A 57671-nucleotide genomic window follows, 5' to 3' on the forward strand; every position below is an offset into this window, starting at 1 on the left:
CTGTTTCTTCCGGCAGCTACTTTTTCTTGGTGCCGAAGAGCTTGTTCCACCGGGCGGTCAGGCCCCATTTGGCCACATTGAGTGCGGCCTCCTTGAAGATGCTGCCGCTCATCTTGGACTCACCGAATTCACGGTCCACAAAGGTGATCGGAACCTCAACGATTTTCATCCCCAGCTGGGCCACTCGCCAGAGCATATCGACCTGGAAGCCGTAACCTGCAGAGTGCACCTGCTCAAAATCGATCGCCTCCAGAGTGCTGCGGCGGAACGCACGGTAGCCTCCCGTGATGTCCTTCACCCGCAGACCGAGCATCAGGCGAGCATAGAGGCTACCGCCCAGCGAGATGAACTTACGGCTCGCGGGCCAGTTCACCACCTTGCCACCGGGTACCCAGCGCGAGCCCAGGACAAGGTCGGCGCCCTGCTCGATGGCGTCCAGCAGCAGCGGAAGCTGTTCGGGAGCATGCGAGCCGTCCGCATCCATTTCCACAATGACGTCATAGCCCTCATCCAGGCCCCAGCGGAATCCGGCCAGATACGCCGCACCCAGGCCCTCCTTGCCCTTGCGGTGCAGAACGTGGACATTGGTATCGTCGGCCGCAAAGGAGTCCGCCAGCTCACCGGTGCCGTCCGGGCTGTTGTCATCGGCAATCAGCATATGCGCTTGCGGGACCGCCTGACGCAACCGCTTCAGCGTCGAGGGCAGGGACTCGACCTCGTTATAGGTCGGGATGATGGTCAATACGCGCACTCACATGGCCTTTCGTTGCGGCGTGCCTCAGAGGTGGCAGCAAAAAACCATTATACGGAACAGACAAGCGCGGAAGATCCGCCAAAGGAAGGCGAAAGGAAAAGAATGGGTAGATCCGCGCGCCTTCGGGCCAGCTTCGGCACAACCGTCGCGGTGCACCCAAGCTGTTTTCTACTGACGCGCGAATCTACCCGTGTGTGGAGCCGAGCTCCCGCACGCCCCGTTGACCAGCAACGGACAAATACCTGCACCCGGGGGAACTGCAGCCATGGCTTTGTGCTTCCAAAGCCCGTCGGGACGAATCCCGTTGAGCTAATAGCCTCTCGTGACCCCGGCGACCTGTCAAATAGCCGCTGACCTGCACTAACGGGTATTACCGCAGGTCAGCGGGCGACTGTCCGCATAGCAAAATCATCGGAAATATTCTGGAATTTACATTTCTTCGGCATGTCGCAGGGCGCGCCTGCCTGACAGCCACCGGAACTGGTCAGCCGCGTGTTGCCGCAGACAGCTCACCACTGTCAAAGAGTTCCACTCCTCGGTGGACGGTGGCCAGCGCCCGGGGCCTGTTCTCGGTGTCGAGCGCTGGAAGCAACGGAGTCCGGGAGCGAGGGTCCGTACTCCAGGACTGCACCCTTTCATCGGCAACCTGCACCATCAACTCGTCCACTTCCCAGACCGCAAAGCTGGCCGGTGCACCTGGAACAAGCTGTCCCAGCATCAGATCCTGTCTGGCCGCGCGCCACCCTGCCCTGGTGTGCGCCAGGAAAGCCCCTCGGGCAGAAATCCGCTGCCCGGGCTCCTGATGTTCAAGACAGGCAGCCACTGCCGCCCAGGGATCCAGGGGCGTGACCGGCGCATCCGAACCGAGGGCCACCGGAATCCCCGCAGAGAAGAAGGAGGCAAATCGATTCATCCCCTGTGCGCGCTGTGCGCCCAGTCTCCGGGCATACAAGGAATCGGCTCCGCCCCAGAGCGCGTCAAAGGCCGGCTGAACGCTTGCCGTGACCGAAAATTCCGCCAGGGTTGCGATCGACGCGTCGTCCGCCATCTCCACGTGTTCGAGGCGATGCCCTGCTGCACGGAGCGCGCTGAGGCCCAGCCGCTCCCCGGCACGCCGCAGCCCTTCGATCACGCGGTCCAGGCCGGCATCGCCAATCACGTGAAAACCTCCCTGCACACCCAGCTCCGTGCAGGCCTGCAGGTGAGCGGCGATCTGCCCGGCGTCCAGATAGCCGGTGCCGCGATGGCCTGGCTGGTCGCTGTAGTCCTCACGCAGCAGGGCGGTCCGCGAACCCAGAGAACCGTCCACATTGAGGTCCCCGGCAAAACCCAGGGGCCTGATGCCAGCCTGGCCAAGTTCGGCCAGCACGGCACGCCCCTCGTCAGCGGAGCCGATGAGCTGACCCCAGTACGGCAGGACCTCCACCCCGGGCTCGGTGACCGCCATCAGCGCGGCGAGATCCTCCCGCGCTGCCTCGAAGGTACCGACCGCCATTTCGGCCACCGCAACGTACCCAGCCCGAGCAGCTGCCTGCAGTGCGCGGCTCTGAACCCGACGGCGGGCCACCGGGCTGAGCGCCTGCGCCCCCGCGCGAGCCAGCCGGTTGATCTCACCGAAGACCTGGGACGCACCTAACCAACCCCGCTCCGCCAGAGACAGACGATGTGCCAGGGCAGAGGAAACCAGAGCGGAATGCACATCCACCCGGGACAGATACACCTCCCGGCCACCGGCAGCCCGGTCCAGTTCAGCAGCGCTCGGCAGCGTCTGCTCGGCCCATGAAGTCTCATCCCAGCCGAAGCCCAGGATCGCAGGATCGCCGGATTCAGCACGCCGCGCCGCCTCCGCGACACGGTCCAGCAGTTCCCGGGCCGACCTGAGGCCCCGCAGATCCAGGGAGTCCAGCATCACACCCGTCTCAGTGACGTGAACATGCGAGTCCACGAAACCAGGAGCCACCAGGGCGCCCTGGAGATCGATGACGCGCATCGAGTCATCCGCCAGCGAGGTGGCGGCATACTCACCCCCCACCCACGCCACAGTTCCGCCATCCACCAGCATGGCGGTGGCCAGCGGATCGGCCGGACTGTAGACGGATCCGTTGCGGTACAGGGTTACGGTCACTGGCACATCACTTTCTTGACGAGACTCTTGAGACGGGCCGCCAAGGCGGCAGCTGAAGAACGGCAGACAGCTCCACCGCAAATCTGAGCGAGGTGAAGGGCTACTGTTCACCCAGACCTGAGTAGGCCACCACTCCACGGCGGACCCGACGGATCGCTTCGAGACAACCGCCGTGCAGACGATCCGAGATACCGGGGGCCTTAGCAATCTGATCCAGGATGTCGATCACCTGCTTGGCCCATCGCACAAAGTCGCCGGCAGCAAGTTCGGTACCGTCCAGCACCTGTTCCAGTCTGCGCCCGCGCGCCCACTTGTGCATCGGCCAGACCAGCCCCAGATCAGGTTCAACCGTGACCGGCAATCGCGCCTGTTCCTCGGCATCGGAAAGCAGCGACCACTGGCGAATCAGCTCGGTGACGGCACTCTCCAGACCGGGAGTGGGCATCCGTGGGCGTTGGCCGCTCTCCTCACGTTTGGCCTGGTACACCAGGGCCGCGGCGAAGGCCGCAAGTTCCTGGGCATCCAGCGCGTCCAGAGCACCTTCGCTGAGGCACAGCGCGATCAACAGATCCTTTTCACCGTAGAGCCGCCGCAGCCGCTGGCCCTTGGCGGTAGGCTCCAGCTGGCCGGTCTCCGGACCAGGAGCCAGGAAGCCCTGCGCCTGAAGCAGGTCGCAGACCCGGTCGAAGGTGGCGGCGATAGTGCCCGTCCGGCCCTGAATCTGGCGGACGAGCGCATCCGTCTCGCGCCGCAGCTTCCACCAGCGCTCGGCCCAGCGGGCATGCGCCTCCCGGTCGGAGCAGCCATGACAGGGGTGCGCGCGCAGTACCCGGCGCAGCCGCGTGATCTCAGCCTCCGCGTCTCCGTCACGCCGGATGCCGAATCCGGCCGAAGGTGTGGCCGTTGTGGTGTCGGAGTGCTGCCGCAGCAACTGACGCATCTGGGCCAGGACCTGTTTGCGGTCCGTGGGGTTCCTGGAACGGAAGCCTTTGGGCAGCGCCAGGTGGGCCACCGGGGCGATGGGTGCGTCCAGGTCGTGGCGGGTCAGCCGGAAGACCTCGTGCTCCTCGTTGAGGACCAGCGGGTGCATCTCTCCCCGGGACTCGCTGAGTGAGACGACCAGCGCGTGGCTGGCTCCCCGACCGCCGCCCATCCGCACGATGTCGCCAGGACGCAGCGCGGCCAGGGACAGATCGATACTGTCCCGCCGGGCGCGTCCCTGATGCTTGGCCGCGCGGTTCTCTGCATCGGAGAGTTCCCTCCGGAGGCGCGCGTATTCGGCAAAGTCCCCTAGGTGGCAGGTCATCGATTCGACGTAGCCGGCCAGAGACTCCTCCCGGCTGCGCACCTGCCGGGCCAGACCGACCACCGAGCGGTCCGCCTGGAACTGGGCGAATGACGATTCCAGGATCTGCCGCGACCGGTCCCGGCCAAACTGGGCGATCAGGTTGACACTCATGTTGTACGTGGGACGGAAACTTGAGTTGAGTGGGTACGTCCGCCGGGACGCCAGACCCGCGATGGCCGTCGGATCAATACCCGGCTGCCAGAGCACGACGGCATGGCCTTCGACGTCGATGCCGCGCCGCCCAGCCCGGCCGGTCAGCTGGGTGTACTCCCCTGCCGTGATGTTGACATGGCTCTCGCCATTGAATTTCTCCAGCTTTTCCAGCACCACGGACCGGGCCGGCATATTCACACCGAGAGCCAGGGTCTCGGTGGCGAAGACCGCGCGGAGCAGTCCCTCCGCAAAGAGTTCCTCCACCAGTTCCTTGAAGGTGGGCAGCATCCCCGCGTGGTGAGCGGCAATGCCACGCAGCAAGCCCTCGCGGAAGGACCAGAATCCCAGAACGGTCAGATCATCTTCCGGAATCTCACGGCAGGCCTCATCCACCCGCACCCGGATGACCTCACGCTGCTCAGGGGTGGTCAGACTCAGCCCTGCGTCCACGCACTGGCGGACGGCGGCATCGCAGCCTGCTCGGGAGAAGATGAAGGTAATGGCAGGCAGCAGGCCGGCTTCATCCAGTGTGGCCACGACCTGGGCCCGGCTGGGTGGCCGGAAGCCCGGGGTCGCTGATCCCCCGTTCGGCCGGGAGCTTCCGGGTCCGTGATCGGTGCGCAGGCGGTGGGAACGCCCGCGGGTCGACCCGCCCCGCGGGCCTCCGCTGCCCCGGGAGCGGAAACGCTGTTGCGCCTCGGCCCGCGCGGTGCGGACCAGCCAGGAATTGACGCTCAGGCCATCGGTGGCCTTCTGGGAGGCCGGCTGCGGCTCGCGGCCGTCATCGGCAAACAGGTCGATCAGATCGCGCCCGTGCAGCACATGTTGCCAGAGCGGGACCGGCCGCACCTCGGAGACAATCACCTCAGTGGATCCCCGTACCGCATCGAGCCAGGCGCCGAACTCCTCGGCATTGGAGACTGTGGCGCTCAGTGAAACCAGCTGAACCGACTCCGGCAGGTGAATGATGACTTCTTCCCAGACGGCCCCGCGGAATCTGTCCGCCAGATAGTGCACCTCATCCATCACCACGAAGGCAAGGTCACGCAGGCTGCCGGAGCCGGCATAGAGCATATTGCGCAGCACCTCGGTGGTCATGACCACCACCGGGGCCTCCGGGTTGATCGACGTATCGCCGGTCAGCAGACCCACCTGATCGGCGCCGTGCACCGCCGCCAGCTCAGCGTATTTCTGATTACTGAGTGCTTTGATCGGGGTGGTGTAGAAGGCTTTTTTTCCCCGGCTGAGGGCCAGCACGATGGCGAACTCCCCCACGATCGTCTTGCCTGCCCCGGTCGGTGCGGCGACCAGCACCCCGTGGCCGGCCTCCAGCGCCTGGCAGGCCTGCACCTGGAAATCATCCAGCTCGAAATCGAAGCCACGGGCAAAGGCACCGAACTCGGTGCGGGCCAGGCTCTGGCGGTCCCGGGCCAGCTCAAACCGTTCTGAGGGGGAAAGCTCCACTGGATTCCTCGCGTCCGTCAGAGAGGACGAATCGTCGGGAACAGCAGGGACTGCAGAAGGCATGAACCTAGCCTATGCCCCCGGAACCCAGAGTCCGGACCCGACGGCGTCCGGACACTATCGCGAGAGTGCGGGGGCACCACAGATGGCAGATCTTCAGATGCAGATCTTCAGATATTGCCCAGATCGGTCAGTGACGTCGCGCTGTCCGCGGTTGCTTCAGTCTCTGCAGCCACTGCCACCGCCCGCTTATCGCGTCGTCGGTCCAGCAGAACGCACAGGCCCATAGCGCCGAAGTACAGCGCCAACAGCGGTGCGGCCAACAGGAACATCGTGAACGCATCGTTGCCCGGTGCCGCCATCGCGGAGACGATCGTCACGGCGAGCACCGTGATCCGCCAGCTCTTGAGCATGGTTTGGCCCCGGAGGACTCCTGCCATATTCACACCCACCAGCACCACGGGCACCAGGAAAGCGATCCCCATGAACAACACCAGCTGCATGATGAAACTGATGTATTCGTTGGCCTGGATAAAATTGGTACCCCCCTGAGGGGTGAAAGAGGTGAGCGCGTAGACGATATTCGGCATCACCAGCCAGCCGCAGTAGGCGCCAGCCAGGAACAACGGGATGGCCGCAAACATGAAACCGAAGGTGTAGTTGCGTTCCTTCCGATTCAGACCGGGGGTGATGAACGCCCAGAGCTGATAGATCCAGACAGGCGAGGAGATGATCACACCGAGGAAGAAAGCCGCCTGGACCCGCAGGTCGAAGGCAGAACCCACCCCGGCGAAGTTCACCCCGGCAGTGAAATGCCGCTCCTCAGCCAGTTTGGTCAGAGGCTCCGAAATAGACGCAAACAGCGGGTCCCAGACAAACCATCCGGCCACGGCACCCACCAGGAGACCAATGGCCGCCTTGACCAGCCGGTTACGCAGCTCAACCAAGTGTTCTTTGAGGGACATCCTCCCCTCAGGGTTGGATTTCTTGCGTCCCTTGAAAAGGGCCATATCGCCGCAGAACCTTTAGAGGCTGGAGTTACTCGGGGGGGTCTTGGGACCCTCCGGGGGGCTCACAATCTTCCCCTCGACAGGGGTCTCAGCGGAGCTCTCGCTGCTCGGAGCCGCTGGCTCCTTGCCATCATTCTTCGACTCGCGCACCTCGGCCTTGATGATGCGGAAAGACTGACCCAGGCTCCGCGCCATGGCGGGCAATTTGGGCGCGAAAAAGAGCAAAACAATTACCAAGACAATGATGCCGATGACCCACGGCTCACGCAAAAATCCCACGATATTCCTCTCGTTTGGTAGCTATCCTACAGCCTGAGATCGCGTCCCTCGGCCTGCAGGTCACGCAGGGATTGCAACTGTCCCTGGGCATATCGACGCTCAACACGACGACGCCTACGGTCCGCTACGCGGCTGAGCTTTCCGCTCTGATACGCCAGACGCACCTCAGTGGGGTTGGCCTCCACGGCCCAGCCGGGCGCTGGCGCCTCCAGCTCCGCCACTGCGGTGCGCTCCCGGGCTGCCTGACGGTAGCGCTTCTCGGCGGCATCGGCCGTGGCGCTGAGCTTCTCGGAAGCCTGCGCAAAATCCTTGCCGAGTGCGGCAAGCTGGCGCCACAGGCGAATTCCGAGCAGCACGACATAGAGCAGCGAGATCGCGATGAGCGCCACCCAGATCAGAATCCATGACCACCAAGGCATGGGTCCAGTCTACGGACCCGGCAAGGGCTGTGGAGTCAGGTACCAGTCAGCGATACCCGGCCAGCGCAGCCTCGCACCAGGCGCGCGCCACCTCCACGTCCGATGCCGGTTCCAGAAGCCGGATGGCACCGCCGGACTGAGCGAGGAGCTGCGGCAGCCAGGTGGTGGAGCCCACCCGGAACCAGGCCAGGGTGCTCCACCGTCCACCTTCCGGCAATTCCTGGACCCGGTCCGCCTCGTAATAGTCCACGACCCATTTCGCGGATGGTTCCAGCAGTACGCTGACCTCGACATCGCTGGCCTGCGAAGCAAAAATGCGTTCCGGAAAGCTGGTCCGGACGGCCACGGGCTCCGGACTGCTGTGTACAGGAGCCGCGGAAAGAATCCTGTCCACCCGGAACATGCGTTCTGCCTCGGCGCTATGGCACCACGCCTGGATGTACCAGGCATCGTTCTGCGAAAACACCCGCTGCGGGTCAACCACGCGTTCGGTCACCTCATCCCGGTGAGGGACCAGATAACGCAGCTGCAGCGCGGTGCCCGTCCGGATCGCCTCATGGAGCACCGGCAGCAATTCAGCGTTGCGTGGTGGTTCCCACTGGACGCTCACCGCCCCGCTGAGCAGACCCGCGGCCTCCCCCGCCGCTGCGCTGATCTTGGACATCGCGGTCCGGACCGCCGAATCGTCGGCCACATCCGGGAGGGTTCCGAGGGCTTCCAGGCCCACCAACAGGGCCGCGGCCTCGTCCAGGGAGAATCTGACGGCCTCGGAGAGTTCCTCGGCATCGGCGATGAACACCCTGCCGTCATCCCAGGTGACATCCATCAGATCCCCATGCAACCCACCCGGCAGACCGCTGACCATGAGCAGGCTCAGATCGGCTTCCACCTGGGAGCGGCTGATGCGGAATTCCTTCGCCAGTTCTTCAACGTGCACTCCGGGATGGTGGACCAGATAGGGCACCAGATCCACCAGACGGCGGACGTGATCCTGCGCCGTGGTTTTCGGTCGGCGGGCAGCCTTGACGTCCGTAGCCACCTGCAGGTCCGGCAGCGGCTCGTCCAGCGAGTCGAGCGTGGCCTGAAGCCGGGCCCGGACGGCGGTGGTGACGGACTCCGGCTCGATCACGCGCACCTGCGGGCCCCAGCCCGCCAGTTCACTGGCAACGCTGAGAGCCGAGCTGTAAGCCAACTCCAGCAGATCCCAGGAAGCACCAGAGAGCTCCACGGTGCCGAGTTCCTGAGCCCTGGTACGGAGTGCCTGGGCGCGGCCGGGACGCACCGCTACCCGGGCCAGATGCTGTGGCGGCCGGTCCATCCGCTGCAGAACGTCTGCCACCGAGAATCCTGGAGGTCGCTCGAAGGTTCGCCCGGGCAGCACGCTCACGCCACCGGCGATCCGGGAGAGCCGGAACATCCGCTGCGCATCGCGGTCGACGTCGTGGCCCACCACATACCAATGACCGAACTTCTGCCCCAGGCCCCAGGGTTCAAGATGCCGGGGCCGGGGCTGCGGATCGGCCGCGCCCTGATACTGGAAGACGACGGGCTGGCGCTGGGCCACAGCCGCCAGAAGGTCCTCAAAGGCCGGTTCGCGAGTCGTGATGCGCGGTTCCAGCAGGGGTTCGGCCAGCCCCTCCCCCTCATCCAGCGGAAGCGCACCCTGGGTTTCGATTTTGCGCACCGCCCGTGCCGCGGCACTGCCGAGCGCCGCCCGCTCCCACAGCCGAGCAGCCAGAGCCAACACTGCGGCTTCCTCCACGCTGAACTGCAGCTGTGGGAGGCGATACTCCTCCTGCGGAATCCGGTAGGTCGTGGTGGCCGGGTCATCCTCAAACACGCCGTACTCGGTATGGGATTCCAGCGGAATACCCAGGGCACGCAGATCCGTCTTGTCCCGCTCGAACATCCGCTCAAAGGCCTCGGTGGAGGTCGATTCGCGGTAGGCCTGAATGTTCTGCCGCAGGAATTCCTTACTCCGACCGTATTTGGTCTCCAACAGGGCGATCAGGACATTGAGCAAGCGTTCGGTGCGTGATGCGGACACCCGGCAACCTCTCGAAGGATTTAGCGGATGGAAACGAGATCAACGACGAAGATGAGCGCCTCATTCGGGCCGATGGCCGCGCCGGCGCCACGCTCTCCGTACGCCATCGAGGAGGGGATCTCCAGGCGACGACGCCCGCCGACCTTCATGCCGAGCAGGCCCTGATCCCAGCCCTGGATGACCTGGCCGATGCCGGCCGTGAACTCGAGCGGCTCGCCCCGGCCCCAGGAGGAATCGAATTCTTCGCCGGTGGAGAAGGCCACGCCGACGTAGTGGGCAGCGATCTTGGAGCCGGGAACCACCTCCGGGCCGCCGCCGACGATCAGATCCTCGATGACCAGGTCCTCGGGAACCGCGTGGTCCGGGAAGTCGATCTCCGGCTTGGTGCGGTCGTAGTCACGTTGTCCAAAAGACATGTTGTCTGCTTTCTCTGGAACGGATTTCTTTGACAGGTTGGGCGTGTGGGGGCCTGCTCAGGCCTTTGAGGTGATCTTCACGACAAAGACGAGCGGTCCGGCAGGCTGGCCATTGCTCGGCGTGGAACCGTAGGCCAGGTCGGCCGGGATCACCAGCAGGACGGTGGAACCGACCCGCTGCCCGACCAGTCCATAGGTCCAGCCCTTGATCACCTGGCTGAGCGAGAAATTGAATGGCGTCGGCTTACCGTAGGAGGTGTCGAACTGCTTGCCGTCCGCCCAGGTCCAGCCGGTGTAGTAGGCATTGACCTTATTCGAGGCCTGCACCGGATCGCCCGTACTGTCTTTGAGCACCTTGACCACCAGCGAGGTGGGAGCATCCACGGCCGGGATCTTGACGCTCGGCGTGCCCTTGTCATCAAAGGTCACCTGAGGCAGTTTTCCGGCGGCATCGAGCTGGTTGACCTGGTCGGTGGGCATCAGGATGTCCTTGGCCGACTCCAGGTAGAAGGCGCCGACGGCGGCCGGCTGGGTCTGTCCGTTGGCGGATTGAGCGGGAGCGCCGAACAGCACGTAGGTTCCTACCTTGGCACCGACGAAAAGGCTGTAAAACAGCGGGGCGTTCTGCTGCACATCGCTGTTGAGCACCACGACATCGCCACTGGCTGCTGAGAAGGTTTCGCCCAGCGCGGTGCCGTCTGAAGCCTGAACCGCCACCTGGCGCAGCGTGACCTGCTGCCCGCCCTTGATCACCGCGCCGGTGCCCTCCACCGCGATTTTGGCGGCAGCTTTGTCGATGGCCAGCGGCTTGGGAAAGTCCAGCGTCGGCGCTTGTCCAGCGGCTGCGGGGGTCAGTTTCACATCCTTGAGCAGATCCGCATTCGCGGCCGGAACGCTGGCCGAGGCCGCAGCAGTGCTGCTGGAGGAGCTTGCGCTGGAGCCATTCCCGCAGGCCGCCAGCAGGAGGGCCAGGGGAATCAGGATGGCCGCAAGGGCACGGGATCGTCGCACAGGAACTCTCTTCGGTGGGATGTGTTGTGCGGTCAGCGGGCCAGGTGCCATGACCGAAACAGAACGCTTGCCATTCTAACGGCTGGGCCTGAGAGAGGCAGAACCCGCCGCAGTCCGCCAGTTCCTCAGATCCGTCCCTCAGATCAGGGCGCCCCGGCCGCTGTTCGCGGCGGCCCCCTCACCGAGGCTGGCGATCAGGGCGTCGACGCGCTCGTCCTCGGCCAGGAAGGGATCCTTACACAGCACGGTCTGGTGGGCGTCATCGTTAACCTTCAGGTGGACCCAGTCCACGGTGTAGTCCCGTCCGGCAGCCTGAGCCGCCTGAACGAAGCGGCCGCGCAGGGCCGCCCGGGTGGTACCCGGCGCATGATGCACGGCCTGGTTCACGGCGGCATCGTCGATCACCCGGGCCACACGCCCCTTGGCCACCAGAAGGGAGTAGAGACCCCGTCCGGGCGCGATGTCGTGATAGGTCAGGTCGAGCTGAGCCAGCCGTGGCGAGTCCAGCGGCAGATCATGGGCACGCTGGTAGTCGTCCAGGAGTCGCTTTTTGATCGCCCAGTCGATCTCCGTGTCGATGCTGCGGTGATCCTGACTCTCGATGGCGGTCAGCGTTCGCTGCCAGAGGTCGAGCATTCTTGGCACCAGAGAATGATGTGCGCCTTCACGGTCCACAAAAGCACTCGCCTTGGCCAGATACTCTCCCTGGATCTCCAGCGCCGTCATCACCTTCCCGTTCGCCAGAGTCAGCGGCACCCGGCCGGTCAGATCCGCGGAGATCTCCCGGATGCTCCGGATCGGGTTCTCCAGCCGGAGGTCATGCAGAATCTGCCCTGCCTCCAGCATCCGCAACACCAGATCGACGCTGCCGACCTTGAGCATCGTGGTGGTCTCCGACATGGTCGAATCCCCCACAATGACGTGCAGCCGGCGGAAGAACTCGGCATCGGCATGCGGCTCATCCCGGGTGTTGATGATGGGCCGGGAGCGGGTGGTGGCGGAAGAGAGGCCTTCCCAGATGTGCTCTGCTCGCTGCGAGAGGGAATAGTGGGGCTTTCCCGGGGTTCCGACTGGCGAACCCGATGTTGCAGCGCCGGTGTGCAGCTTCCCCGCCCCGGCGATGAGCTGACGGGTCACCAGGAACGGGATCAGGGCATCGGCGAGCCTGGCGAATTCACCACGGCGCGGAATGAGGTAGTTCTCGTGGCTGCCGTAGGAGTTACCGGCGGAATCGGTGTTGTTCTTGAACAGATAGATGCTGCCCGCAAAGCCTTCAGCGCGCAGTCGCTTTTCCGCATCCAGAGCCAGCTCATGGAGAATCACCTCACCGGCCCGGTCCTGGGCGATCAGCTGGGCCAGCCCATCACATTCGGCGGTCGCATACTCGGGGTGTGAACCGACGTCCAGATAGAGGCGGGACCCGTTGGCCAGGAACACATTGGAGCTACGCCCCCAGCTGACCACCCTTCGAAAGAGATAGCGGGCCACCTCCTCCGGTGCGAGTCGGCGCGTAGTGCCTCCCGGGTTGGACAGGGCGAGGCCGAATTCGGTTTCCAGCCCAAAGATCCTGCGGTCCATGTAGTGTGTCCGTTTCCTTAGTCCTGTCGCGGTGCGTCATGGTCGGTGGGGGTGGCCAGGAGCGCTTCCACTTCACCATCATTGAGGCGTCGGAATGCCCGGATAGCCCCGCGCCGGGCCTCCGAGTCCCGATCCAGCAGGGCAACCTCCAGCTTGGCAGCGGGCAGATCCACCGTCGCCTCTCCGCCCGCCGGGAGCGCATGGACCGCCAACCGGACGGCATCGTCCAGGGACAGGCCCGCAGCCCAGCCCTGGGACACCGCCTGACGCACCGATTCCACCTGCCCGCCCATGGCAATGAAACCTTGCTCATCCGCGATCGAGCCATCAAAGGTCAGCCGGTACAAGTGGTCCTGAGACTGCTCCCGCCCCACCTCTGCGACCACCAGCTCCACTTCGAAGGGCTTCTGCTCCGCGGTGAAAACGGCCCCCAGGCTCTGGGCGTAGACGCTGGCCAGTCCGCGCGCCGTGACATCCTGCCGGTCATAGGAATAGCCGCGCACATCCGCGTAACGCACCCCGGCCTGGCGCAGAGACTCGAACTCGTTGTATTTGCCCACCGCGGCAAAGGCGATCTTGTCGTAGATCTCGCCGATCTTGCGCAATGAGGGTGAGGGATTCTCTGCGATAAGCGCGATGCCGTCGCGGAAGGAAAGCACCACCACGGAACGTCCCCGGGCAATGCCCTTGCGGGCAAAGTCGGCGCGGTCCTTCATCACCTGTTCCGGGGAAACGTAGAACTGCTGCGTCATGGTTGTCGTCCTCCGGTTGTCGGTCTGCCCTGTGAAATTCTGTCTGGCGGGTGTTCAGGCCTCGCGGCGCAAGGCGCTGCGTTCAGCCAGAAGCTCGTCGACCTTGAGCGCCAGCTCGTCATCGCCGATCCGCCGTGCACCCTGAGCATCCACGACGTACACCACCGGCCAGAGCCGACGCACCGAGTCCGGGCCGCCAGTGGCCGAGTCGTCATCCGCCGCGTCGTAGAGCGAGGCGAGGGCAACGGAAACTGCCTCGGCATCGCTGAGCTCAGGTCGCCATAGCTTCTTCAGTGAGCCGCGGGCAAAAACCGAACCGGAACCCACGCTGTGATGTTCCAGTTCTTCATAGCGCCCACCGGTCACGTCATAGCTGAACAAGCGGCCCACTCCGGTGGCCACGTCGAAGCCCGCGAACAGCGGCACCACTGCCAGCCCCTGCAGCGCCATCGGCAGATTGCCGCGCACCATGGCCCCGAGCCGATTGGCTTTGCCTTCCAGCGACAGGGCCGCACCCTCAATTTTTTCGTAATGTTCCAGTTCCACCTGGAAAAGCTTGGTCATGTCGATGGCCAGCCCCGCGGTGCCAGCAATCCCCAGCACCGAGTATCGATCCGCCGGGAACACCTTCTCCATCCGGCGGCTGGCGATCATTGTGCCCATGGTGGCCCGCCGATCCCCCGCCATCAGCACGCCTCCGGCATAGGTGAGCGCCACAATCGTCGTGGCATGCGGCAACGGCAGTGTCCCGGCTGCTATCGAGGGAAGGCTCTGCTGGTACGGCAGCAGCTCCGGCCGCGTCTGGGCCAGATGCTCGGTGAAGGAAGATGTCGCTTCGGCGGCCATCCCGCGCACCACGAATCCGCCATCGCCCCCGCTGCGCAACGACTCAACCATGGCGCTTACTGGCCACCCTTCTGGACGAAGCCGCGGACGAACTCCTCCGCATTGGATTCCAGGACGCCATCGATCTCCGCCAGCAGATCATCCACTCCAGCGGTCTGGGCCTGAGCCTGCGTGGCATCAGGAGTCGGCGCAGGAAGATCGTCGATCACCTCGTCCTCGTGCTGACCTTGCTGAGAGGACGCCCCGCTGGACTGCGCCTGGCTGAATTGGTCCTGACCGGCCATCTGTTGCTCCTTCGTCGTCCGCCCGTGCTTTCAGGGCTTCTTCCACCATCCTGCCACTTTTCGGCATTTCAGTTTCTGCCGGGATTCTTGCCGGCCAGCTCAGTCAGTGGCCAGCTCGGTCTTTGCCCAGCTCAGTCACCGAGCAGGCGGGAGACGAATTCTTCGACCTCCAGCTGTGCGTCGAACAGCTCGCCGGTCAGCGCCCTGGTCCCGCGTAGCGGTTCACGCGTCGGAATCTTCTGCACCCGGCGTCGCCCGGCCAGTTCCACCACCACCGAATCCCAGGATGCGCCCACCACATGGGCGCCGAACTGCCGGATGAACTGGCCGCGGAAATACGCACGGGTGTCCTCCGGTGGGTTCAGCACCGCGGCCTCAATCCACGATGGCGGAACAAGGGTGGCCAGCGCGCCTCGCGTCTGCAGCCGGTTGGCCAGCCCCTTGTCCAGCCGGACATCGGCCCACTGGAGGTCAATCAGGGCCAGGCGCGGATCTGACCACTCCAGATGATCACGCTCGCGGTACTGCTGCAGCAGACCGAGCTTGGCTGCCCATTCGACCGATCCGGCCACCGCAGCCGGCCCGGTCGCCAGACCCTCAAGAGTCTGGGCCCAGTGTCGCAGCACAGCTTCGGTCTGTTGGTCGGAGTCCGGCGCACTGGCCTGCCGGGCTACTTCCCAGTACATCCATTGCACGTCCAGGGCGCTGACGCGCCGCCCATCGTTCAGCCGGTATCGATGGCTCAAGCCGACGTCGTGACTGACGGTATGCAGGGCATCCACCGGGTCCGGGAACTCCAGCCGGGGCGCGAGCCCCCGTTCGATCAGGCCGAGCACCAGCGCCGTGCTGCCGAATTTGAGGAAGTGCGAGACCTGGGAGAGATTGGCGTCACCGACAATGACGTGCAGACGGCGATACTTCTCAGCCACCGCATGCGGCTCATCGCGGGTATTGATGATGGGTCGTCGGATCGTGGTTTCCAGGCCAACTTCTGCCTCGAAGAAGTCGGCGCGCTGGCTGATCTGAAAGCCTGGCGTGCTGCCGTCCTGGCCCAGGCCCACCCTGCCGGAACCACAGATGAGCGGGCGGGTGACAAAGAACGGTGTCAGCCCGGTCACCAGGTCCCGGAACGGCACCGCCCGGGGCACCAGATAGTTCTCATGACTGCCGTAGGAAGCGCCCTTGCCGTCGGTGTTGTTCTTGTACAACTGAACGGCAGGGAGCAGGGCGTCCTCGCTGGATTCGGTAGAGCCCCCGACGTTCAGCACCTGCTGCCTGCGACGGTCAATATCATCGACGATCTGCCGAGCCACCACATCGCCAGCGAAATCCCAGATCAGCGCTGCCTGCGGGCCGATCACTTCGGGTGAGGAGTATTCGGGGTGCGCATGATCAACATAGAGCCGTGCGCCATTGCCCAACACCATGTTGCTCACCCGGGGCGGTGGTTCCACCGGATCTGCGGTATCCAGTGCCTGCCAGTCACTGAGCGCCACGCCGGCCGCTGTCAGAATCGACTCTGCTCCGCCCAGCGCACCCCAGGGACGGTCTGCGAACCGGTCCGCATCGGTCAGCTGTGAGGGATGTGCGGCCGATCGGTCAAGCGTCCAGCCGCGCGCGTCGGCCAGCGGCTGCTCGTCGGTGTAATCCCAGCGCGTCTCCGCCCCACCGGCTGCGTGTTCGGCCGCGAGCAGGGCGTAGGCGTGCACCACCTGGGTGGAGAGCCAAGTGGCATTGCAGCCTGGCTCTGCCGGAGCATGAATCCCGTACTCCGTTTCGGAGCCCATCACCCGCCGGACGTTCAGCGGACCGGAGTCCGTAGAACATCCGGCTGTGTCGCGGGCAGGTGTCGGATCGGCTGGAACTGGGCTCATAGATACTGGCCAGTATTGAGCGTCGCCTCCAGGGTCCGCCCTGGTTCCTGACCGGCTTTGCCCTGGACGATGGTCCGGATGTAGGTGATCCGCTCGCCCTTCTTACCGGAGATCCGCGCCCAGTCATCCGGGTTCGTGGTGTTGGGCATATCCTCGTGTTCCCGGAATTCATCTGCGACTGCCCGCAGGAAATGCTCGATCCGGATGCCTTTCTGTCCCGAGGTCAGCAGATCCTTGATGGCGTATTTCTTGGCCCGGTCCACGACGTTCTGGATCACTGCGCCGGAGGCGAAGTCCTTGAAGTAGAGGATCTCCGTGTCGCCGTTGGCGTAGGTGACTTCCAGGAACTCATTGGAGGTGTCGGTCGCGTACATCTGTTCCACGGTGCGCTGGATCATCGCCTGCACCGTCGCGGCCGTATCGCCATCGTGAGCAGCCAGATCGTCGGCGTGCAAGGGGAGTTCCTCGGTGACGTACTTGGCGAAAATATCGGCAGCTGCCTCGGCATCGGGCCGGTGGATCTTGACCTTCACATCGAGCCGTCCTGGGCGCAGGATCGCCGGGTCGATCATGTCCTCCCGGTTGGACGCGCCGATCACGATGACGTTGTCCAGCCGCTCGACGCCGTCGATCTCGCTGAGCAGCTGGGGAACGATGGTGGTCTCCACATCGGAGGACACACCGGTGCCGCGGGTCCGGAAGAGCGAGTCCATCTCATCGAAGAACACCACCACGGCGCTGCCATCAGAGGCCTTCTCCCGTGCCCGGGCGAAGATCAGCCGGATCTGGCGTTCGGTCTCCCCCACGTATTTGTCCAGCAGCTCCGGACCTTTGATGTTGAGGAAGTAGGACTTCTGCGCGCCAGGCTTCTGTCCCGACTGTTGCAGTCGCTCGGCGGCCCGGGCGGCCAGCGAGTTGGCCACCGCCTTGGCGATCAGGGTCTTGCCGCAGCCGGGTGGGCCGTAGAGCAGGATCCCCTTGGGCGGTTTGAGCCCGTGCTCCCGGTAGAGATCAGGGTGCAGGAACGGCAGTTCGACGGCGTCACGGATCTGTTCGATCTGCGGGCCCAGTCCGCCAATGTCCTGATAGGAGATATCGGGGACTTCTTCCAGAATGAGGTTCTCCACCTCGGAACGGGGCACTTTCTCCAGGGCGTAGCCGGTGCGTCCGTCCAGGGCGAGCGCATCACCGACCCGGATTTTCTGGTGCAGCAGCGCCCCGGACAGCCGGACTACACGCTGTTCATCGGAGCGCCCGACGACGAGTGCCCGGTCCTCGCCCAGCAACTCCTTGACCGTCACGATCTCGCCGATGCGCTCGAATCCCAGACCCGCCACGATGGTCAGCGATTCATTCAGCAGCACTTCCTGGCCCGGCGCGAGCGTCTCCAGAGCAACCAGCGGGCTCAGGCCAACACGCATCTTCCGGCCCTGATAGGCGATGTCCACAGACTCCTCGATCAACGCCACGCCACGGCCGGCCACGCCGTCGGTCTGCTCCGAACCCACTGTGCGCCGGGGGTTCAGCTTCACCACCGTGGCAAAGTTGTACGGCGGCTGGCCTTCTTTCTCCAGAGCAGTCTTGAGCCGCAGGATCTCAGACTTGGCAGCCTCAAGCACCGCGGTGAGTTTGGTGTTGTTCCGCGAGGCACTGGCCAGTTGGGAATCAAGGCGCCGCAATTTGTCCCGCAACACGGCGAGCTGGCGTTCCTGTGCCGCGTAGTCGCGGTCACTCGGTCCCTGACCGAAGCCTGCAGGAACAGGCGGCAGGCCCGGCAACGGATTGGAGGGGACGTCGGTCATCGGAACAACTCCTTCGCAAGGACGCCAGCGGAGCGAATGGCGAGCTCCGTCAGGACGCTTCTTCAAATCTAGCCCACAAACCGGATCCTCCGGTGGGGGTGCGCCGGCTTGTCACTCAGGCCGGCGGCTCCTCGTCCTCCGGCACAGCGGGGGCCACATGTCCACGGGTCTGGGTGGTGGCGACTGCATCGCGGGCAGCCCGGCGGAGCTTGCGGTCAGAGACCTGCCGCTCCCCCACGCCATCGGGCGTCCAGGCACGAAGGTCTTCTTCGCTGAACTCGCCCTTAACCCGCTTCTTGCGGCTCAGTGGCTCTGTCCCCTCGGCGAGGCGCCGGGTGACCAGCAGGAAACCGGTGTGACCGACCATCCGATGTTCGGGACGAACCGCGAGCCCTTCCAGATGCCAGCCGCGCACCATGGACTCCCAGGCGTCGGGCTCGGTGAACCGGCCATCGGCACGGATCGCCTCGGCGGTGCGCGAAAGCTGCGTCACGGTGGCGACATAGTTAATCCAGACCCCACCTGGGGTCAGGACGGTGGCCACTGCGTCCAGGCACTCCCAGGGTGCCAGCATGTCCAGAACCACCCGATCCACGCTTCCGGGTTCCTCCGCCCTGACCACCTCGTCCTGGAAGTCGCCCAGGGAAATGCGCCAGGCTGGGTGGGGTCCGCCGAAGATGGTTTCCACATTCCCCTTGGCGATCGCGGCGAATTCCTCGCGACGTTCAAAGGAATGCAGGTAGCCTGCATCGCCCACAGCGCGCAGTAGCGAAATCGACAACGCACCGGATCCGACGCCGGCCTCCACCACCCGCGCACCCGGGAAGATATCCGCCATGGTCACAATCTGCCCGGCATCCTTGGGGTACACCACGGCGGCACCGCGCGGCATCGAGAGCACAAAGTCGCTCAGCAATGGCCGTAGCACCTGGTACTGCTGGCCGGTGGTATTGGTCACCGTGGACCCTTCAGCACGCCCCACGATTTCCGAGTGGTTCAGGAATCCCTTGTGGGTGTGAAAGGCCGCCCCTTCGGTCAGGGTGATCGTGTTCATCCGGCCGCGCTCATCGGTCAGCTGGACCCGCTCTCCGAGGCGGAAAGGCCCTCGTCGGGCATCAGCGCCATGGGGGGTCTGAACTTCAGTCACGGACACACTCTTTCGTTGTTTGCACGGTCTTGCGGTGATTTGAGGGGGCTGAGGAGGACGGACGGCGCTCAGCCGGTGCGTAGCGGTTTACCGGTGATGGCGGCCACCACAACCTGCTGCCGCAGCAGGCCGGTCACCGTCCCAGCCTCGTTCACCACGGCGTAGTCGCTGCCTGCCAGTTGCGCCAGATACTGAACGAGCTCCTGCCCGGAGGCGGTCTCCGGGACGCAACCGCCCTCCGGCAGTGGGTGAGCCACCGCGGTCGCCGGGGTGGAGCCGGCCACGTTCAGCGGCACAGCCGCAAGGGCCAGCGGATCGACCAGATAAGCGGGCCTGCCATCGGCCAGACACAACACCACACTCAGCTCAGGATGCGCGGACAGCATCGACATGACCTGGCTGACACTGGCTGATTCGCTCAGCCCCACGGCCGGACCGCTCAGTCGCCCGGCGCTGATCTGAGGCAGGCGGAGACGCATCCGGGCCGTAGTGATGGCCTGGCTGGCACCGAGCCAGAGGAACCCTGCGATGAAGAGGGCGAAAAGGGCGGACTGGAGATTGACGTTGCCGTTGAGCAACAACGGAACCACCAGCGTCATGATCACCAGCACGACCACCACGACGCGACCGGCCCAGCCCGCCGCCACCGTGCCCTTCTCCTGACTGCCGGTGATTCGCCAGACAATCGATTCCACGAGCCGTCCACCGTCGAGGGGCAGCCCGGGCAGAACGTTAAAAACACCGATCAGGAAATTGGCCCAGGTGAAAATATTGGCCAGGGCGGAGGCCAGTTCACCGTTCATCGACCCGCCGCTGGGCAGCGTCAGCACCAGAAGCCACCCTGCTGCGGCCAGCACAAAATTCGCCGCCGGCCCGGCTAGTGCCACCACCAGAGACCGCCAGGGCGTCGCCGTGAAATTCTCGAACTGGGTGTGCCCGCCCCAGAGGTTGAGCACAATCTTCTGGGTGGGCCAATGGAAGATCCGGGCCATCAGGGCGTGAGCCAGCTCATGGATCAGGACTGAGAACAGCAGCAGGAGCGCGTAGACGAAGGCGATGAAATACGCCCAGGCACCCAGACGCTGGAAATTGAACTGGATGACCGGTCCGAAGACGATCACGGTAAAAGCAGCAATCAGGAACCACGAATAGGCCAGAACAATCGGGATTCCTGCAATCCTCCCCAGGGGGATCCCTTCACGGCGTACTGAGGAAGCCACAGGTGGCTTCGACCCCGGCCGCCCGGACACCGGGCGTTCAGTGCTCATCCGGCGTACCAGTTCCGGTGAGCATCCAGCAGGTCCGGTGCGCCACGGCCAGCCAGGGTATCCCAGGTCAGACGCCCGGGATCATCGGGCAACGGCACAGCATGCGGAATTCCCACGGTGAGCAGCCCGGCGGCAAGGGCCGAGGTCACCCCGGGCACCGAGTCCTCCAGGGCGATGCAGTCTTCGACCGTCAGCGCGGGGCCAGCAGCATTGAGCAGCTCGACGGCGCGCAGATAGGGCTCCGGATGAGGTTTCCCGTTCTCCACCTGGTCCCCGGTCACCACCACTTCAAAGGTTCCACTCGGCAGCATCTCAATAATTTCCCGGGCCAGCGGACCTTCACTCATCGTCACCAGAGCGCAGCGCACCCCCTGCTGACGCAGCTCGTCCAGCAGTTCCTTGGCTCCAGGGCGCCAAGGCAGCTTCTGACGGATCCGTTCGACCACCTGGTTCGTCAACGCGTCAATGATCTCGCGGCGTTCCAGATCGACGCCGGCCTCCTGCAGCACGCCGGCGGAAAACCACAACGACTGACCGACCAGGCCGAGCGCCTGCTCGTGACTCCACTGACCGCCATACTGGGCGATCAGTTCCGTCTCAGCGGCGATCCAGTAGGGCTCGGTGTCCACCAGAGTGCCGTCCATATCCCAGAGGGCTGCCTTGAGCTGGATGTCGAGTTCGGCCGGCTCTGCAAAGCTCCTCGCCTCAGATGCCTCCACCGTGGTCACCGGGGACCCGGATAACACCCATCCGGCTGATTCACCCGCAGAAATACCCATAGCACCATGCTACCGGCAGGCCCTGAGGCCCGGCTCCGGGCCCTGACCTCTATGCTCTCGGCGAATCCCGCACCGTAATCGCGGAACTTCACCCATATCCCGCCGCCATGGGCGGAACATCGTCGTAGGGTGGATCAATGATCAGGTTTGACCACGACGCCGAGCCGGGGCAGCTGCTTCCGGCCACCACCCGGCGGATCACCGTGATGCTGGCAGCCTTCGAGGGATGGAACGATGCCGGGGATGCCGCCAGCGACGCCCTCAAGGTTCTGGACGGGCTCTGGGGTGCGGAGCCCCTGGCCACCCTCGAGTCCGACGAATACTACGATTTCCAGTTCACCCGGCCAGCCGTCCGGCGTGAGGAATCAGGGCGGCGCAGGATCCAGTGGCCGACCACCCGGCTCACCAAAGCCTCGGTGGGGGAACTAGATGTGATCTTCGTCCACGGCATCGAGCCCTCCTACCGCTGGCGGGCGTTCACGGAGGAGCTTCTGGAGCACGCTGTCGATCTCTCGGTGGACTGCCTGGTGCTGGTGGGTGCACTGCTGGCCGATGTACCGCACAGCCGCCCTATCCCAGTCACGCTCTCCAGCGAGGATGCAGCGATCCGGGCACGGTTGGATCTTGAGGCGCCGCTCTATGAAGGACCCACTGGCATTCTGGGAGTCCTCTCCGAGGCTGCGGAGGATGCACAACTGGCCTCACTGTCGCTCTGGGCAGCCGTGCCTCACTATGTGGCACAGTCCCCCTCGCCCAAGGCGCAGCTGGCCATCGTGCACAAGCTGGAGGAGTTGCTCAGGTCCCCGGTCAATCCTGGCGAGCTCGTAGAAGATGCCCAGGCCTGGGAGCGCGGGGTGGATGAGCTGGCCACCGAGGACCCTGAGGTCGCCCAGTACGTCCGGCAGCTGGAGGAGGCCAAGGACACGGCAGATCTGCCCGAGGCTACCGGTGAGTCGATTGCCCGCGAGTTTGAACGCTATCTGCGCCGTCGTGGCAAGGATCTGCCCTGAGCCTGGGCAGAGGAGCTGAGCCCCCGAAAAGGACCGGCCTCAGTGCTGAATGAGTCTGATCCCCAGCAGTGATTCGAGAGCGTCACTGACCAGGGCGGCATCACGTGGGCTTCCCTGCCCCGGCTGGGCCGTGGCTGCCCAAAGATCCACGGCGGCCAGCGCCTCAGGGGCGTCCAGATCCATGCTCAGCGCCGCTCGCAGCTTCCCCAGCAAGGCAGCACCAGAGCCTTCAGCCGCACCGGCAAGGCCATCCCGCCAGCGCTCCAGACGATGCTCCGCCGAGGCGAGCACCTGATCCGACCAGCTCCAGTCACTGCGATAGTGATGGGCCAGGATGGCCAGCCGGATCGCCATCGGGTCCACGCCCTCGGCCCGGAGCCGGGAGACGAACACCAGATTTCCCCGGGACTTGGACATCTTTTCACCCTGATAGGCCACCATGCCGCCATGCGCATAGTGGGTGGCGAGCGGCCGGTGGTCCAGCGCCCAGGCATGACCGGCGCCCATTTCATGATGCGGGAACACCAGATCGGAGCCGCCGCCCTGCACCGTGAAGGGGGCGGGCAGGAACTTGCGGGCGATGACGGTACATTCAATGTGCCAGCCGGGACGGCCTGCCCCCAGGCTGGCACCGGGCCAGGAGGGCTCCCCGGGACGCTCAACCTGCCAAAGCAGTGGGTCCAGGGGGTGGCGCTTGCCCGGACGGTCGGGATCTCCCCCACGCTCAGCGAAGAGCGGCATCATCTCCGCCTCGGTGAGCCTGCTGACCTGGCCCAGATACCAGGCTTCGGGGTCCGTACTGTCTGCTCCGGCAGCTACCGTATCGAAGTACACATCTCCGCCATCGACGGTATAGGCCTGGCCTGTTGCGACCAGCCGTTCCACGGCCGGAACAATCCAGTCAATGGCCTCCACCGCACCCACATAGTGGCTCGGCGGCAGGACGTTCAGCGCCTCCATGTCCGTGCGGAACAAGGCGATCTGCTCGCTGGCCAGCTCCCGCCAGTCCACGCCATCGCGCTCGGCCCGCTCCAGCAGTGGGTCGTCGACGTCGGTGACGTTCTGAACGTAATCGACCTCCAGACCGGCGTCCCGCCAGAGGCGGCCCAGCAGGTCGAAGGCCAGGTACGTGGAGGCGTGGCCGATATGGGTGGCGTCATAGGGGGTGATGCCGCAGACGTACAGACTGCGCCGACCGCTGAGCTCCACGGGCTGGATCTGCCCGCTAGAACTGTCAAAGAGGTGCAGCGAGGAGAGCGTGCCGGGCAGTTGTGGGCGCGGCGGAGTGGACCAGGATTTCACGTCAGATCTTTCGGCTGGGTGCTCGGGCGATGGGGGCTCAGGCGCTCGCGGTGATCACACCGAAGCCAAGAAGGACAAAGACCACCAGACCCAGGCTGATCCGGTACCAGACAAAGGGGCGGTAGCTGTTGTGGGATATGAACTTCAGGAACCAGCCGATGATCAGATAGCCGACCACAAAGGCGACCACGGTAGCCAGAAGGGTCTCGCCAGCGCCGAAAGGGCCTTGCTCACCAACATGTTTGACGAAGACCTTGAACAACTCATAGAAACCACTGCCGATGACGGCGGGAATGGCCAGAAGGAAGGAATAGCGGGCGGCCGCCTCGCGGGTGTATCCCATCGCCAGCCCGGCCGTGATGGTGCCGCCCGAGCGGGACACCCCGGGGATCAGGGCCAGGCATTGCGCCAGGCCGTAGATCACGCCCTGCTTGACGGTCAACTGGTCCAGGGTCCGTCGGTGTTTGCCCAGCGCATCGGCCACGGCCAGGATCACGCCAAAGACGATGAGCGTGGTGGCTACGATCCACAGATTGCGCAACGCCCCTTCAATCTGTTTCTGGAAGAGCAGCCCGATCAGGATGATCGGCAGTGACCCGATGATCACCAGCCAGCCCATTCGGGCGTCGGGGTCGGTGCGCGGAATCTTTCCGGTCAGCGACAGTGCCCAGTGCTTGATGATCCGGACGATGTCCCGCCAGAAGAAGACCACCACGGCTGCTTCGGTGCCCAGCTGGCTCACGGCGGTGAAGGCTGCGCCAGGATCCGGCAGGCCGATCAGTTTGCCCACGATGAAGAGGTGGGCGCTGGAGGAGATGGGGAGGAATTCGGTGAGGCCTTGGATGAGTCCTAAGAAGGCAGCTTCTAACCAGTTCACGTAATAGACCTTATGTCATCCCGGCACCGGCGCACCGCAGCGAATCCCCGTGACCGTCCGGGTCTGTCTCCGGAAGGGAGGTCGGCCGGTGACTTGCACAGTAAACTGCACCCATGCAGCAGCGACACCTAGGCCTCAGTGGCCTGCGTCTTTCCGTCCTGAGTCTGGGCACCATGACCTGGGGCACCACCACCGAGGATGATCAGTGCCGGGATATCGCCCTCGAGTATCTAGCTGCCGGAGGAACCGTCATCGACACGGCCGCCAGCTATGGCGAGGGGCGTAGCGAGGAAATCATTGGGGAGCTGCTCACCGACGTCATCCCGCGCGATGAGGTGGTCCTGGTCTCCAAGGCCGGCATCTCGCGGCGCGATGGCGTGCGCCGGGTGGACTGCTCCCGCACCGCACTGCTGAATGCCCTGGATAGCTCGCTGAGGCGCCTGGGCGTTGATCATCTGGATCTGTGGTTTGCCCATACCTGGGATGCGCAGGTGCCTCTGGAGGAGACGCTCTCGGCGCTCGACGACGCCGTCACCTCCGGCCGGGTGCGCTATGCCGGGGTGTCCAATTACGCTGGCTGGCAGTCCGCCAAGGCGGCTCAGCTCACTCATCGCCCACTGGTTGCCGCGCAGGTGGAGTACTCGCTGCTGCAGCGGTCGGTGGAGGCAGAGATCATCCCCGCTGCGCTCGATGCCGGACTGGGGCTGATGTGCTGGGGCCCTCTGGGTCGCGGAGTGCTCACCGGAAAATATCGCGGGCAGGTACCTGCTGATTCCCGTGCCGCCTCGGAGCGGTGGAGCGATTATGTGAACCCCTATCTGGCCCGCAAGGCCAGCAGGACCACGGAAGCGGTGGCGACGGCAGCCAAGGGACTGGACCGGTCACCACTTGACCTGGCGCTGAGCTGGCTGCTCCAGCGCCCCGCGGTCACCAGTGCCGTCATCGGCCCGCGAACTGTTGATCAGCTCCGCGCGGCCCTGGCCGCAGGCCTTGATCCACTACCAGAGCAGATCGTCGCGGTACTGGACGAGGTTTCAGCAGGCTGACCGCGGCGCCCTCGACGGAGCGGCCCGGTCAGGCATTTCGGACAGAGTCTGACGCGTCCTCGTCCGCCTCGTCATCCTCATCGTCGTCCGCATTCTCGTCATCTTCGTCATCGAGGTCGTCGTCATCATCCTCGGCGGACTCTTCGTCATAGATGACCAAAGGTGTCACCTCGCCGTGGCCTTCGTAGAGGGCCTCTTCATAGACGTCAAAAGCGTCTGCGATCGCCAGATACGCCGCCTCCACGGCAGGATCGTCCTCCCCTCTCCGGGACATGGCGGCGGCCAGGTGTTCCTCGAGGGCGGTGGTCAACGCAACAAGTGCGACGCGCGCATCTATGCTCATAGTTACGACGTTAGCCCAGTAGTACGGAAATGGGGACAGATGCGAGAAGATTTTCGTTCGCGGATACCCGAAGGCGCCGTCCGTCGGGATCGTGACCTGACGGGCCAGTATGAGTACCTTGTGCTCCATGTCAGCGCACGGGAGAGCACTCAGGAAGCCCGACAGCGCCTCACCGAGCATGCAGAATACGGAAAATGGGAGCTCCAACGCAGCCGACTCTATGTGGGCGGCTCGCGTCAGTTCTGGCTCCGGCGGCGGGTACTGCGCGTCGAACGCACGGCATAGCTCTATCGCCTCAGCCTTACTCCACCGGACCCAGCCAGGCCGAAGCGATCGTGGCGAGTGCCGAGTCCTCGCTCGAGGGGTGGAACTGGCCCGCGAGCACATCACGGTAGAGCCTGCTCAGCTCGTTCCCCCGGGCATACCCGGCACCGCCCACCAGCCCGACCGCGCGTTGGACGACGTCCTGCGCTGCTTCGGTGGCGCGCACCTTGAGCCCTACCAGCCGCGGGAACCACTGGGCGCCCCAGTCCGCCTGGTCGTCCACGGCCTGGGCCACCGCGTCCAGCTGGGGGTAGATGCCGTCCATGGTCAGGGCTGCTCGGGCGAATTTGGCGCGAATCACGGGATCTGCGGAGTAGGGGGCATCGTTTTTGAGCGAATGACGCCGTTGCACCGCCTGCGCGGCAAGCTCCACCGCACGCTCGCCGATGCCGGCGTAGACCGAGGCGAGCAGCGTCTCAAAGCAGGCGAAGATCGCAAAGATCAGCGGGTCCGGATTCGGCCCCACGGGAAGTTTGCGGATGATGCGCTCCGGTGGCACTTCGGCGCCGTCCAGCCGGGTGCTCTGCGACTGGGAGGCCCGCATGCCCAGAGTGTCCCAGTCGTCGTCGATCCGGTAGCCGGGCTGGTCACGGTGAATGAACCCGTGGACGAGTTGCGGCGCTCCGCCTGCCGCCACCGCGCTGGCGTCCTTGCCGAAGATGCCCAGCCTGGTCCAGGCGGGCGAAAGCGACGTGAAGATTTTCTGACCGGTGAACCGGTATCCCCCGTCGTCCTGGGGCTCCGCGACCGTGGTTGAATCGAAAAGCATCGAGTCATTGCCCGGTTCGGAGATGCCGAATCCGAAAATCTCGCCGGCCGCCGCCTCGTCCAGGACGAAGCGCAGCGAGTCATCGCCGCGGGCTGACAGCAGGGAGGCGACGCCCGTCCAGACCAGGTGCATGTTCACTGCCAGGGCGGTGGCTGGCGCCGCCGTAGCCAGCTGGCGCTGTGCCCGGGCCACGGAGCGCAACGTGGCACTGGGCTGCGCGAACTGACGCAGGTACCCAATCTCGCGCAGATCCTCGAGATCTTCGGTGAAGAAGGCGTTCCGTTCGTCGTAGTCCGCTGCCCGTGATCGGAGACGCGCAAGCAGATCCTGGCTCAGTTCCACTATCGGTGCCGGTCAGTACGTGGTCAGCAGGCGCTCAAGGACCCGGGTACCGAAGCGCAGCGATTCAGCCGGGACTCGCTCATCGACGCCATGGAACATCCCGGTGAAGTCCAGCTCTGCCGGAAGCTGCAGGGGCGCAAAACCATAGCCGGTGATGCCTAGGCGACTCAGTGATTTGTTGTCGGTGCCGCCGGAGAGCGTGTAGGGAAGTACGGTCGCCTCGGGATCCTCGTGGTGCAGGGCGTCGATCATGGAATCGACCAGATTTCCGGAGAAGGGAACTTCCAGATCCACATCGTGATGCGCGTAGCTGACATCCACTCCGGCGCCCGCCAGCTCACGAACCTTCTCCAGTACCTGCTCCGACTGGCCGGGCAGCGTCCGCGCATCGATCAGTGCCTCTGCTGTGCCCGGGATGACATTGTGCTTATAGCCAGCGTTGAGCACCGTCGGGTTCGTGGTGTTCTGCAGCGTGGCACCGACAAACCGGGCCACCGTGCCCAGTTCCCGCAACAGCACGTCCGGGTTCTCGGGATCGAACTCGACGCCGGTCAGCTCGGTGACCCCGTCCAGGAACTGCCGGGTGGTCTTGGTCAGCTCAATGGGCCATTCGTACTCGCCAATCCGGGTGACCGCACCGGCCAGTCGGGTGACAGCGTTATCCGTGTTGATCTGGGATCCGTGCCCGGCGCGACCATGAGCCTGCAGGCGCAGCCAGGACAGGCCCTTCTCGGCAGTCTGCAGCAGATAGGCGCGCTTTCCGCCGATCTGTGCGGAGAATCCACCGACCTCGCTGATCGCCTCGGTGGCACCTTCGAAGAGTTCCGGTCGGTGCTCGACAGCCCAGCGCGCGCCCAGCGAGCCACCAGCCTCCTCATCGGCAAAGAAAGCGAACACGATGTCGCGGCGCGGCTTGCGTCCTTGACGGGCCAGCGACCGCATCACGGAGAGGATCATGGCGTCCATGTCCTTCATATCCACCGCGCCACGGCCCCAGATCAGGCCATCGCGAAGCTCGGCGCCGAACGGATCAACACTCCAGTCGGCAGCCGCGGCGGGGACCACATCGAGGTGACCGTGCACCACGAGTGCTCCCAGGCTGCTGTCGCTGCCCGGCATCCGGGTCACCACGGAGGTGCGCCCCGGGGCGGCTTCAAAGATCGTCGTGGACAGGCCGACGTCTTCGATCAGCCCGGCAGTGTATTCAGCGGCCGCGCGCTCCCCGGGGCCGGAATCGTCGCCGAAGTTGGAGGTATCGAAGCGAATCAGCTCCTGGCAGATCCGCACCACCTCGTCTTCAGCCAGGATGCTGTCTGAACCGGAGAGTCCGTCGGTTGCCACGTGGAGTGTCCTTTCACTGAGGCCCACCATCGCCCGGGAACTGCCTCGAAGCGGGCGCGGCCTGCCGTTGTTTTCCTCCAGCCTACTTCGCGGGCGCGCAGTCGTCCCACTGCTTCGGAGAACCGGCCATTTACGCTTTTCAGGCTGGTTCATGCTATGGTTTTTCTCGCTGCTTTTGTGGCTGATCGACGTGTTGGAAGGCGCATTTTAGCCCTCCCCGGAGGTATCGATCAGCTCCAAGATCACCTGCGCGGGTGGCGGAATGGCAGACGCGCTAGCTTGAGGTGCTAGTCCTGGAAACGGGGTGGGGGTTCAAGTCCCCCTCCGCGCACGTTGGGAGGCCCGGTTTTCCGGGCCTCTTTTGCGTTTGAGGCCCGTTGTGGGGCTCCGTGATACTCCGGTGGTTCAACGAGCTGTCACCAGGTCCCGGTTCACCGGGCGCCCAGGCGGGATCTGCTGTCAGGTCCCGGTTCAGGCGACAGCCACGCGGGATCTGGTGACCGCAGTTAGTCCCTCAAAACCGTATTTCCCCTGGCGTCAACCTGCAGCGTGAAAATGTCCGGGCGGGTGTAATGAACGGCTGGGTCGAATGCGAACGTGGCGGCCGCAAGGTCATCGGTCTCGATGTCCACCAGAAGCACGCCTTCGGTTTCCCTCAGTGGCCCGGCCAGCACCTCCCCCAAGGGGCTGACGATGATGCTCCCTCCGTTGATCAGGACCCTTTCCGGATCGTTTTCCCCGGATGGGCTGGAGGTCCGCGGGGAGATCGGAGCGAAGCAAGTACTGATTGGCTCTGATCACGAAGCAGCGCCCCTCGAGAGCAACGTGCTTCATGGTGGCCCGCCACTGTTCACGGTCGTCAACGGTCGGCGCGCACCAGATCTCACCCCCCCTGGTCATACATCGCCTGCCGGTAAAGGGGCATGTAGTTCTCCCAGCAGGTGGCTGATCCGAGAACACCTACCTCCGTGTGTATCGCCTGCATCGTCGAACCATCACCTTCGATGGCGGCCGAGACGATGATCGCACCCAGCTCGGCCGAGAGCTCAGCAAGCCGGTCGGTTTCGGGTCCGGGAACGCTAATGGCCGATTCGGCGTAGCGGCGGAAGGTTTCCCGCCCCTCGGGCGAGCGGGAACCGAAGGTACTGCCGAGTCGAGGCCTTTGGGGTGGCCGCCCAGGAACGCTTCTGGCAGGACCACCAGGAAGGCACCCGCAGAGGTAGCTTCGCGGAGGAACTTCTCCGCCGTCGCAAGTGAGCGCGGGGTATTGAAGAGTGTGGAGCCTGCCTGGGTCGCGGCGACGGTGATTCGCGTCATGTCCTCAACGCTAGCCCGGGTGAGAGCGGGCAGGACGCTGGTCAGCAGCAGTCATCAGCCCGGAAGCGAACCCCCGGAAATTTCCTCCTCCGATGCCAAGGGCTCAATCCTGCCGCTGAAGTTCAGCTTCCCGCTCCGAGGGCTCCAGCCCTGAAACTCGGTCCCCGCCCAGGAACCGGAATCCAGCTGCTCCGTGAAACGCACTGCCACCGATCCTGGCAGGGTCACGGCAGTGGCAAACCCGATGTCCCAGCGGTAGGCCGCCTGCCCGGCAGGCAACGCCGCAGTGAGCGCCCGCGAGGCCAGATACATCCCGTGAGCAATCGTCGTCTTCAGACCCAGGGCTCTGGCACCCCACCGGGTGGTGTGGATCGGATTCACATCCCCGGAAACCGCTGCATAGTCCCGCCCTGTCGTGGCCTTCAGCCTCCAGTGGGCGTTGGCGTCGGGCGCGGTGAAAGGCACCCGGTCATCGGCCGCCTCCGGATAGTCCAGACGAACCCCTCGCGACAAATAGGTGGAGACCCCGCGCCAGGCGAGCTCCCCTGCTGCATCCCGTGCCTCGGCCAGCACATCGAACTGAGTCCCAGCCCGGTGTCTGCGCGGGTTGATCACACGGACCCGCACCTCAAAACTCTCATCGGGGTCGATCCTGCGCCGTTGCTCCACACGGTTGCGCAGATGAATCAGCCCGAGCAGCGGCACCGGGAAGTCGTCCAATGTCATCAGGACCATGGACACCGGGAAGCACAGAATGTGCATCAACCCGGCAGAGACCTCGTCCCGCCCAGCACCGTGCATCAGCCGGTTGAACTCCTCCAGCCGGGCACGGTCTACCCGCACCTCGCTGGCTACCACCACGGTTCCGGGAAACTGCCGGGGGCGACGCAACAGGCCGAGGGCGCCCAGAGCTGCATCGCGCCCAGCCTGGGCATAGAGGGCTCCCAGTTCGGGAACCCGCTGCAGACGCAGCACCGAGGACGGCGCTGCAGTCCCCCCTGCAGTCTCTTCCGGGCTGCTCATTGCCCCACCAGATTCTGGCCGCAGACCCGCACCACGTTCGCACTGATGCCACCGGCCGCCGGACTGGCCAGGAAGGCGATGGTCTCTGCGACGTCTTGCGGCAGGCCACCTTGCTGCAGGGAGTTCAGTCGACGGGCCACTTCCCGGGTGGCAAAGGGGATCCTGGCCGTCATCTCGGTTTCAATGAACCCCGGAGCGACCGCATTGACCGTCCCACCCACCGGAGCCAGCAGGGGCGCCGTCGCACGGACCATTCCGATCACTCCGGCTTTGGAGGCAGCGTAGTTGGTCTGCCCGCGGTTGCCCGCAATGCCGCTCGTGGAGGCCACCGAGACAATATGCGGCTGCTCGCGGAACAGCGGTGAGGCCAGCAGCGCCTCATTGATGGCCAGCTGAGCGGAGATATTGACCGCCAGCACCGAGTTCCAGCGGGCGGGATCCATATTGGCCAGCAGTTTGTCCCGGGTGATGCCCGCATTGTGCACCATGATGTCGAGCCGACCGTAGCGCTGCTGGGCGTGGTCCAGGATCTTCTGCCCGGCATCGGCAGCCGTCACATCCAGTTGAAGCGCCGTGCCGTGAACCGCGTTGGCCACGGACGCCAGGTGATCCCCTGCGGCAGGGATGTCCACGGCGATGATCTGTGCCCCGTCCCGGGCCAGTGTGGTGGCGATGGCGGCACCGATGCCCCGGGCAGCCCCGGTCACCACAGCGACCTTGCCGGCGAGCGGCTGCGCCCAGTCCTCGGGCAGTGTGCCGCCGGTGCCAGCGATGGTCAGGAACTGACCGTCGACGAAGGCGGAGCGGCCCGAGAGGAAGAAGCGCAGCGCACCCAGCACACTGGTCGCGGTGGTGTCGATGCCCTCGCCCAGCACCAGACCGTTCGCGGTGGCTCCGGCACGCAGCTCCTTGGCCAGCGAACGGACCAGCCCGTCCACGCCGTGCCGGCCCGCGCTCTGAGCTGGCGTGGCGGCATCGGCCGCTGCCCGGGACACCGTCACGATCCGCCCGTTGGGAGCAAGGTCCCGCAGCGAGGCGGAGAGGGTGAGAGCAGGCTCGGCCAGGTCGCCGGGGTGCGCAAGCTCATCGAGGACCAGCACGATGGCGCCGAGGCGCTGCTTCGGGGCGGCCACCCGGCGCACGTCCAGGTCCCAGGCCAGGAGCGAGACCGCCAGGGCTTCCGCCCCGACTCCCGTGCCGAGCACCAGCACCGGACCTTCCAGCAGGGGCCTATCCGGGCTGTAGCGACGCAGAATCGCCGGTTGCGGCAGGCCGAGCCTGCGGGCCAGGTCCTTCCCGACGCCCTGGGAGACGAAGCGGGTGTAACCGTCCGCGGGGGCGCTCATGCCTGGGTCTCCTGCTCAGTGGACGTAGCGTCAGTGGAAGCAGCGCCCTCAGGAGTCGGCGCGTCAGACTCCAGAATGGCCACCACACCCAGGCCGCCAGCGGCGCAGATCGAGATCAGGCCGCGGCTGGGCCTGCCCGTCTCCGCTGACTTTTCGGCGAGCATCTTGGCCAGCGAAGCCACAATCCGACCGCCCGTCGCGGCGAAGGGATGCCCTGCCGCGAGGGATGAACCGTTGACGTTGAGCTTGCTTCGGTCGAGCGTGCCGAAGGCACCGGGCAGGCCCAGCCGCTCGCGGCCGAACTCCGGGTCTTCCCAGGCGGCGAGCGCACTCAGCACCGTCGCGGCGAAGGCCTCATGGATTTCGAAGAAATCGAAGTCGTCCAGGGTCAGCCCCTGCCGGGCCAGCAGCCGGGGTACGGCAAAGGCAGGGGCCATCAGCAGTCCGTCCTTGCCGTGCACAAAGTCGACGGCGGCTGCCTCTCCGTCCACCACGCGGGCAAGGATAGGCAGGTCGTGGGCATGAGCCCATTCCGGGGTGCCCAGCAGCACGGCGGAGGCACCGTCGGTCAACGGGGTGGAGTTGCCGGCCGTCATCGTCGCCGGGGTGCTCAGCCGTTTGCCGAACACCGGGGCGAGCTTGCCGAGCTTCTCGAGGCTGGTATCCGCCCGCAGGTTGGAATCGCGGTTCAGGCCCTTATAGGGGGTCATCAGATCATCGAAAAAGCCACGTTCATAGGCCGCAGCCAGGTTCTGATGGCTGGCCAATGCCAGTTCGTCCTGGGCTTCGCGGCTGATCTTCCACTGCGCGGTGGTCAGCGCCTGGTGCTCACCCATCGACAGGCCGGTGCGCGGTTCCCCCGTTCCGGGAGCGTTGGGAGCCAGATCGGCTGGGCGCAACCGGGAGAGGATTTTCAGCTTGGCCCCGGTGGTGCGGGCCCGGCTCAGGTCCAGCAGCGCGGTGCGCAGCTTCTCGCTCACGGCGATCGGCGCATCGGAGGCGGAGTCCACGCCACCGGCGATGGCGGAATCAATCTGCCCGACCTTGATCTTGTTGGCCAGACCCAGCACGGCTTCAAGTCCGGTGGCGCAGGCCTGCTGGAGATCGTAGGCGGGCGTCTCAGCGGACAACGCAGATCCCAGAACACTTTCCCGCGTCAGATTGAAATCCCGGGAGTGCTTGAGCACGGCCCCGGCTGCCACTTCACCGATGTGCTCACCGGCCAGGCCGAACCTGGCGATCAGTCCGTCCAGGGCCGCCGTGAGCATGCTCTGATTGGAGGCGTAGGTGTAGGCGCCTCCAGCCCGGGCGAAGGGAATCCGGTTGCCACCGATGATGACGGCTTCCCGCAGGGTGTTGCTGCTGGAGGACGATGACGTTTCGCGCGACGCTGCGGGCATGAACTGCTCCTGAAGAAGGACGATTGATTACCGATACTTATCGTACCTGATACGCTGGGTACCGTGAATCTTGCACGGACTGAGGTTGAGGCTCCCGAAGCAGCCGGCCCGCTCGCTGTGGACGGCAGGTCCGCCCGATGGGCCAGTCACCGCCAGCAACGACGCGGCGAACTGATCAAAGCCGCACGGAAAGCAGTCCACCGGCTCGGCCCCGAGGCCTCGATGGACGATCTCGCTGCCGCAGCAGCGACCTCCAAATCAGTGTTCTATCGCTATTTTGGCGACAAAGCCGGCCTGCAGTATGCCGTGGGTGAGGTCGTTATCGCGAGCATGCAGGAGGCGGTACTTTCCGCGGCTGAGGGTGCCACCACTCCCCGCCAGGGCCTGAAAAACATGGTCACCGCCTATCTCACGATGGCGGCAACCTCGCCCAACGTCTACGCCTTCGTGACCCAGAATTCACTGGACGGCACCATGAGCAATTCCGGGTCGATGGGGCTTCCGGCAGACCTCAGTCACGCCAGCGGCGCTCTGGGCAGTTTCTTCCATCACATCGTGGCCATGGTGGCGGCCCCGATGGAAGGACAGCTCGGTGGCTCCGCCGCCCCGACCGCCCGATACTGGCCTACCGCCGCCATCGGCCTGGTCCGTACTGTCGGCGAGCTGTGGCTCGCCGATTCCTCTCAGAACCGCCCCGAGGCGGAAACACTCGCCGAAGACATCACGTCCTGGCTGTTTGAGGGCATTCACTCACACGGCGCACTGTCAGCAACCATTCTCTCCACACCCGCCACACCGTCAGTTCCTGAAAGGACAGCTCACCGATGAGTGACCCCACCCAGCAAACTCCAGGCCAGCCGGCAGCCCAACACCCCCGGGCCGCATCCAGCTCCGCCGAGTCGTCCGAACGTATTGACCGTGCCGCACTGACCGAGTTGCTGCTCGGCCAGTGGAAGGATGTCCGGAAGACCTCGCGGGAGCTCGCAGCGCGATCCGAACTGCATAAGGTGGAAGGGCTCGCGTACACCGATCACCGTGAGCGCACCTTCGGCCAGCTGAAGATCCTGGTCGATGCCGGAGCGGTGCACCGCGCCTTCCCGAAGCGATTGGGCGGTTCCGAGGACCACGGCGGCAACGTCGCAGGTTTCGAGGAGCTGGTGACCGCTGACCCCTCGCTGCAGATCAAGGCCGGTGTGCAGTGGGGCCTGTTCGGTTCCGCGGTGATGCACCTGGGTAGCCAGGAGCATCAGGACAAGTGGCTGCCCGGGATTATGAGTCTGGAGGTCCCCGGCTGCTTCGCCATGACCGAAACCGGCCACGGTTCCGACGTCGCCTCCATTGCCACCACCGCCACCTATGACGAGGCCACCGAGGAGTTCGTCATCAACACGCCCTTCCGTGCGGCCTGGAAGGACTACATCGGCAATGCCGCCCAGGACGGTCTCGCTGCTGTGGTCTTTGCCCAGTTGGTGACCCTCGGCGTCAACCACGGTGTGCACGCCTTCTACGTGCCGCTGCGCGATCCGCTGAGCAAGGACTTCTTGCCGGGGATCGGCGGCGAAGATGACGGGGTCAAGGGCGGCCTGAACGGCATCGACAATGGTCGGCTGCACTTCACCGACGTCAGAATCCCACGCACCAATCTGCTTAACCGCTATGGCGATGTCGCCGTGGATGGCACCTACACCTCGCCGATCACGAGCCCTGGACGCCGCTTCTTCACCATGATCTCCACTCTGGTCCAGGGCCGGGTCTCGCTCGATGGCGCGGCCGTCGCCGCCTCGAAAGTCGCCCTGCAGATCGCTGTGACTTATGCGAGCCAGCGCCGCCAGTTCAATGGTGGTTCGGATATCCAGGAAGAGGTGATCCTGGACTACCAGCGCCATCAGCGGCGACTGTTCCCCCTGCTGGCCACCACCTATGCGGCGAGCTTTGCCCATGAAACTCTGCTGCGGAAATTCGATGGCGTCTTCTCCGGTGAGCACGATACCGACGAAGACCGGCAGGACCTGGAGACGCTGGCTGCAGCCCTGAAATCGCTGTCCACCTGGCATGCCCTGGAGACGCTGCAGGAATGCCGTGAGGCCTGTGGCGGCTCCGGATTCCTGGCCGAGAACCGCTTTGCCTCCCTGCACGGCGACCTCGATGTGTACGCCACCTTTGAAGGTGACAACACCATCTTGTTGCAACTGGTGGCCAAACGCCTGCTGGGCGACTATGCCAAGGAGTTCCGTTCGATCGATGTAGGCGGCATGGCCCGCTATGTCTTCGGACAGGCGGCGGATGTCGCCCTGAACAAGACCGGCCTCCGGCAGGTGGCGCAGTTTGTCGCGGATACCGGCTCCGTCCAACGCGCAGCTGAGGCGCTGAAGGACGAATCCAGCCAACGTGCGCTGCTGGAGGACCGGGTGCGCAGCCTCGTCGCGGAGGTCGGCGGTGCGCTCCGCGAGGCGGGGAAACTCCCCCGGGCCAAAGCCTCCGCACTGTTCAACCAGCATCAGGATGAGCTGATCGAAGCGGCACGCGCACACGCAGAGTTGCTGCAGTGGGAAGCCTTCACGGAGGGGCTGACCCAGATCGAAGACCCGACGACCCGCAAAGTGATGACCTGGCTGCGCGACCTCTTCGGCCTGGGTCTTCTCGAAAAGCACCTGTCCTGGTATTTGATGAATGGCCGGATCTCCATGCAGCGCGGTCGCACGCTCGTGGACTACATCAACCGCCTGCTGGAGAAGCTGCGCCCTCATGCGCTGGATCTGGTGGAAGCCTTCGGCTACAGCCAGGACCATCTGCGGGCACCGATCGCCTCTGGCTCGGAGCAGGAGCGCCAGGAGGAAGCGGCCGCGTATTACCGGGCACAGCGTGCCAGCGGGGACGCTCCGGTGGATGAGAAGATCTTGTTGCTCAAGGAGAAAGCCAAGGCCAAAGCTGGGAGCAGCTCGCGCTGAACTCACCATCCATCATGGACGAACGTCACGCCATCGTCCGCTGTGAGGCCCCACCCATGAGGAGAGACCTGCCATGAAAATCCGTCGCGATCCCACTGCCCGTCGTGATACTGATGCCGTCGAGCTGAATCCGCTTTTCGCCCGCCCGGGCGAAAAGACAGTCTTCCCCCGGTATGAGCTCCCGGAGGACGAGTCGCTGCCGGAAACGGCCTACCAGATTGTCCACGATGAGGCGATGCTGGATGGCAACGCCCGGCTCAATCTCGCCACCTTCGTCGGCACCTGGATGGAACGCCAGGCCGATGATCTGTATCTGGAGACGGCGGATAAGAACCTCATCGACAAAGATGAGTACCCGCACACGGCGGACATCGAGCGGCGGTGCTGGCGCATCCTGGCGGATCTCTGGAATGCACCGCAGCCGGAACGCTCCATCGGCACTTCGACGATCGGCTCCTCCGAAGCCTGCATGCTGGGCGGTCTGGCCCTCAAACGCCGCTGGCAGCACGCCCGTCGTGCGCAGGGACTCCCCACCGGGAAACCGAATCTGGTGCTCAGTTCCGCCGTTCAGGTGTGCTGGGAGAAGTTCTGCAACTACTGGGACGTGGAACCCCGTTTCGTGCCGATCTCCGCGGATCACCGGGTGCTGGACGGTCACGATCTGGCCAGCTACATCGATGAGAACACTATCGGCGTGGTGGCCATCCTGGGCGTGACCTACACCGGGATGTATGAGCCGGTCAAGGAGATCGCCGCAGCCCTGGATGCCGTTGAGGCAGAGACCGGCCTGGATGTGCGCATTCACGTTGACGGCGCTTCAGGGGCCATGATTGCACCCTTCCTCCAGCCGGATCTCGAATGGGACTTCCGGATCCCACGGGTCTCTTCGATCAATACCTCAGGCCATAAATATGGCCTGGTCTATCCCGGTCTGGGCTGGGTGATCTGGCGCGATGCCGAGTTGTTGCCCGAGGATCTGGTCTTCCGGGTCAGCTATCTGGGCGGTGATATGCCCACCTTCGCCCTGAACTTCTCCCGGCCAGGCTCGCAGGTGCTGCTGCAGTATTACCTGTTCCTCCGCCTGGGTTTCGAAGGCTACCGCGCCATCCAGCAGGCCTGCCAGGACGTGGCCCGCTACCTCTCCGGGGAGATCGCGAAACTGGCGCCCTTCGAACTCTGGAATGACGGCTCAGACATCCCGGTTTTCGCCTGGCGGTTACGCGAGGGGCACACCACCAACTGGACGCTCCACCACCTCTCGGAGCGGCTGCGAATGAGCGGATGGCAGGTTCCCTCTTACCCGATGCCCACCGATCTGACCGATGTGGTGGTGCAAAGGATCGTGGTGCGCAACGGCTTCACCCGGGATCTGGCCGATGACTTCCTGGCCGATTTCACCGCACAGGTCAACTATCTGGAGTCGCTGTCCGCTCCGCTGCCTGAACCGCGGGAGACCTCCAGCTTCACTCATTGACGCAGCACGCCGGAAGGGGTCCCGATCAGTCGATCGGGACCCCTTCCGGCGTGGATATCCCTGGTCGAATATCCGCTGACAACGCCTGACTACAGCACGGAGCGGTACACCTCAAGAGTGCGCTCAGCAATGGAATCCCAGGAGAACAGCTCAGCCGCCCGGGTTCGTCCGGCCTCGCCCATCTGCCGGGCCCGTTCGGGATTGCTGACCACCGCAGTCAGCGCTGCGGCCAGGTCACTGACAAACTTGTCCGGATCCAGCGGTGTGCCGGTGCCGTCCTGCTTCTGCTCCAGCGGCACCAGAAGGCCCGTGACGCCGTCGTCAATCACTTCAGGAATGCCGCCCGTGGCACTGGCCACCACGGCCGCACCGCAGGCCATGGCCTCCAGGTTCACGATGCCGAGCGGCTCATAGATCGAGGGGCAGGCGAAGACCGTGGCCTGGGAAAGCACGGCGATGAGCTCGTTCCGGGGCAGCATCCGCTCGATCACGATCACGCCGGACTCGCCTCTACTGGCCTTGAGATCCTCGATCAGGGCGGCCACCTCGGCGCCGAGCTCGGGAGTATCCGCGGCACCGGCACAGAGCACCAGCTGAACATCAGCGGGCAGCGACGCCGCAGCACGCAACAGGTAGGGAACCCCCTTCTGCCGGGTGATCCGGCCCACCCACACCACGGACGGCCTGGTCGGATCGATGCCCAGCGAACGGACCACGTCCTCCTGCGGCTGAGGCGTCCACAGCGAGACGTCGATGCCGTTGTGCACCACAGTCACCTTGGCCGGGTCAACGTCGGGGTAGCAGCGCAGAATGTCCTGCCGCATCCCCTCCGAGACCGCGATGATCGCAGCGGCAGCCTCATAGGCGGTCTTCTCCACCCACGAGGACACGGCGTAGCCACCGCCGAGCTGCTCGGCCTTCCAGGGGCGCAGGGGCTCCAGAGAATGCGCGCTGAGCACATGAGGGATGCCGTGCAGCAACGAGGCCAGATGCCCCGCCATATTGGCGTACCAGGTGTGCGAATGCACCAGGTCCGCCCCCGCGATGCGGGGCACCAGGGTCAGATCAACGCCAAGCGTCTGCAGAGCCGGGTTGGCTCCGGTCAATTCGACGGGCGTTCCGGCGGAATCAACCACAGCACCGTGGAAGTCCGCGTCCCGCTCCTTTCCAAAAGCGTGGACCCGCAGGTCCACCTGGCTGGCCAGAACCCGGCTGAGCTCGGCCACATGGACCCCTGCCCCGCCGTAGATGTCCGGAGGAAATTCTTTAGTCACAATGTCGATGCGCACGTTGCATACGCTAGCCCATGGATGAACCGTGATCTAGTGTGAAGGTGTTCGGCGCCACATTTGTTGGAAATGTGGCTTCAGCTCGACGGTGAGCGCCGATTCTGCACCGAGGTATAGCGGCGAAAGGGGACCCCATGGCGGTCACTAAAGTATTGGCAATCGTGTTGGCAGGCGGGGAGGGGAATCGGTTGATGCCGCTCACCGCTGACAGGGCGAAGCCCGCTGTCCCCTTTGCCGGCGGGTACCGACTCATCGATTTTGCGCTCTCCAATCTGGTCAACTCCGGCTACCGGCAGGTGGTGGTACTGACCCAGTACAAGTCACACTCTCTGGACCGCCACATTTCTGAGACCTGGCGGATGTCTAACCTGCTGGGCAACTACATCGCCTCGGTTCCCGCTCAGCAGCGCGTCGGCAAGAGCTGGTTTCTGGGCAGCGCCAACGCGATCTACCAGTCCCTGAATCTCATTTATGACGCCAAGCCGGACATCGTGGTTGTGGTGGGCGCGGATCACGTCTACCGGATGGACTTCTCTCAGATGGTCGAGGAGCACATTGCCTCCGGCCACGCCGTGACCGTGGCCGGCGTCCGCCAGCCCCTGGAGCTGGCGCCATCGTTCGGCGTGATCGAAACGGACCCCGAGAATCCCGGAACCATTGCGGCCTTCGTCGAGAAGCCGGCGCAGACCAGGGGCCTCGACGAGGACCCCACCCAGTTCCTGGCCTCAATGGGCAATTATGTTTTCAGCACAGAAGCCCTGATCGAAGCCCTGCAGCATGACGCCGAACAGCTGGACACCAAGCACGACATGGGTGGCGACATCATCCCCTACTTCGTCGCACAGGGCAGCGCAGGCGTCTACGACTTCAACCACAACGAGATCCCCGGCTCCAGCGAACGGGACCGCTACTACTGGCGCGATGTCGGGACGCTGGATTCTTACTATGAAGCACAGATGGACCTCATCTCTCCCCTGCCGATCTTCAACCTGTACAACCTCGACTGGCCCATCTACACCCGTCAGGCCATCTCCCCGCCGGCCAAGCTGGTCCGCGGGCAGGCTTCCCAGGGCACGGCCCGGGACTCCATCGTCTCCAACGGCGTGGTGATCTCCGGCGGCACGGTGACCGGCAGCGTGCTGGGCCACGACGTGTACGTCCACGAGGGCGCCATCGTCACCGACTCGGTGCTGATGGACAACGTCGTCGTGGGACCTGGCGCGGTAGTGCGGCGCGCCATCCTGGACAAGAACGTGGAGATCCCCGCTGGCGTCAAGATCGGCGTGGACCCCGTGCTCGACGCGGCCCGCGGCTTCAAAGTGACGCCCTCCGGCATCACGGTGCTGGCCAAGGGCCAGGAGTTCACGGTCTAAGCCCTGGAGCCTCGCCCGGTGCCACCAGTGGCACCGGGCGAGGCTCCCGCCGAAGATCACAGTACCGAAGATCCCAGTAAACTCGTGGGGTGAGTAGCACCGATGAGTTTTCCGCTGGCCTGAGCCAGGACCGGATTGACACTGCCCTGGACGTCCTGAACACCGTGCACCTGCTGGATGAGGACGACCCCCGTTATATTGCGGTGCGGCGCGCCACCGGCAAGATGTTCAAGGCAGTGAAGCGGCATCGGCGCACCAGCAAGCGCGATGCCGTGAACGCAGCGGACCAGGAAGTGATCGCCTTGACGGCCACGGCGGCACCCGACCGCATCGATGATGAAACACTGGGCAATAAGTTGCAGTCCTCCGCGACCGGGAAAATCGCCGGCACGCTGATCCGGCCACGCGCCTGCTACATCTGCAAACAGCCGTATACCCAGGTGGACTACTTCTACCACCAGCTCTGCCCGGACTGTGCTGCCTTCAGCCATGGTAAACGTGATGCCCGCACCGACCTGCGTGGGCGCCGTGCCCTGCTCACCGGTGGCCGGGCCAAAATCGGCATGTACATCGCCCTGCGACTGCTCCGAGATGGTGCACACACCACCATCACGACCCGTTTTCCGCAGGATGCCGCACGCCGCTTCGCCGGGATGGAGGACTCGGCCGACTGGTTGCACCGCCTCGACATCGTCGGTATCGATCTGCGTGATCCGGCACAGGTGCTGGCGCTCACCGATGACCTCAACGCCGCCGGGCCGCTGGACATCCTGATCAACAATGCGGCGCAGACGGTGCGGCGGAGCCCGGGGGCCTACCAGCCGCTCGTCGAGGCCGAATCGGAACCGCTGTCTCCGGCACTGCTGGCCAAGGGCCCGCGGATTCGCAGCTTCGGCCATGCGCACGACCGGCATCCGCTGGCCCTGGCGGCCTCCGTCTCCGAGCACCCAGCCCTGCAGGGCGCCCTCAACACCGGAACGCTCGACGCCGAGGTGCTGGATGGGGCGGCGCTGGCAGCCCTGGCACTGGCTCCGGGCGCTTCAAGCCTGGAGCGAATGGAAGCGGGAACCGCTATCGATGCTGGCGGGCTCGTCCCGGACCGCGGCACGGTGAACTCCTGGACCCAGGTGGTTCACGAGGTGGATCCGCTGGAGCTGCTTGAAGTGCAGCTCTGTAATGTGACCGCACCATTCCTGCTGGTGTCCCGGCTGCGTCCGGCCATGCGCCGCTCCCCCGCCCGGCGGAAATACATTGTGAATGTCTCCGCCATGGAAGGGCAGTTCTCCCGCGCTTACAAAGGCCCTGGACATCCGCACACCAATATGGCCAAGGCCTCACTGAATATGCTCACCCGGACCAGTGCCAAGGAAATGCTGGAAAGCGACGGCATTCTGATGACCGCTGTGGACACCGGCTGGATCACGGATGAACGCCCACACGAGACCAAGGTCCGGCTGGCTGAGGAAGGCTTCCACGCTCCCCTGGACCTCGTCGACGGTGCCGCCCGGGTCTACGACCCGATTGTTCAGGGCGAGGCCGGCATCGACCTCTATGGGGCCTTCCTGAAGGACTACCAGCCCAGCCCCTGGTAGACCTCCTTAACGGGTGATGGCCTGAACTCTCGTTGAGTTCAGGCCATCACTGTCAGATGCACCGGCTCAGGCCAGTCGAGTGACCTCCACCGTGACCTGCAAAGTGGATCCGCCGCCGCCGGAGAGAATCCCCTTCAGCGGAGGGACGTCCCGGTAGTCGCGTCCGCGGGCCACCGAAACGTGTAGGTCCCCTGCCGCCTTGTGATTGGTCGGATCCCAGGAGCGCCATTCACCATCCCACCACTCCAGCCAGGCGTGGGACTGACCGGAGACGATCTGACCCATCTCGGCGTCAGCCTGCGGGTGGATATAGCCGGAGACATAGCGTGCGGGGATGTTCATTGAACGCAACGCACCAATCCCCACATGGGCCAGATCCTGACAGACGCCCTTCCGTTCCAGCCAGGCCTCCTGGGCAGAGGTATGCACGCCCGTGATGCCCTTGACGTATTCCATCTCTCCGCGCATCCATTCGAACACGGCGAGCGCACTGCTGTGCGGATCCTTTTCGCCGACCACCTCGCGGACCAGCTCCTCCACTTCGACCCCGCAGGTGCTCAGTCGGGTCTGGGGCAGCCAGTCGCTGAACGCCTCCTGCGTCTTGGCGGAGGCCAGATCGCTCCAGCTGACCATCCGGGCCTCGTGCAGCGACCGGTCCGGGCGGTGAACCTCCACCGTACTGTGGGCACTCACCTCGAGCTCCTCATGCGGCGTCTGCATATCGAAAGCGGTGACCTTGGTGCCCCAGTAATCGCGGTAGGAACTCACTCCGGCCTGACTGGGCTTGACCTTGAGCACTGACTCCAGCACGACCTGCTGGGGGTCGGTGACCGGCGTCATTCGCGCCTCGTTGTAGGACAGCGTGACCCGGTGGTTGTAGGAATACCGGGTGGTGTGGACAATATGCAGGCGACTCAAGAGACTTCTCCCACCCATTCCAGGTCAACCGCTTGGTTGAAGTATTTACGTGAGATGGCGTCGGAGGCCTGGGCCACCGCACGCTGTACCCGATCCATGTGCTCCGGCAGCTCCACCAGCAGATCATCCGTCCGATGGAACTCCAGGAAGGTGCGTGCCTGGCCGACGATTCTCCGGGCATCGTTCATGAATCCCACCCGCTGCGCCGAAGGGTCCAGTCTGAGCAGGCATTCGTCGGCATCGCGGAGCGCATAGACGATGGACCGGGGGAACAGCCGGTCCAGCAGCAGGAACTCCGCCGCGTACTGATCGTTGAAGGCGGCGTTGCGGGTCCGCAGGAAGGACTCATACGCCCCGGCACTGCGCAACATGGTCACCCAGGACATACCGGTGGACAGGATCTCCCGGGTGGAGAGCATCCGGGCGGTCATGTCGGCTCGTTCCAGGGCACGCCCCAGCACCAGGAACTGCCAGGAGTCGTCGTGGCTCATGGCGCTGTCGGTGAGCCCACGGATCATTGCGGTGCGTTCCAGTACCCAGTGGCAGAACCGGTAGGTCCCCACCACGTCTTTGCGGTGTTGGGTCAGCCCGTAGTACGTGGTGTTCAGACTCTCCCAGAGCGAGGAGGACACAGTCTCGCGGGCACGCCGGGCATTTTCGCGGGCGGCCCCCAGGGCGCCGGCGATCGAGGTGGCGGACTGCCGATCATAGGCCAGGGTGTGGAGCAACTCGTCCATGCCGAACTCCTCCGTCCCGGTCCGGGCACCCATCACGGCCAGCAGGTCCTGGGAGACTTGACGACGCTCTGCGATTTCCAGATGGTTGATTCGTTCCAGATGGACGTCCAGGATGCGGGCCGTCCCATCAGCGCGTTCCACATAGCGGCCAATCCAGAAGAGGGATTCAGCGATTCGGCTCAGCATGGTGGCATCTCCTCTCGAATACGGTGCGACTGCGCTTCAGGGTCTTGAGCGTAGCGAGCAATCAGGGGTTCAGTGGGACCACAGTCCCGGAGTCGATGCATCATTGGTCGGACTGCCTGTCCTGCCAGTTCGACTCCACCGGCCAGACCGAGACGCGCTCGCGCATCGGCAACGGTTCCCGTGGAGGCAACTCGACCGGCCCTTCCGGAGAATCAGCCAGTACCCAGGTGTCCTTGGAGCCACCGCCCTGCGAGGAATTGACGATGAGTGAGCCCTCCTCCAGCGCGACCCGGGTGAGTCCACCCGGCAGCACCCAGACGTCATCGCCGTCGTTGACTGCGAAGGGGCGTAGGTCCACGTGCCGGGGACCGAACTTGTCTCCGGCGAGGGTCGGCACGGTGGAGAGCTGCACCACGGGCTGGGCGATCCAGCCGCGGGGATCCTTGAGCACCCGCTGGCGGAGAGCCTCGAGCTCCGCTTTGCTGGCCTGCGGACCAATCACGATGCCCTTGCCACCTGAACCGTCCACGGGTTTGACCACCAGCTCGTCAAGCCGGTCCATCGCCTCCTCCCGTGCCGCATCCTCTTCCAGCCGGAAGGTCTGCACATTGGCGATCGCTGGCTCCTCGTGAAGGTAGTAGCGGATCAGATCCGGTAGGTAGGTGTAGACCAGTTTGTCATCGGCCACACCGTTGCCGACTGCATTGGCAATGGTCACACCGCCGGCGCGGGCAGCGTTCACCAGGCCGGGGCAGCCGATCATCGAATCGGAACGGAACTGCAGCGGGTCCAGGAAGTCATCGTCGATGCGTTTGTAGATGACATCCACGCGTTGCTCGCCGGCTGTGGTGCGCATGTACACGCGGTTTCCACGACAGATCAGGTCGCGGCCTTCGACCAGTTCCACGCCCATCAGGCCGGCGAGCAGCGTGTGCTCGAAGTAGGCGGAGTTGAACACGCCAGGAGTGAGTACGACGACGGTCGGGTCGTCCACACCGGACGGCGCGGTTTTGCGCAGGGCGGAGAGCAGACGGCGCGGGTACTCCTCCACAGGCCGGATGAGCTGCTGGGCAAAGGCTTCCGGCAGGCCTTTGGCCATGGCCCGCCGATTCTCCAACACATAGGAGACCCCACTGGGCACCCGGACATTGTCCTCCAGGACCCGGAAAACACCGGACTGGTCCCGGATCACGTCGATGCCGGCCACATGCACCCGGACGCCACCGGCCGGGGTGAAGCCAGCCACCTGGCGGTGGAAATGCTCGCTCGTGGTGATCAGCGATCGGGGCACGACACCATCGGTGACGACGTTCATTTTGTCGTAGACATCGTCCAGGAAGGCTTCCAGTGCACGGACACGTTGTGCGACGCCGCGCTCCACACCCGCCCATTCCTGGGCAGAGATGATCCTGGGAACCAGATCGATCGGGAAGGGACGCTCCTCCCCCGCGAAGTCGAAGGTGACACCACGGTCCAGGAACGTCCGCGCCATCGAATCGGCCCGGGCACTGACGTCGGGGAGCATCAGTTCACCGAGGGTTGCCGCCACTTTTCGATAGTGTTCGCGCGGGAGCAGTTGCTCGCCGAACATCTCGTCATAGGCGCCCGTGGCGGCGACGGCTACCTCATAATTTTCAAACAACTCCGCTGACATGGGAACACTGTGCCACTCATTGGTTTCCAACACGTAACTCGCACGTTTCGGCGCGCCGAGATGACTTCGCAAACATGATTAGATGAATTAATGCCTGTTGTGAACCGTCCGTCCGCTGTACACCCCGTTCCCAGTTCCCGTCTGAACCTGAGTCGCAGTGAAGCGGCGGAACGCTCGGCGTCCATCCGGTTGAGCCAACATCATGTGAGCCTGGATCTGCGCACCGCTGCGGAGCAACCCGAGCTCGGTTTTGTGACACGCAGCATCATCACTTTTACGGCGGAACCCGGCTCCACGAGCCATCTGGACTTTGTGGGACGCTCGGTGCAGCGCGTCCAGCTCAATGGCCGCGATATTCCGGTGGAGTACGACGGTGCCCGGATCCAGCTGCCCGCTCTGGAGGCGGAGAACCAGGTCACGGTGACCGGAATCGCCGACTACTCACGTACCGGCGAGGGCCTGCACCGCTTCGTCGACCCTGCGGATCAGAAGGTGTACCTGTATACCCAGTACGAACCGGCGGATGCCCGACGGGTCTTCCCAACCTTTGAGCAGCCGGATCTGAAGGCGGAATATCACTGCGATGTGATCGCCCCGGCGCACTGGGTCGTCGCCTCGAATGGCGCCGAACAGCAGCGCGTTCCGCTCAGCAGCGCTGAAGGGCTCGACCACTGGAGCTTCGCACCCACCCAGCGGATCTCCAGCTACCTGACCTGCGTCATCGCCGGTGAATACGCCCGGTATGACTCCAGCTGGAGCAGCGAGGAGCACGACATTGCGCTGGCCGCATACTGCCGTAGCTCAGTGGCCGGCCACTTCGATGCCGAGGCGGTGTTCGCGCTGACCCGGGCCGGTCTGGACTTCTTCCATCGTGTCTTTGACTACCCCTACCCCTTCGGCAAGTACGACCAGGCCTTCGTCCCGGAATACAACCTGGGTGCCATGGAGAACCCGGGGCTGGTCACCTTCACCGACGCCTACGTCTTCACCTCCCGGGCCACGGACATCCAGTACCAGCAGCGGGCCAACACCCTGATGCATGAGATGGCACATATGTGGTTTGGCGATCTGGTGACGATGCGCTGGTGGGATGACCTCTGGCTCAAGGAATCCTTTGCCGACTACATGGGTACCCTGGCCGTCGCGGAGGCCACCCCCTGGGGAACGGGGTCCTGGGTGAGTTTCGCCAACCGGCGCAAAGCCTGGGCCTATACCCAGGACCAGCTGCCCAGCACACACCCGATCGTGGCCGACATCGTGGATCTGGAGGCTGCGAAGCAGAATTTCGATGGCATCACCTACGCCAAGGGTGCCTCGGTGCTCAAGCAGTTGGTGGCCTTCGTGGGACCGGAGGTCTTCTTTGCTGCGGCCCGGCAGTATTTCCGCAAGCATGCCTTCGGTAACACCAGCCTGGGCGATTTCCTCGCCGAGCTCAGCATCGCCTCCGGGCAGGACATGAGCCTCTGGGCCCGGCAGTGGCTACAGACCTCCGGGCTGCCCACGCTCAGCGTGAAGGTCGAGGAAAGCAACGGCGTGCTGGAGCGCGTGCGGATTCATCGCACGGGCACCGATCCGGTCACCGGCGAGTCCCTGACCCAGCCGCACGCTCTGCGGCTGGGCGTCTACACGGTCGATGCCGAGGGCGCCCTGCAGTGTAGCGCCTCGCTGCCGGTGCGGGTGGAGGCAGAATGGACTGAGGTGCCGGAGCTGCTAGGCACGGCGCAACCGGCCTTGTTGCTGCCCAATGATGAGGATCTGAGCTACGCCAAAATCCGCTTCGACGAGCATTCGCTGGCCACGGTGCTGCAGTCTCTGGACCGGCTGGTCGATCCGCTGGCGCGGACCCTGTGCTGGTCAGCACTGTGGAACATGACGCGCGATGCCGTGCTTCCCGCAACGGCCTACCTGCAGGCCGTGTACCGCTTCGGCCCCTCAGAGGCGAACGATGGCGTACTGGCCACGCTGCTGGACCAGGCGGTCTTCACGCTCGGCCACTTCATGCCCGTCAAAGACCGCGCGGCGGCGCTGACCATGATGCTCGATGCCGCCCTGTATCAGCTTGCTGAGGCCCCGATATCCTCAGACCGGCAGCTGGTCTGGGCTCGGCACCTCGCCTCGGTGGCCCGTGCCGTGGCTGCTCATGGTGCTGCACCCGACGCCTCGCGGGCAACCGGCGCACTGCGCGCCTTGCTGGCGGGCCAGGGAGCCACTGGCCTGGTCGCCGATTCGGATCTGCGCTGGCAGCTGCTGCACGCCCTCGCAGCATTGGGTGAAGCGGACCAGGTGGACCTCGAGCAGGCGAGGGAGGCAGACGGAAGCTCCGTCGCCGTCGTCGGCCTGCACCGGGCGCTGGCTGCGCGCCCCACCGCCGAGGCCAAAGCTGAGGCCTGGCGGGTCAGTGTGGAATTGGACGAGCTGTCCAATGAACTGCTCAGCGCCGTGATTGCGGGTTTCGCCAGCGGACCCGGGACATTGCGCACCGGGTACCAGGAGGCCTATTTCGAGGCCCTGTCCGGACTCTGGGCCAGTCGGAGCATCGAGATCGCCGGCCGACTGGTGCGTGGCCTGTTCCCGATGCAGGATGCCCTGGCCGGTCTGGCCATCGAGGACCATCCCCTGGTGCAGCGCACCGCGAGGTGGCTGGAGGAGAACCCTGAGTCGCCCGCTGCCCTGCGGCGAATCCTGATCGAGGAAGCCGATCAGTTGCGCCGCGCCCTGCGGGCACAGCAGGGGTGATCGCCGCCATCGGCCGGACTGGCGGCATCGGGCGCTGGTAGTCTCTGGCCATGAGTGTCGAACTACATCGCAGCCAGGATCTCTCCGAGGTGGCAGAGTACGCCTACGCATCCTCCACGGAGGCCTCACGCCTGGTCTTCACGGCAGGAGCCTGTCCTCTCGATTCCTCGGGGCAGGTGCCCCCGAGCAGCATCTCCGAACAGGCTGAGCTGTGCATGGACAATCTGACGCTTGCTTTGCGGGCAGCTGGCTCGGATCTGAATGCCGTGCTGAAAACCACGGTCTACGTAGCCAGCAGCGATCGCGGCGAGCTGGTGGAGGCGTGGAACGCCGTCCGCGCGGCCATGGGTGAGCACGATGCACCGAGTACCCTGCTGGGCGTCACGGTGCTGGGATATCCGAACCAACGGGTCGAGGTTGAAGCCGTGGCGGTAGGAACCGCGCCTTAGATCAGCCAGCCGTCGCCGACCGGTCTTTATCGCTGACCGCCCCTAGGGAACGCGGTAGGTCCATTCTCTGGTGTGAAACTTACCGGTCACCAGTTCATCGGTCTTGGCCAGGTCGTCAGCGCTCAGGCCCACCCGACTGCCGCCGTGGAGCTCTTCGAAGGTGCTGATCAGAGTCTCGATAATGGCCTCACGGCTGAGCCCTGTCTGCCGCCGGAGCGGATCGACGCGCTTCTTGGCCGAGGAAATACCCTTGTCGGACAGCTTTTCGCGCCCGATGCGCAGCACCTGAGTCATCTTGTCCGCATCGATGTCGTAGGACATGGTGACGTGGTGCAGCATGCCGCCATTGCCCAGACGACGCTGCGCCGCCCCGCCAATCTTTCCTTCATCCGTGGCGATGTCATTGAGCGGTACATAGTGCGCGCTGATGCCCAGCTTTCCGAGCGCCACCATGACCCAGCTATCCAGGAAGGGATAGGACTCGGCGAAACTCAAGCCGTCCACCAGGCTTTGCGGAACGTACAACGAATACGTGATGGCGTTGCCTGGCTCCATGAACATGGCACCACCGCCGCTGATCCGGCGTACCACGGTCACTCCGAAGCGTTCAGCGCCCTCAGGATCCACCTCATTGCGCATCGACTGGAAGCTGCCGATCACCACCGACGGCGCCTCCCACTCCCAGAACCGCAGCGTCGGCCTGCGCAGGCCTGCTCCCACCTCTGAGGTGAGCAATTCGTCGAGCGCCACGTGCTGGTAGGTGTTCAGAGGGGTCGGAGGGATGATCTCGAAGTCGTGATCGTCCCAGGTGGTGGCCTTCTTCAGCGCTCGGCGCACCGCGGTGGCCACCGCCTCCGGTGAAAAGCCGAACATGACGGCATCGGGTCGCAGACCGGCACGGACCACCGCAGCGAGCTCGGAAGCCGGAGCCTCAACGGGCATTCCGGTCAACGCACTGTTGATGTCCTCCAAGGCCTCGTCGGGTTCAAGGAAGAAATCACCGTTGATGGAGACCTCGGCCAGACGGCCCTGGCGAACCTGCAGATCGGCCACCACGAGTTTGCCGCCAGAGACCTTATGCTCGCCATGGAAGCTTTGCCCGTGGGAATCTTGGCCCTGAAGGTTCTGTGGATTATGGTCAGTCATCGTTGCCCGTCTTTCGGTATCCAAAGTGTCTCCACGAACAACAAGGGGCGGGGATGCCAATGCATTCCCGCCCCTTGTTCTGCCCCGGCCACTGGCCGGAGGGAAAATTACTTCTTGCCGAAGCCCTTGAAGCGGGCGTTGAACCGCTCCACACGACCGGCGCTGTCCATGATGCGCTGCTTGCCGGTGTAGAAGGGGTGGCTCTCCGAGGAGATTTCGACGTCGATCACGGGGTAGGTGTTACCGTCTTCCCACTCGATAGTCTTGCTGCTGGACACGGTGGAACGCGTCAGGAACTTGGTGCCGGAGGCCAGATCATTGAAGACCACGGCTTCGTACTTCGGGTGAATATCGCTCTTCACGGAGAATGCCTTTGTTCGGGTGGACCTGGATTTTGCCAGATCCGCAGATCACGGAATTGCCCACGCACGCGCGTAGGGCCAAAAGAAAATCTTACAGCATCAGGGCGCACGGCGTCACTCACACGCCGCGACCCTACCGGGCGGCCGGTCTCAGGCAGACTGGCCCAGGACGCGCAACGCACGGTCCGCATGCGTTCGCATATCGGTTTCGCTGGAGATCACGTCGAGAATGGTGCCGTTCTGGCCGATCACGAAGGTGGAGCGTTTCACCGGCAACACCTTCGCCAGAAGCCGCCGTTTCACCCCGTACTCCCCGATCACGGTTTCCTGAGGATCGGAGAGCAACGGGTAGGAAATCCCGGTCTTCCGGGCAAACTCCGCCTGGCGCTCCACACTGTCCCGACTGATCCCGACCCTGTGGGCACCGAGCGCCTGGAATTCTACGGAGAGATCGCCGAAGTGGCAGACTTCCGCGGTGCAGCCGCCGCTCATTGCCAAGGGGTAGAAGAACAGGACCACCGGGCCTTCGGCCAGCAGTGTGCTGAGCCTGACCGGCGTGCCGCTCTGGTCCAACAGCTCAAAGTCCGGGGCTACGTCTCCCTTATGCATGCGGTCAGCCTACCGCCGCCAACTGATAGTCGTCTGTGGGCCACTTTCATTTCAGTGGCAGCCGCAGGAGCCCCTGACAACGAGTTCCGGCACGTAGGTCTCAATGACGTGGAGCGCAGCTTGGTCGGTGGCGCCCAGCGCTGCGAGGAGTTTCCGGCCCGCGGCCCGGCCGAGCTCCTCGGGGTGAGTGGCCATGCTGGTCAGCGTCGGTTCGAACAAGGCCGCGCCCCGGATGTCGTCATAGCCGATGACCTTGACAGAATCAGTGGGGATGCCATGCAGGCGCAGAGCTCGGTAGAAGCCGAAAGCGACACTGTCGCTGTGGCAGATCACACCGTCCGGAAGGGGGCCCGCGGCCAGTAGGCTCTCTCCCGCCTTGAGCCCGCTCTCCCCTGACGCATCCCCGGGGAAGTCCCTCACCGAATCATCGTTCAGCCCGGCGTCGCGCATGGCCCGCCTGACGCCGTTCAGGCGGTCCCAGCGAGAGAGGACGACATCGCGTCCCCCGAGGTAGGCCAGTGAGCGGCAGCCGTGGCCCAATAGGTGCTGGGCGGCCAGCCGTCCTCCTTCCAGGTCATCCGGCCCCACATAGGGGACCGATTCGCCCTCGAGGTACCGGGTCATGAACACGTGCGGAACGCCGGATACCCTGATCGTGTCCAGCAGCTCCCGGGGACTGCCACTGGCCGGAACTACGGCAAGGCCGGCGATCTGATGCTCACGGAGCTCAGTGATCAGCTGCTCCTGCCGGACCGGATCATCGCCGGTGGCCACCACGAGCGAGAGGAAACCCGCCGCTCTGAGTTCGTCCTCCAGTCCCACCAGAAGTTCCCCGAAGAAAGGGCTGGCAATGTTGGTGACCACCACGCCGATTGTGCTGGAACGTTGCGTCCTGAGCGAGGCAGCCCCTCGGTTGTAGACATAGCCAAGCTCTTTCATGGACGCGTTGACCCGGTCCCGGGTCTTCTGGGAGACGCGGCCTTCCCCTGTCACCACATAGGATGCGGTGGTCCGTGACACCCCGGCATGGGCGGCGACATCCTTGAGGGTCACGTGTTCAGTCATACGCATCAAGGTAGCAGGGCACCCCGTTTCCGGGGTGCCCCTACCGGCCGTTGCCGTCATCGCCCCGCCAGCGCCTGTTCGGCCCGGGCGACGGTCTCGTGCGCCAACTGCTCGCTAAGCCCGGTGTGGCGGGCAGGATCCAGGAGTTCTTCCAGCTGGTCCTCGGTGAGAACCTTCGCGATCCGAGGCTCCTCCCGCAGCACCTCAAGGAAGTCGGTGCCGGAGACTGCCGCCTGCGTGGCGGCATGATGGACGACGTCGTGGGCCTCCTGCCGCCCGATGAACCCCGCGAGGCTCATCATCACGGCTTCGGCCGAGATCAAGCCGTGAGTCAGCGTGAGGTTGGCCTTCATGCGCTCGGGAAACACCTGCAGGCCTTCCAGAAGCTGCGCCAGGAGCCCCAGGGTCTCCGCGCCGTGCACAGCCGCTGTCATCACCGCGTGGTCCATGAGCGCGGAGCGGGCTCCGTCCACTTCATGGGACTGGATCATCGCCTCCAGAGCCATCGGAACCGCAGACTGCACGATGGCGGCGTTAGTGACCACCCCGGCGCTCAGCTTGGGGTTCCGCTTCTGCGGCATAGTAGAGCTTCCGACGTCACCGTCAGGGATCTCCTCACAAAGTTCCCCGAACTCCACAGCCATCAGACGGGAAACCTCACCAGCGATCTGGCTGCAGGAGGCTGCCATCAGTGCCAGCACCGTCGCGAACTCGGCAAAATGGTCTGCGATCCCGCGGCCCGGGATCGCCATGGGCCGAAGCCCGAGCTCCTCCGCCACGAGCTCCTGGACCCGGGGCCCGGGTTCGCCGAAGGTGGCGAAGGTCCCTGCCGCACCGCCCGTCATAGAGACGGCCAGCCGAGGACGCAGCTCACCGAGGCGTTCCCGGTGCCGCAGCATGGTGTCCAGCCAGGCGGCGGTCTTGTAGCCGAAGGTGATCGGTACGGCCTGCTGCCAGTGTGTACGGCCCGCCATGAGGGTGTTGGCGTGCTCGCTCGTCAGCACCGCAAGCGCTTTGATGACGCGTTCCAGCTGAAGCTCCACGATACCCAGGGCCTGGACCATCCCCACCGTGTCGCCGCTCTGCTGGATGTTCTGGGTGGTGGCCCCCCAATGCACCCAGCCTCCAGCCTCGGGCCCGGTGACCCGTGACAGCTCGCGGATGATCGGGACCATCACATGGCCCGTCACACGTTCCTGGGCATCCAGCTCGGCCTCATCCAGCAGCTCCAAGCGGGCGCTGGCAGCGATGGTCCTGGCTGCTTCCGCCGGGATGATGCCCAGCTGGGCTTCCGCCGTGGCCAAGGCAGCTTCCACGTCCAGCCACCGTTGCCGTTTGCTGGCTTTGGTGAACAGGTCCTGGACTTGCTCGGTGGGCGTTTTGCGTGGCATGTCGGTGTACCTTTCCTCAGATTCCTCAGACAATGGGACCCGCCATAGTGTTGGTCGCCGCATCCTGGCCGGATTTTTCCTTCTTATCGCGTTCCAGGGCCTTGGAGATGATCAGCACGATCAGGATCAGGACGATCTGCAGGGTGCCGTAGGCGGCAGCCGCCCCGAACTCTGCGGAGTAGATGCGGTTGTAGATCGCCACGGACATGGGCACGAATCCGGCCGGGTAGATCACCACGGACGCCACGTACTCCCCGACGCCATCTACGAAAGCCAGAAGGGCACCAGCCAGGATGCCCTTGGACACCAGTGGCAGGGTGATGGTTCGCAGGACCCTGGCAGGCGAGGCGCCGAGGTTGCGGGCCGCCTCCTCGACGGAAGGGTCCAGCTGGTCCAGGCTGGCACTCGTCGAGCGGAACACCAGGGGCACGTACCGGACGAAGTACGCTACCGGCAGGATCCAGAGGGTGCCCACCAGGCGCAGGCCAAGGTTTCCCGGGTTGGGATCGTTGAACGCCGTCACCAGGTTCACACCGATCACGGTGCCCGGCAGGGCCCAGGGCAGCATGATCGCCAGGTCCAACAGGGTCTTGCCGCCCAGCTTCCAGCGGGAGATGATCCACGCCGCCAGGGAACCGATCACCACGGCCCCGAGAGTAGCCAGAACACTCATCTGAACGGAGACATTGATGGGCAGCAGGCTCCGTGGGTTCGTGAAGATCCCGGTGTAGTTGGCCAGCGTGTATTGCTCAGGGAGGACCTGTGTGGTCCAGGAACTGTCCACGGAGAAGGAGACCAGAACGATCACCAGCACCGGTGCCACCAGGATCACGCTCAGCGCGACGGTGCCGATCAAGGCCAGGTACCGCGCGGCGCCGGTGCTCACGGCCCGGTCCCGCTGGGTCCCCTTAGACAGCGAACGGTGAATCCGGCGGCCCTGGTACCAGCGCATGGCCACGAGGAAGAGAATCGAGACTATGGAGAGGATCGTCGATTGGGCAGCGGCCAGCTCATGGGCACCGGCAGTACGGGTGGAGACGATCTGCATGGTCAGCGTCTGGACGTTGTAGAGCTGGGGAGCCGTAAAGGAGGCCATGGAGATCATGAACGTCAGCAGGGCGCCGGACACTAGGGCCGGTGTCAGCATGGGCAGAATGACCGTGGCCCAGGTCCTCAGCTTGCCCGCGCCGAGATTGGCGGCAGCGGATTCCAGGGAGGAATCCAGCCCGGCCAGGCCAGCTGTCACGGAGAGGTAGAAGAACGGATACATGGTGAAGGTGTGCACCACGAGGACGCCAGCGATCCCGGAGATCGCCGTGGACGCCGGATCGATGCCCAGAAGCGCGTGGAGTGCCCTGGGCACGATGCCGGTTTCGCTATAGAGGAGCACGAAAGAGACCGTACCGATCAGCGGCGGCAGCGCCATCGGCAGAATAGCGAAGACCTCCAGTACCTTTCGCCCGGGGAAGTCGAACCGGGTTAGCAGGACAGCCAAGAGCGTGCCGACCACGCCGCAGAGCACCACGGAAGCCAGCGAGGTCCCCACCGACAGGCCCAGTGCCGAAAGGGAAGCCCCGTTGAAGAAGCCGGTGTAGTTGGCGGCGAAGCCCGCGCCCTTCGTGGAGGAGACTGCGGTTTGCACCATGGGGATCACCACGAAGAACAGCAGGATCAGGAAAACCGGAATGGCTAGCACGTAGACGAACTTGTCGTGCCCGATCCGCTCGGCCAGGCCGCCGCGGGCCAGCCGGGCTGTCCCCTTGACACTCAGCCGCCCACGGGTTGCCGGCTGAGCGCTCATGGCTGCACCATCCAGGCCTTGTTCCGGCCGCAGATCAGGTGCACCTGATCGCCTTCGCGTGGCGCGTCCAGGCTGTCCGGGACGGTCACGGTGAGGGTATCTGAGCCACACTCCACTTCGTAGTTGAGAGAGGCACCAGTGAATTCGAGCGACTTCACTATGCCGTTCAGTATTCCGTCTTGGGCAGTGCCGAAACCGAGCTGCTCCGGACGGATCGACACCTGGACGTCAGAGCCGACCAGCGCGTCGACGTGGGGTGCAGGCGCGACGTCAAGCTCACCGCCGCCGACCAGCCTCAGCCGCACGCCGCCGTCATCGTTCGCGGAGAGCACCGTGGCGGAGAGGACGTTGCTGTTGCCGATGAAGCGGGCCACAAACGCGGTGGCGGGCCGATGGTAGATTTCGCGGGGCGCGGCAATCTGGTGCACCTTTCCGGCCTCCAGCACAGCAATCCGGTCGCTCATGGCCATGGCCTCGGCCTGGTCATGTGTGACGTAGATGCCGGTGATTCCCGCGTCACGCTGAACCTGGCGGATCTGCAGACGGGTCTCCTCGCGGAGCTTGGCGTCCAGGTTGGACAACGGCTCGTCCAGGAGAAGGACGGACGGCTCGATGACGACGGCGCGAGCCAGCGCTACACGCTGCTGCTGGCCGCCGGAGAGCTGGTCGATCCGGCGCGAACCGTAACCTGCCAGACCCACCTGGGCGAGTGCTTTTTCGATCCGCCTAGCCCGCTCGGCCTTAGGCACCTTCCTGATGCCCAGGCCGTAGGCCACGTTCTGGGCAACGGTCATATGCGGGAAGAGGGCGTAGTTCTGGAACACCATGCCGGTGTCCCGCTTGTGCGGAGGTGTGTCTGTGACCTCCTTCTCGCCAAAGCGGATGACGCCGCTGCTGGGCTGGAGAAATCCGGCGATCATGCGGAGCATGGTGGACTTGCCGCAGCCAGAAGGCCCCAGGAGGGTGAAGAATTCGCCGGCGCCGATGGTGAGATCCATAGCCACCGTGGGCGGATTGTCACCGTAGCTCTTGGTGACGTTGTCGAGCTGAACCGTGATCATATGCGTGCCTCTCTCATCCAGTCCGGGTCAGCCGTGGTTCTTGATGTTCTGGACCCAATAGTTGATCCACTCAGCTTCCTTGGAGGACTCCATCGCCCAGTCCACGTTCATCTCCTTTAGCCCGACCTTGGCCAGCCAATCGGGCTGCTTAGCGAGCTCCACCGTGGGGATCTGGAAGTTGTTTTCAGCCAGATACTGTTGGGTCGAATCGCTGAGCAGGAAGGCCGCAAAGGTATCCGCAGCGTCCTTGTTGGGGCAGTTTTTGACCTTGCCAACACCGTCCAGGAGGACGGGAGCTCCCGAGGTCGGCACCACGGGAGTGAAAGGGACTCCAGCCTTCTGCTGATTCATGATGTCCTGCAGGTTCCACACGGTGAGCGGGGCCTCCTGTCGCTGAATGCGTAGGTAGAGGTCGGTGGGGTTGGCGGTGTAGTCCTTGGTGTTCGCATCCAGCTTCTTCAGCCAGGCGTAGCCGTTGGACGGGTCCGCGGCGCTGCCGTATTTGAGGATCATGGCACCAAAGATGCTGCGCATGGTGCCGGAAGCGGCCACGTCGCGGATCAGGATCTTCTTCTTGTAGTCAGCCTTGACCAGGTCGTCCCAGTCCTTGGGTGCAGTATCCGGTGTCAGCATCTTATTGTTGTAGGCAATGACCTCCGCAAGGCGCTGCTCAGCCAGCCAGAGATTGTCCTTGCCACGGTACTTCTCCGGAACACGGCTCACCACGTCCTGCTTGAAAGGCTCCAGCAGCCCAGCCCCCACGCCTTGATCGAACTGCTGGGAGGTTCCACCCCACCAGACATCGGCCTGCGGCTTACCTGCTTCAGCGCGGACACGATCCGCGACTTCCTGCGCGCCAAGCGTCAGCAGATTCAGCGTGATTTCCGGGTGCTCGGATTCAAACTTCTTGACAATGCCATCAGTGATGGTCTTGGGACGCGAGGTGTAGACGGTCACGGTCTTGGAACCGGAACCGCCACCCGAGCTGGAGTCGAGCCCGCAGGCTGAGGTGCCGAAAACGACTGCTGAGGCAAGGGTGGCAGAGAGGAAAGTGCGACGTCGCATTGAGTTCTCCTTGAGTGTG

At 64.5% G+C, this 57671-nt stretch carries 50 protein-coding genes and 1 tRNA gene; 11 read left to right on the forward strand and 40 right to left on the reverse strand.

Annotation, left to right across the window (positions count from 1 at the left end):
* Window positions 1-16: 16 nt before the first annotated feature.
* The 18 genes from QQM37_RS02645 to QQM37_RS02730 all read right to left on the reverse strand — a co-directional run bounded on the left by QQM37_RS02645 (window position 17) and on the right by QQM37_RS02730 (window position 21221).
* Window positions 17-751, reverse strand: a complete 735-nt coding sequence (locus QQM37_RS02645) for a polyprenol monophosphomannose synthase (protein ID WP_285724750.1) — start codon at window positions 749-751, stop codon at window positions 17-19.
* A 487-nt stretch (window positions 752-1238) separates the two neighbouring features.
* Window positions 1239-2879: an amidohydrolase gene (locus QQM37_RS02650; protein ID WP_285725402.1), complete on the reverse strand. Its 1641-nt coding sequence runs from the start codon at window positions 2877-2879 to the stop codon at window positions 1239-1241.
* Between the two features lie 100 nt (window positions 2880-2979).
* Complete coding sequence (locus tag QQM37_RS02655; protein ID WP_285724752.1) at window positions 2980-5907, reverse strand: DEAD/DEAH box helicase; 2928 nt, start codon at window positions 5905-5907, stop codon at window positions 2980-2982.
* Window positions 5908-6014: 107 nt separating this feature from the next.
* Window positions 6015-6854, reverse strand: coding sequence for a twin-arginine translocase subunit TatC (gene tatC, locus QQM37_RS02660; protein WP_285724755.1), 840 nt, complete (start codon window positions 6852-6854; stop codon window positions 6015-6017).
* Between the two features lie 15 nt (window positions 6855-6869).
* Window positions 6870-7133: a twin-arginine translocase TatA/TatE family subunit gene (locus QQM37_RS02665; protein WP_285724757.1), complete on the reverse strand. Its 264-nt coding sequence runs from the start codon at window positions 7131-7133 to the stop codon at window positions 6870-6872.
* Window positions 7134-7159: 26 nt separating this feature from the next.
* Window positions 7160-7552 carry a hypothetical protein gene (locus QQM37_RS02670; protein ID WP_285724759.1) on the reverse strand — a complete coding sequence of 131 codons (393 nt, stop codon included), beginning with the start codon at window positions 7550-7552 and terminating at the stop codon, window positions 7160-7162.
* 46 nt (window positions 7553-7598) lie between these two features.
* Window positions 7599-9599, reverse strand: coding sequence for a helix-turn-helix transcriptional regulator (locus QQM37_RS02675; protein ID WP_285724761.1), 2001 nt, complete (start codon window positions 9597-9599; stop codon window positions 7599-7601).
* A gap of 20 nt (window positions 9600-9619) precedes the next feature.
* Window positions 9620-10015, reverse strand: coding sequence for an FKBP-type peptidyl-prolyl cis-trans isomerase (locus QQM37_RS02680; protein WP_285724763.1), 396 nt, complete (start codon window positions 10013-10015; stop codon window positions 9620-9622).
* Between the two features lie 57 nt (window positions 10016-10072).
* Window positions 10073-11026, reverse strand: coding sequence for an FKBP-type peptidyl-prolyl cis-trans isomerase (locus QQM37_RS02685; protein ID WP_285724765.1), 954 nt, complete (start codon window positions 11024-11026; stop codon window positions 10073-10075).
* Between the two features lie 138 nt (window positions 11027-11164).
* Window positions 11165-12604, reverse strand: a complete 1440-nt coding sequence (pafA, locus tag QQM37_RS02690; protein WP_285724767.1) for a Pup--protein ligase — start codon at window positions 12602-12604, stop codon at window positions 11165-11167.
* Window positions 12605-12621: 17 nt separating this feature from the next.
* Complete coding sequence (prcA, locus tag QQM37_RS02695) at window positions 12622-13356, reverse strand: proteasome subunit alpha (protein WP_285724769.1); 735 nt, start codon at window positions 13354-13356, stop codon at window positions 12622-12624.
* A 54-nt stretch (window positions 13357-13410) separates the two neighbouring features.
* On the reverse strand, window positions 13411-14202 hold the full coding sequence (gene prcB / locus QQM37_RS02700) for a proteasome subunit beta (RefSeq protein WP_285725403.1): 792 nt from the start codon (window positions 14200-14202) through the stop codon (window positions 13411-13413).
* Between the two features lie 56 nt (window positions 14203-14258).
* Window positions 14259-14486: a ubiquitin-like protein Pup gene (locus QQM37_RS02705; protein WP_285724771.1), complete on the reverse strand. Its 228-nt coding sequence runs from the start codon at window positions 14484-14486 to the stop codon at window positions 14259-14261.
* Between the two features lie 131 nt (window positions 14487-14617).
* Window positions 14618-16273: a depupylase/deamidase Dop gene (gene dop, locus QQM37_RS02710; RefSeq protein WP_420030119.1), complete on the reverse strand. Its 1656-nt coding sequence runs from the start codon at window positions 16271-16273 to the stop codon at window positions 14618-14620.
* 83 nt (window positions 16274-16356) lie between these two features.
* A complete protein-coding gene (gene arc / locus QQM37_RS02715) occupies window positions 16357-18162 on the reverse strand; it encodes a proteasome ATPase (protein ID WP_285724775.1) in 1806 nt (601 codons plus the stop codon).
* 115 nt (window positions 18163-18277) lie between these two features.
* Window positions 18278-19309, reverse strand: a complete 1032-nt coding sequence (locus QQM37_RS02720; RefSeq protein WP_285724777.1) for a tRNA (adenine-N1)-methyltransferase — start codon at window positions 19307-19309, stop codon at window positions 18278-18280.
* A 68-nt stretch (window positions 19310-19377) separates the two neighbouring features.
* Window positions 19378-20577, reverse strand: a complete 1200-nt coding sequence (locus tag QQM37_RS02725; protein WP_285724779.1) for a site-2 protease family protein — start codon at window positions 20575-20577, stop codon at window positions 19378-19380.
* On the reverse strand, window positions 20574-21221 hold the full coding sequence (locus QQM37_RS02730; protein ID WP_420030120.1) for an HAD family hydrolase: 648 nt from the start codon (window positions 21219-21221) through the stop codon (window positions 20574-20576). The genes QQM37_RS02725 and QQM37_RS02730 overlap by 4 nt, the downstream gene beginning before the upstream one ends.
* Window positions 21222-21493: 272 nt before the next feature.
* Here QQM37_RS02730 and QQM37_RS02735 point away from each other — a divergent pair, with 272 nt between their 5' ends.
* Window positions 21494-22366 (forward strand): proteasome assembly chaperone family protein, encoded by an 873-nt coding sequence (locus QQM37_RS02735; protein WP_285724783.1) that lies wholly within the window; start codon window positions 21494-21496, stop codon window positions 22364-22366.
* A gap of 39 nt (window positions 22367-22405) precedes the next feature.
* Here QQM37_RS02735 and mshC read toward each other — a convergent pair whose 3' ends face one another.
* The gene (gene mshC / locus QQM37_RS02740) at window positions 22406-23668 is read right to left on the reverse strand and encodes a cysteine--1-D-myo-inosityl 2-amino-2-deoxy-alpha-D-glucopyranoside ligase (protein ID WP_285724786.1); all 1263 of its coding nucleotides are present in this window, start codon (window positions 23666-23668) and stop codon (window positions 22406-22408) included.
* A gap of 37 nt (window positions 23669-23705) precedes the next feature.
* Window positions 23706-24545 (reverse strand): undecaprenyl-diphosphate phosphatase, encoded by an 840-nt coding sequence (locus QQM37_RS02745; protein WP_285724788.1) that lies wholly within the window; start codon window positions 24543-24545, stop codon window positions 23706-23708.
* 113 nt (window positions 24546-24658) lie between these two features.
* Between QQM37_RS02745 and QQM37_RS02750 the strand changes: the two genes are divergently transcribed.
* Window positions 24659-25591, forward strand: a complete 933-nt coding sequence (locus QQM37_RS02750; protein ID WP_285724790.1) for an aldo/keto reductase — start codon at window positions 24659-24661, stop codon at window positions 25589-25591.
* Between the two features lie 28 nt (window positions 25592-25619).
* Here QQM37_RS02750 and QQM37_RS02755 read toward each other — a convergent pair whose 3' ends face one another.
* Complete coding sequence (locus QQM37_RS02755; RefSeq protein WP_285724792.1) at window positions 25620-25934, reverse strand: hypothetical protein; 315 nt, start codon at window positions 25932-25934, stop codon at window positions 25620-25622.
* 39 nt (window positions 25935-25973) lie between these two features.
* Between QQM37_RS02755 and QQM37_RS02760 the strand changes: the two genes are divergently transcribed.
* On the forward strand, window positions 25974-26219 hold the full coding sequence (locus QQM37_RS02760) for a DUF5703 family protein (protein WP_285724794.1): 246 nt from the start codon (window positions 25974-25976) through the stop codon (window positions 26217-26219).
* Window positions 26220-26235: 16 nt separating this feature from the next.
* Here the strand turns inward: QQM37_RS02760 and QQM37_RS02765 are convergent, their stop codons facing one another.
* Both QQM37_RS02765 and QQM37_RS02770 read right to left on the reverse strand, forming a co-directional pair.
* Complete coding sequence (locus QQM37_RS02765) at window positions 26236-27369, reverse strand: acyl-CoA dehydrogenase family protein (RefSeq protein ID WP_285724796.1); 1134 nt, start codon at window positions 27367-27369, stop codon at window positions 26236-26238.
* A gap of 12 nt (window positions 27370-27381) precedes the next feature.
* A complete protein-coding gene (locus QQM37_RS02770) occupies window positions 27382-28710 on the reverse strand; it encodes a M20/M25/M40 family metallo-hydrolase (protein ID WP_285724798.1) in 1329 nt (442 codons plus the stop codon).
* Window positions 28711-28958: 248 nt separating this feature from the next.
* Between QQM37_RS02770 and QQM37_RS02775 the strand changes: the two genes are divergently transcribed.
* A tRNA-Leu gene (locus QQM37_RS02775) sits at window positions 28959-29041 on the forward strand.
* 175 nt (window positions 29042-29216) lie between these two features.
* On the opposite strand, the gene QQM37_RS14485 is transcribed toward QQM37_RS02775, so the two are convergent.
* From QQM37_RS14485 to QQM37_RS02790, 5 genes are all read right to left on the reverse strand, one after another.
* Window positions 29217-29498, reverse strand: a complete 282-nt coding sequence (locus QQM37_RS14485) for a nitrilase-related carbon-nitrogen hydrolase (RefSeq protein ID WP_420030121.1) — start codon at window positions 29496-29498, stop codon at window positions 29217-29219.
* Between the two features lie 172 nt (window positions 29499-29670).
* Complete coding sequence (locus QQM37_RS14490) at window positions 29671-30027, reverse strand: nitrilase-related carbon-nitrogen hydrolase (protein ID WP_420030112.1); 357 nt, start codon at window positions 30025-30027, stop codon at window positions 29671-29673.
* Between the two features lie 54 nt (window positions 30028-30081).
* Complete coding sequence (locus QQM37_RS02780; RefSeq protein WP_285724799.1) at window positions 30082-31050, reverse strand: MaoC/PaaZ C-terminal domain-containing protein; 969 nt, start codon at window positions 31048-31050, stop codon at window positions 30082-30084.
* Window positions 31047-32396: a 3-oxoacyl-ACP reductase gene (locus QQM37_RS02785; RefSeq protein WP_285724800.1), complete on the reverse strand. Its 1350-nt coding sequence runs from the start codon at window positions 32394-32396 to the stop codon at window positions 31047-31049. The genes QQM37_RS02780 and QQM37_RS02785 overlap by 4 nt, the downstream gene beginning before the upstream one ends.
* Window positions 32393-33796, reverse strand: coding sequence for an acetyl-CoA C-acetyltransferase (locus QQM37_RS02790; RefSeq protein WP_285724802.1), 1404 nt, complete (start codon window positions 33794-33796; stop codon window positions 32393-32395). Before QQM37_RS02790 ends, QQM37_RS02785 begins: the two co-directional genes overlap by 4 nt.
* Window positions 33797-33859: 63 nt before the next feature.
* Here QQM37_RS02790 and QQM37_RS02795 point away from each other — a divergent pair, with 63 nt between their 5' ends.
* The 3 genes from QQM37_RS02795 to gad all read left to right on the forward strand — a co-directional run bounded on the left by QQM37_RS02795 (window position 33860) and on the right by gad (window position 38218).
* Window positions 33860-34624, forward strand: a complete 765-nt coding sequence (locus QQM37_RS02795; protein WP_285724804.1) for a TetR/AcrR family transcriptional regulator — start codon at window positions 33860-33862, stop codon at window positions 34622-34624.
* Window positions 34621-36744, forward strand: coding sequence for an acyl-CoA dehydrogenase family protein (locus QQM37_RS02800; protein ID WP_285724806.1), 2124 nt, complete (start codon window positions 34621-34623; stop codon window positions 36742-36744). Before QQM37_RS02795 ends, QQM37_RS02800 begins: the two co-directional genes overlap by 4 nt.
* A gap of 73 nt (window positions 36745-36817) precedes the next feature.
* The gene (gene gad / locus QQM37_RS02805; protein WP_285724808.1) at window positions 36818-38218 is read left to right on the forward strand and encodes a glutamate decarboxylase; all 1401 of its coding nucleotides are present in this window, start codon (window positions 36818-36820) and stop codon (window positions 38216-38218) included.
* An 89-nt stretch (window positions 38219-38307) separates the two neighbouring features.
* On the opposite strand, the gene glgA is transcribed toward gad, so the two are convergent.
* Window positions 38308-39507, reverse strand: a complete 1200-nt coding sequence (gene glgA, locus QQM37_RS02810; protein WP_285724810.1) for a glycogen synthase — start codon at window positions 39505-39507, stop codon at window positions 38308-38310.
* Between the two features lie 134 nt (window positions 39508-39641).
* On the opposite strand from glgA, the gene glgC reads away from it, so the two are divergent.
* Both glgC and QQM37_RS02820 read left to right on the forward strand, forming a co-directional pair.
* Window positions 39642-40880 (forward strand): glucose-1-phosphate adenylyltransferase, encoded by a 1239-nt coding sequence (gene glgC, locus QQM37_RS02815; protein ID WP_337250233.1) that lies wholly within the window; start codon window positions 39642-39644, stop codon window positions 40878-40880.
* 89 nt (window positions 40881-40969) lie between these two features.
* Window positions 40970-42472 (forward strand): SDR family oxidoreductase, encoded by a 1503-nt coding sequence (locus QQM37_RS02820; RefSeq protein WP_285724812.1) that lies wholly within the window; start codon window positions 40970-40972, stop codon window positions 42470-42472.
* 66 nt (window positions 42473-42538) lie between these two features.
* Here QQM37_RS02820 and QQM37_RS02825 read toward each other — a convergent pair whose 3' ends face one another.
* The 3 genes from QQM37_RS02825 to QQM37_RS02835 all read right to left on the reverse strand — a co-directional run bounded on the left by QQM37_RS02825 (window position 42539) and on the right by QQM37_RS02835 (window position 45967).
* The gene (locus QQM37_RS02825; RefSeq protein ID WP_285724814.1) at window positions 42539-43390 is read right to left on the reverse strand and encodes a transglutaminase family protein; all 852 of its coding nucleotides are present in this window, start codon (window positions 43388-43390) and stop codon (window positions 42539-42541) included.
* Complete coding sequence (locus tag QQM37_RS02830; RefSeq protein ID WP_285724816.1) at window positions 43387-44313, reverse strand: alpha-E domain-containing protein; 927 nt, start codon at window positions 44311-44313, stop codon at window positions 43387-43389. The genes QQM37_RS02825 and QQM37_RS02830 overlap by 4 nt, the downstream gene beginning before the upstream one ends.
* A 100-nt stretch (window positions 44314-44413) precedes the next feature.
* Complete coding sequence (locus tag QQM37_RS02835; RefSeq protein WP_285724818.1) at window positions 44414-45967, reverse strand: circularly permuted type 2 ATP-grasp protein; 1554 nt, start codon at window positions 45965-45967, stop codon at window positions 44414-44416.
* 90 nt (window positions 45968-46057) lie between these two features.
* On the opposite strand from QQM37_RS02835, the gene pepN reads away from it, so the two are divergent.
* Window positions 46058-48703 carry an aminopeptidase N gene (gene pepN, locus QQM37_RS02840; RefSeq protein WP_285724820.1) on the forward strand — a complete coding sequence of 882 codons (2646 nt, stop codon included), beginning with the start codon at window positions 46058-46060 and terminating at the stop codon, window positions 48701-48703.
* A gap of 50 nt (window positions 48704-48753) precedes the next feature.
* Complete coding sequence (locus QQM37_RS02845) at window positions 48754-49152, forward strand: RidA family protein (RefSeq protein ID WP_285724822.1); 399 nt, start codon at window positions 48754-48756, stop codon at window positions 49150-49152.
* Between the two features lie 42 nt (window positions 49153-49194).
* Here the strand turns inward: QQM37_RS02845 and QQM37_RS02850 are convergent, their stop codons facing one another.
* The 8 genes from QQM37_RS02850 to QQM37_RS02885 form a co-directional block, all read right to left on the reverse strand.
* Window positions 49195-50298 (reverse strand): lipoate-protein ligase LplAB, encoded by a 1104-nt coding sequence (locus tag QQM37_RS02850; RefSeq protein WP_285724824.1) that lies wholly within the window; start codon window positions 50296-50298, stop codon window positions 49195-49197.
* A 107-nt stretch (window positions 50299-50405) separates the two neighbouring features.
* Window positions 50406-50660, reverse strand: coding sequence for a type B 50S ribosomal protein L31 (locus QQM37_RS02855; RefSeq protein ID WP_285724825.1), 255 nt, complete (start codon window positions 50658-50660; stop codon window positions 50406-50408).
* Window positions 50661-50810: 150 nt separating this feature from the next.
* A complete protein-coding gene (locus QQM37_RS02860) occupies window positions 50811-51269 on the reverse strand; it encodes a peroxiredoxin (protein ID WP_285724827.1) in 459 nt (152 codons plus the stop codon).
* Window positions 51270-51320: 51 nt separating this feature from the next.
* Window positions 51321-52334, reverse strand: a complete 1014-nt coding sequence (locus tag QQM37_RS02865) for a LacI family DNA-binding transcriptional regulator (protein WP_285724829.1) — start codon at window positions 52332-52334, stop codon at window positions 51321-51323.
* Window positions 52335-52390: 56 nt separating this feature from the next.
* Window positions 52391-53725: a class-II fumarase/aspartase family protein gene (locus QQM37_RS02870; protein ID WP_285724831.1), complete on the reverse strand. Its 1335-nt coding sequence runs from the start codon at window positions 53723-53725 to the stop codon at window positions 52391-52393.
* Between the two features lie 25 nt (window positions 53726-53750).
* Window positions 53751-55526: an ABC transporter permease gene (locus QQM37_RS02875; RefSeq protein ID WP_285724833.1), complete on the reverse strand. Its 1776-nt coding sequence runs from the start codon at window positions 55524-55526 to the stop codon at window positions 53751-53753.
* Window positions 55523-56587 carry an ABC transporter ATP-binding protein gene (locus tag QQM37_RS02880; protein ID WP_285724835.1) on the reverse strand — a complete coding sequence of 355 codons (1065 nt, stop codon included), beginning with the start codon at window positions 56585-56587 and terminating at the stop codon, window positions 55523-55525. Before QQM37_RS02880 ends, QQM37_RS02875 begins: the two co-directional genes overlap by 4 nt.
* A gap of 27 nt (window positions 56588-56614) precedes the next feature.
* Entirely contained in the window at window positions 56615-57652 is a 1038-nt protein-coding gene (locus QQM37_RS02885; protein WP_285724837.1) for an extracellular solute-binding protein, read from the reverse strand.
* Window positions 57653-57671: the final 19 nt, after the last annotated feature.

The organism is Psychromicrobium xiongbiense (genome assembly GCF_030271165.1).
GTDB lineage: Bacteria > Actinomycetota > Actinomycetes > Actinomycetales > Micrococcaceae > Renibacterium > Renibacterium xiongbiense.

What these genes read in the sequence shown, in the direction of transcription:
- QQM37_RS02655 (WP_285724752.1), bottom strand. Translation starts at nt 5,907, where the DNA reads ATGCCTTCTGCAGTCCCTGCTGTTCCCGACGATTCGTCCTCTCTGACG.
- tatC (WP_285724755.1), bottom strand. Translation starts at nt 6,854, where the DNA reads ATGGCCCTTTTCAAGGGACGCAAGAAATCCAACCCTGAGGGGAGGATG.
- QQM37_RS02670 (WP_285724759.1), bottom strand. Translation starts at nt 7,552, where the DNA reads ATGCCTTGGTGGTCATGGATTCTGATCTGGGTGGCGCTCATCGCGATC.
- QQM37_RS02680 (WP_285724763.1), bottom strand. Translation starts at nt 10,015, where the DNA reads ATGTCTTTTGGACAACGTGACTACGACCGCACCAAGCCGGAGATCGAC.
- pafA (WP_285724767.1), bottom strand. Translation starts at nt 12,604, where the DNA reads ATGGACCGCAGGATCTTTGGGCTGGAAACCGAATTCGGCCTCGCCCTG.
- prcA (WP_285724769.1), bottom strand. Translation starts at nt 13,356, where the DNA reads ATGACGCAGCAGTTCTACGTTTCCCCGGAACAGGTGATGAAGGACCGC.
- prcB (WP_285725403.1), bottom strand. Translation starts at nt 14,202, where the DNA reads ATGGCCGCCGAAGCGACATCTTCCTTCACCGAGCATCTGGCCCAGACG.
- QQM37_RS02705 (WP_285724771.1), bottom strand. Translation starts at nt 14,486, where the DNA reads ATGGCCGGTCAGGACCAATTCAGCCAGGCGCAGTCCAGCGGGGCGTCC.
- dop (WP_420030119.1), bottom strand. Translation starts at nt 16,273, where the DNA reads ATGGGCTCCGAAACGGAGTACGGGATTCATGCTCCGGCAGAGCCAGGC.
- arc (WP_285724775.1), bottom strand. Translation starts at nt 18,162, where the DNA reads ATGACCGACGTCCCCTCCAATCCGTTGCCGGGCCTGCCGCCTGTTCCT.
- QQM37_RS02725 (WP_285724779.1), bottom strand. Translation starts at nt 20,577, where the DNA reads ATGAGCACTGAACGCCCGGTGTCCGGGCGGCCGGGGTCGAAGCCACCT.
- QQM37_RS02730 (WP_420030120.1), bottom strand. Translation starts at nt 21,221, where the DNA reads ATGGACGGCACTCTGGTGGACACCGAGCCCTACTGGATCGCCGCTGAG.
- QQM37_RS02735 (WP_285724783.1), top strand. Translation starts at nt 21,494, where the DNA reads ATGATCAGGTTTGACCACGACGCCGAGCCGGGGCAGCTGCTTCCGGCC.
- QQM37_RS02750 (WP_285724790.1), top strand. Translation starts at nt 24,659, where the DNA reads ATGCAGCAGCGACACCTAGGCCTCAGTGGCCTGCGTCTTTCCGTCCTG.
- QQM37_RS02755 (WP_285724792.1), bottom strand. Translation starts at nt 25,934, where the DNA reads ATGAGCATAGATGCGCGCGTCGCACTTGTTGCGTTGACCACCGCCCTC.
- QQM37_RS02760 (WP_285724794.1), top strand. Translation starts at nt 25,974, where the DNA reads ATGCGAGAAGATTTTCGTTCGCGGATACCCGAAGGCGCCGTCCGTCGG.
- QQM37_RS14490 (WP_420030112.1), bottom strand. Translation starts at nt 30,027, where the DNA reads ATGACGCGAATCACCGTCGCCGCGACCCAGGCAGGCTCCACACTCTTC.
- QQM37_RS02780 (WP_285724799.1), bottom strand. Translation starts at nt 31,050, where the DNA reads ATGAGCAGCCCGGAAGAGACTGCAGGGGGGACTGCAGCGCCGTCCTCG.
- QQM37_RS02785 (WP_285724800.1), bottom strand. Translation starts at nt 32,396, where the DNA reads ATGAGCGCCCCCGCGGACGGTTACACCCGCTTCGTCTCCCAGGGCGTC.
- QQM37_RS02790 (WP_285724802.1), bottom strand. Translation starts at nt 33,796, where the DNA reads ATGCCCGCAGCGTCGCGCGAAACGTCATCGTCCTCCAGCAGCAACACC.
- QQM37_RS02800 (WP_285724806.1), top strand. Translation starts at nt 34,621, where the DNA reads ATGAGTGACCCCACCCAGCAAACTCCAGGCCAGCCGGCAGCCCAACAC.
- gad (WP_285724808.1), top strand. Translation starts at nt 36,818, where the DNA reads ATGAAAATCCGTCGCGATCCCACTGCCCGTCGTGATACTGATGCCGTC.
- glgC (WP_337250233.1), top strand. Translation starts at nt 39,642, where the DNA reads ATGGCGGTCACTAAAGTATTGGCAATCGTGTTGGCAGGCGGGGAGGGG.
- QQM37_RS02830 (WP_285724816.1), bottom strand. Translation starts at nt 44,313, where the DNA reads ATGCTGAGCCGAATCGCTGAATCCCTCTTCTGGATTGGCCGCTATGTG.
- QQM37_RS02835 (WP_285724818.1), bottom strand. Translation starts at nt 45,967, where the DNA reads ATGTCAGCGGAGTTGTTTGAAAATTATGAGGTAGCCGTCGCCGCCACG.
- pepN (WP_285724820.1), top strand. Translation starts at nt 46,058, where the DNA reads ATGCCTGTTGTGAACCGTCCGTCCGCTGTACACCCCGTTCCCAGTTCC.
- QQM37_RS02845 (WP_285724822.1), top strand. Translation starts at nt 48,754, where the DNA reads ATGAGTGTCGAACTACATCGCAGCCAGGATCTCTCCGAGGTGGCAGAG.
- QQM37_RS02850 (WP_285724824.1), bottom strand. Translation starts at nt 50,298, where the DNA reads ATGACTGACCATAATCCACAGAACCTTCAGGGCCAAGATTCCCACGGG.
- QQM37_RS02860 (WP_285724827.1), bottom strand. Translation starts at nt 51,269, where the DNA reads ATGCATAAGGGAGACGTAGCCCCGGACTTTGAGCTGTTGGACCAGAGC.
- QQM37_RS02865 (WP_285724829.1), bottom strand. Translation starts at nt 52,334, where the DNA reads ATGACTGAACACGTGACCCTCAAGGATGTCGCCGCCCATGCCGGGGTG.
- QQM37_RS02870 (WP_285724831.1), bottom strand. Translation starts at nt 53,725, where the DNA reads ATGCCACGCAAAACGCCCACCGAGCAAGTCCAGGACCTGTTCACCAAA.
- QQM37_RS02875 (WP_285724833.1), bottom strand. Translation starts at nt 55,526, where the DNA reads ATGAGCGCTCAGCCGGCAACCCGTGGGCGGCTGAGTGTCAAGGGGACA.
- QQM37_RS02880 (WP_285724835.1), bottom strand. Translation starts at nt 56,587, where the DNA reads ATGATCACGGTTCAGCTCGACAACGTCACCAAGAGCTACGGTGACAAT.
- QQM37_RS02885 (WP_285724837.1), bottom strand. Translation starts at nt 57,652, where the DNA reads ATGCGACGTCGCACTTTCCTCTCTGCCACCCTTGCCTCAGCAGTCGTT.